Annotated in this window: 59 protein-coding genes and 1 pseudogene (2 of these 60 cut by a window edge); 16 read left to right on the forward strand and 44 right to left on the reverse strand. The window is 66.8% G+C overall.

All coding sequences use genetic code 11. The features are described from left to right. The 36 genes and pseudogenes from C5E06_RS13725 to C5E06_RS13900 all read right to left on the reverse strand — a co-directional run. Positions 1 to 27: the beginning of a hypothetical protein gene (locus tag C5E06_RS13725; protein WP_146081388.1), read on the reverse strand. Its footprint begins 876 nt before the window's first position; the window shows 27 of its 903 coding nt (coding positions 1-27); the start codon lies at positions 25 to 27; its stop codon lies beyond the left edge, outside the window. Positions 28 to 93: 66 nt separating this feature from the next. After that, the gene (locus C5E06_RS13730; protein WP_146081389.1) at positions 94 to 1011 is read right to left on the reverse strand and encodes a hypothetical protein; all 918 of its coding nucleotides are present in this window, start codon (positions 1009 to 1011) and stop codon (positions 94 to 96) included. A gap of 138 nt (positions 1012 to 1149) precedes the next feature. Continuing rightward, positions 1150 to 2301, reverse strand: a complete 1152-nt coding sequence (locus tag C5E06_RS13735) for a CaiB/BaiF CoA-transferase family protein (protein ID WP_258067618.1) — start codon at positions 2299 to 2301, stop codon at positions 1150 to 1152. Positions 2302 to 2309: 8 nt separating this feature from the next. After that, a complete protein-coding gene (locus tag C5E06_RS13740; protein ID WP_104307182.1) occupies positions 2310 to 3482 on the reverse strand; it encodes an acyl-CoA dehydrogenase family protein in 1173 nt (390 codons plus the stop codon). A gap of 210 nt (positions 3483 to 3692) precedes the next feature. Next, on the reverse strand, positions 3693 to 4316 hold the full coding sequence (locus C5E06_RS13745; RefSeq protein WP_104242657.1) for an adenylate kinase: 624 nt from the start codon (positions 4314 to 4316) through the stop codon (positions 3693 to 3695). Beyond that, a complete protein-coding gene (gene secY / locus C5E06_RS13750) occupies positions 4313 to 5671 on the reverse strand; it encodes a preprotein translocase subunit SecY (protein WP_104307184.1) in 1359 nt (452 codons plus the stop codon). Before secY ends, C5E06_RS13745 begins: the two co-directional genes overlap by 4 nt. 72 nt (positions 5672 to 5743) lie before the next feature. Further along, positions 5744 to 6217 (reverse strand): 50S ribosomal protein L15, encoded by a 474-nt coding sequence (gene rplO / locus C5E06_RS13755; RefSeq protein ID WP_104242661.1) that lies wholly within the window; start codon positions 6215 to 6217, stop codon positions 5744 to 5746. Further along, entirely contained in the window at positions 6214 to 6402 is a 189-nt protein-coding gene (gene rpmD, locus C5E06_RS13760) for a 50S ribosomal protein L30 (protein WP_104242663.1), read from the reverse strand. Before rpmD ends, rplO begins: the two co-directional genes overlap by 4 nt. Beyond that, positions 6402 to 7079 carry a 30S ribosomal protein S5 gene (rpsE, locus tag C5E06_RS13765; protein WP_104242810.1) on the reverse strand — a complete coding sequence of 226 codons (678 nt, stop codon included), beginning with the start codon at positions 7077 to 7079 and terminating at the stop codon, positions 6402 to 6404. The genes rpmD and rpsE overlap by 1 nt, the downstream gene beginning before the upstream one ends. A gap of 32 nt (positions 7080 to 7111) precedes the next feature. Then, the gene (gene rplR, locus C5E06_RS13770) at positions 7112 to 7483 is read right to left on the reverse strand and encodes a 50S ribosomal protein L18 (protein WP_104242664.1); all 372 of its coding nucleotides are present in this window, start codon (positions 7481 to 7483) and stop codon (positions 7112 to 7114) included. 2 nt (positions 7484 to 7485) lie between these two features. Then, positions 7486 to 8022 carry a 50S ribosomal protein L6 gene (rplF, locus tag C5E06_RS13775; RefSeq protein ID WP_104242666.1) on the reverse strand — a complete coding sequence of 179 codons (537 nt, stop codon included), beginning with the start codon at positions 8020 to 8022 and terminating at the stop codon, positions 7486 to 7488. Between the two features lie 6 nt (positions 8023 to 8028). Beyond that, a complete protein-coding gene (gene rpsH, locus C5E06_RS13780) occupies positions 8029 to 8427 on the reverse strand; it encodes a 30S ribosomal protein S8 (protein ID WP_068479267.1) in 399 nt (132 codons plus the stop codon). A 125-nt stretch (positions 8428 to 8552) separates the two neighbouring features. Then, on the reverse strand, positions 8553 to 9140 hold the full coding sequence (gene rplE / locus C5E06_RS13785) for a 50S ribosomal protein L5 (RefSeq protein WP_104242668.1): 588 nt from the start codon (positions 9138 to 9140) through the stop codon (positions 8553 to 8555). Positions 9141 to 9265: 125 nt separating this feature from the next. Then, positions 9266 to 9610, reverse strand: a pseudogene (gene rplX, locus C5E06_RS13790) (50S ribosomal protein L24); the annotation flags it as partial. Between the two features lie 3 nt (positions 9611 to 9613). Next, positions 9614 to 9982 (reverse strand): 50S ribosomal protein L14, encoded by a 369-nt coding sequence (gene rplN, locus C5E06_RS13795; protein WP_068479273.1) that lies wholly within the window; start codon positions 9980 to 9982, stop codon positions 9614 to 9616. Between the two features lie 39 nt (positions 9983 to 10021). Next, positions 10022 to 10318: a 30S ribosomal protein S17 gene (gene rpsQ / locus C5E06_RS13800; RefSeq protein ID WP_104242672.1), complete on the reverse strand. Its 297-nt coding sequence runs from the start codon at positions 10316 to 10318 to the stop codon at positions 10022 to 10024. After that, positions 10318 to 10647, reverse strand: coding sequence for a 50S ribosomal protein L29 (gene rpmC, locus C5E06_RS13805; RefSeq protein WP_104299433.1), 330 nt, complete (start codon positions 10645 to 10647; stop codon positions 10318 to 10320). The genes rpsQ and rpmC overlap by 1 nt, the downstream gene beginning before the upstream one ends. Positions 10648 to 10649: 2 nt before the next feature. Then, complete coding sequence (gene rplP, locus C5E06_RS13810; protein ID WP_068479279.1) at positions 10650 to 11066, reverse strand: 50S ribosomal protein L16; 417 nt, start codon at positions 11064 to 11066, stop codon at positions 10650 to 10652. Positions 11067 to 11068: 2 nt separating this feature from the next. Further along, positions 11069 to 11827: a 30S ribosomal protein S3 gene (rpsC, locus tag C5E06_RS13815; protein ID WP_104242676.1), complete on the reverse strand. Its 759-nt coding sequence runs from the start codon at positions 11825 to 11827 to the stop codon at positions 11069 to 11071. Continuing rightward, positions 11827 to 12210, reverse strand: coding sequence for a 50S ribosomal protein L22 (rplV, locus tag C5E06_RS13820; RefSeq protein WP_104242678.1), 384 nt, complete (start codon positions 12208 to 12210; stop codon positions 11827 to 11829). Before rplV ends, rpsC begins: the two co-directional genes overlap by 1 nt. A 24-nt stretch (positions 12211 to 12234) precedes the next feature. Further along, complete coding sequence (rpsS, locus tag C5E06_RS13825) at positions 12235 to 12516, reverse strand: 30S ribosomal protein S19 (protein WP_068479286.1); 282 nt, start codon at positions 12514 to 12516, stop codon at positions 12235 to 12237. Positions 12517 to 12527: 11 nt separating this feature from the next. Then, positions 12528 to 13367, reverse strand: coding sequence for a 50S ribosomal protein L2 (gene rplB / locus C5E06_RS13830; RefSeq protein WP_068479288.1), 840 nt, complete (start codon positions 13365 to 13367; stop codon positions 12528 to 12530). A 25-nt stretch (positions 13368 to 13392) separates the two neighbouring features. After that, positions 13393 to 13692 (reverse strand): 50S ribosomal protein L23, encoded by a 300-nt coding sequence (rplW, locus tag C5E06_RS13835; protein ID WP_068479290.1) that lies wholly within the window; start codon positions 13690 to 13692, stop codon positions 13393 to 13395. After that, positions 13689 to 14336 (reverse strand): 50S ribosomal protein L4, encoded by a 648-nt coding sequence (rplD, locus tag C5E06_RS13840; RefSeq protein WP_104307186.1) that lies wholly within the window; start codon positions 14334 to 14336, stop codon positions 13689 to 13691. The genes rplW and rplD overlap by 4 nt, the downstream gene beginning before the upstream one ends. Positions 14337 to 14342: 6 nt before the next feature. Then, positions 14343 to 14996, reverse strand: a complete 654-nt coding sequence (rplC, locus tag C5E06_RS13845; protein WP_104242682.1) for a 50S ribosomal protein L3 — start codon at positions 14994 to 14996, stop codon at positions 14343 to 14345. Between the two features lie 8 nt (positions 14997 to 15004). Beyond that, positions 15005 to 15313 (reverse strand): 30S ribosomal protein S10, encoded by a 309-nt coding sequence (rpsJ, locus tag C5E06_RS13850; RefSeq protein WP_068479296.1) that lies wholly within the window; start codon positions 15311 to 15313, stop codon positions 15005 to 15007. Between the two features lie 369 nt (positions 15314 to 15682). Then, positions 15683 to 17797, reverse strand: a complete 2115-nt coding sequence (locus C5E06_RS13855; protein WP_104307188.1) for an acyltransferase family protein — start codon at positions 17795 to 17797, stop codon at positions 15683 to 15685. Positions 17798 to 18004: 207 nt separating this feature from the next. After that, entirely contained in the window at positions 18005 to 19198 is a 1194-nt protein-coding gene (gene tuf, locus C5E06_RS13860; protein WP_104242686.1) for an elongation factor Tu, read from the reverse strand. A gap of 121 nt (positions 19199 to 19319) precedes the next feature. Continuing rightward, entirely contained in the window at positions 19320 to 21434 is a 2115-nt protein-coding gene (fusA, locus tag C5E06_RS13865) for an elongation factor G (RefSeq protein WP_104242688.1), read from the reverse strand. Positions 21435 to 21488: 54 nt separating this feature from the next. Further along, positions 21489 to 21959 (reverse strand): 30S ribosomal protein S7, encoded by a 471-nt coding sequence (gene rpsG / locus C5E06_RS13870; RefSeq protein ID WP_068479304.1) that lies wholly within the window; start codon positions 21957 to 21959, stop codon positions 21489 to 21491. Beyond that, positions 21959 to 22333 (reverse strand): 30S ribosomal protein S12, encoded by a 375-nt coding sequence (gene rpsL / locus C5E06_RS13875; RefSeq protein ID WP_068479306.1) that lies wholly within the window; start codon positions 22331 to 22333, stop codon positions 21959 to 21961. The genes rpsG and rpsL overlap by 1 nt, the downstream gene beginning before the upstream one ends. Positions 22334 to 22594: 261 nt before the next feature. Continuing rightward, positions 22595 to 23113, reverse strand: a complete 519-nt coding sequence (locus tag C5E06_RS13880; protein ID WP_104242690.1) for a hypothetical protein — start codon at positions 23111 to 23113, stop codon at positions 22595 to 22597. Between the two features lie 19 nt (positions 23114 to 23132). Continuing rightward, positions 23133 to 23624: a hypothetical protein gene (locus tag C5E06_RS13885; protein ID WP_104307190.1), complete on the reverse strand. Its 492-nt coding sequence runs from the start codon at positions 23622 to 23624 to the stop codon at positions 23133 to 23135. Next, entirely contained in the window at positions 23621 to 25411 is a 1791-nt protein-coding gene (locus C5E06_RS13890) for a hypothetical protein (RefSeq protein WP_104307192.1), read from the reverse strand. The genes C5E06_RS13885 and C5E06_RS13890 overlap by 4 nt, the downstream gene beginning before the upstream one ends. 126 nt (positions 25412 to 25537) lie before the next feature. After that, entirely contained in the window at positions 25538 to 29416 is a 3879-nt protein-coding gene (locus C5E06_RS13895; protein WP_104242696.1) for a DNA-directed RNA polymerase subunit beta', read from the reverse strand. 48 nt (positions 29417 to 29464) lie between these two features. Beyond that, on the reverse strand, positions 29465 to 32953 hold the full coding sequence (locus C5E06_RS13900; RefSeq protein ID WP_104242698.1) for a DNA-directed RNA polymerase subunit beta: 3489 nt from the start codon (positions 32951 to 32953) through the stop codon (positions 29465 to 29467). A gap of 439 nt (positions 32954 to 33392) precedes the next feature. Here C5E06_RS13900 and C5E06_RS13905 point away from each other — a divergent pair, with 439 nt between their 5' ends. From C5E06_RS13905 to C5E06_RS13915, 3 genes are all read left to right on the forward strand, one after another. Beyond that, positions 33393 to 33680, forward strand: coding sequence for a DUF1540 domain-containing protein (locus C5E06_RS13905; protein WP_104242700.1), 288 nt, complete (start codon positions 33393 to 33395; stop codon positions 33678 to 33680). A 177-nt stretch (positions 33681 to 33857) separates the two neighbouring features. Continuing rightward, complete coding sequence (locus tag C5E06_RS13910) at positions 33858 to 36002, forward strand: lamin tail domain-containing protein (RefSeq protein ID WP_104307194.1); 2145 nt, start codon at positions 33858 to 33860, stop codon at positions 36000 to 36002. 278 nt (positions 36003 to 36280) lie between these two features. Further along, a complete protein-coding gene (locus tag C5E06_RS13915; RefSeq protein ID WP_104307196.1) occupies positions 36281 to 37099 on the forward strand; it encodes a hypothetical protein in 819 nt (272 codons plus the stop codon). Between the two features lie 76 nt (positions 37100 to 37175). On the opposite strand, the gene C5E06_RS13920 is transcribed toward C5E06_RS13915, so the two are convergent. Together C5E06_RS13920 and C5E06_RS13925 are read right to left on the reverse strand one after the other, a co-directional pair. Further along, positions 37176 to 38672: a catalase gene (locus C5E06_RS13920; RefSeq protein WP_104242704.1), complete on the reverse strand. Its 1497-nt coding sequence runs from the start codon at positions 38670 to 38672 to the stop codon at positions 37176 to 37178. Between the two features lie 53 nt (positions 38673 to 38725). Beyond that, a complete protein-coding gene (locus C5E06_RS13925) occupies positions 38726 to 39190 on the reverse strand; it encodes a Fur family transcriptional regulator (RefSeq protein ID WP_104242706.1) in 465 nt (154 codons plus the stop codon). 84 nt (positions 39191 to 39274) lie between these two features. Here C5E06_RS13925 and C5E06_RS13930 point away from each other — a divergent pair, with 84 nt between their 5' ends. The 4 genes from C5E06_RS13930 (at position 39275) to C5E06_RS13945 (ending at position 42657) form a co-directional block, all read left to right on the forward strand. Further along, positions 39275 to 40171, forward strand: coding sequence for a spermidine synthase (locus C5E06_RS13930; protein WP_258063889.1), 897 nt, complete (start codon positions 39275 to 39277; stop codon positions 40169 to 40171). Between the two features lie 86 nt (positions 40172 to 40257). Further along, positions 40258 to 40830: a hypothetical protein gene (locus C5E06_RS13935; RefSeq protein ID WP_104242710.1), complete on the forward strand. Its 573-nt coding sequence runs from the start codon at positions 40258 to 40260 to the stop codon at positions 40828 to 40830. A gap of 11 nt (positions 40831 to 40841) precedes the next feature. After that, positions 40842 to 41315 carry a SprT-like domain-containing protein gene (locus tag C5E06_RS13940; RefSeq protein ID WP_104299441.1) on the forward strand — a complete coding sequence of 158 codons (474 nt, stop codon included), beginning with the start codon at positions 40842 to 40844 and terminating at the stop codon, positions 41313 to 41315. A gap of 136 nt (positions 41316 to 41451) precedes the next feature. Next, positions 41452 to 42657, forward strand: coding sequence for a mechanosensitive ion channel family protein (locus tag C5E06_RS13945; protein WP_104299442.1), 1206 nt, complete (start codon positions 41452 to 41454; stop codon positions 42655 to 42657). A 20-nt stretch (positions 42658 to 42677) separates the two neighbouring features. Here C5E06_RS13945 and C5E06_RS13950 read toward each other — a convergent pair whose 3' ends face one another. After that, on the reverse strand, positions 42678 to 43706 hold the full coding sequence (locus C5E06_RS13950) for a pirin family protein (protein ID WP_104307198.1): 1029 nt from the start codon (positions 43704 to 43706) through the stop codon (positions 42678 to 42680). Positions 43707 to 43774: 68 nt separating this feature from the next. On the opposite strand from C5E06_RS13950, the gene C5E06_RS13955 reads away from it, so the two are divergent. The 3 genes from C5E06_RS13955 to C5E06_RS13965 all read left to right on the forward strand — a co-directional run bounded on the left by C5E06_RS13955 (position 43775) and on the right by C5E06_RS13965 (position 47035). Next, positions 43775 to 44815: a beta-eliminating lyase-related protein gene (locus C5E06_RS13955; protein ID WP_258067638.1), complete on the forward strand. Its 1041-nt coding sequence runs from the start codon at positions 43775 to 43777 to the stop codon at positions 44813 to 44815. 41 nt (positions 44816 to 44856) lie between these two features. Further along, positions 44857 to 45372, forward strand: a complete 516-nt coding sequence (locus tag C5E06_RS13960) for a hypothetical protein (protein ID WP_104307202.1) — start codon at positions 44857 to 44859, stop codon at positions 45370 to 45372. Between the two features lie 94 nt (positions 45373 to 45466). After that, positions 45467 to 47035 (forward strand): HNH endonuclease signature motif containing protein, encoded by a 1569-nt coding sequence (locus C5E06_RS13965; RefSeq protein ID WP_104307204.1) that lies wholly within the window; start codon positions 45467 to 45469, stop codon positions 47033 to 47035. A gap of 34 nt (positions 47036 to 47069) precedes the next feature. Here C5E06_RS13965 and C5E06_RS19380 read toward each other — a convergent pair whose 3' ends face one another. After that, on the reverse strand, positions 47070 to 47288 hold the full coding sequence (locus C5E06_RS19380) for a hypothetical protein (RefSeq protein WP_181062983.1): 219 nt from the start codon (positions 47286 to 47288) through the stop codon (positions 47070 to 47072). A gap of 188 nt (positions 47289 to 47476) precedes the next feature. On the opposite strand from C5E06_RS19380, the gene C5E06_RS13970 reads away from it, so the two are divergent. Both C5E06_RS13970 and C5E06_RS13975 read left to right on the forward strand, forming a co-directional pair. Next, positions 47477 to 47980 (forward strand): GNAT family N-acetyltransferase, encoded by a 504-nt coding sequence (locus C5E06_RS13970; protein ID WP_104307309.1) that lies wholly within the window; start codon positions 47477 to 47479, stop codon positions 47978 to 47980. A gap of 16 nt (positions 47981 to 47996) precedes the next feature. Further along, complete coding sequence (locus C5E06_RS13975; RefSeq protein WP_258067620.1) at positions 47997 to 48791, forward strand: alpha/beta hydrolase; 795 nt, start codon at positions 47997 to 47999, stop codon at positions 48789 to 48791. Here the strand turns inward: C5E06_RS13975 and C5E06_RS13980 are convergent. Further along, complete coding sequence (locus C5E06_RS13980) at positions 48788 to 49366, reverse strand: TetR/AcrR family transcriptional regulator (RefSeq protein ID WP_104307206.1); 579 nt, start codon at positions 49364 to 49366, stop codon at positions 48788 to 48790. The two genes, C5E06_RS13975 and C5E06_RS13980, sit on opposite strands and share 4 nt — an antisense overlap. Before the next feature lie 110 nt (positions 49367 to 49476). Here C5E06_RS13980 and C5E06_RS13985 point away from each other — a divergent pair, with 110 nt between their 5' ends. Beyond that, positions 49477 to 50523 (forward strand): NADP-dependent oxidoreductase, encoded by a 1047-nt coding sequence (locus C5E06_RS13985; protein ID WP_104307208.1) that lies wholly within the window; start codon positions 49477 to 49479, stop codon positions 50521 to 50523. On the opposite strand, the gene C5E06_RS19675 is transcribed toward C5E06_RS13985, so the two are convergent. Continuing rightward, positions 50486 to 50779, reverse strand: a complete 294-nt coding sequence (locus C5E06_RS19675) for a hypothetical protein (protein WP_228496627.1) — start codon at positions 50777 to 50779, stop codon at positions 50486 to 50488. The genes C5E06_RS13985 and C5E06_RS19675 overlap by 38 nt on opposite strands. Positions 50780 to 50914: 135 nt before the next feature. Between C5E06_RS19675 and C5E06_RS13990 the strand changes: the two genes are divergently transcribed. Continuing rightward, on the forward strand, positions 50915 to 52327 hold the full coding sequence (locus tag C5E06_RS13990) for a M20 family metallopeptidase (RefSeq protein ID WP_258063892.1): 1413 nt from the start codon (positions 50915 to 50917) through the stop codon (positions 52325 to 52327). Next, a complete protein-coding gene (locus C5E06_RS13995; RefSeq protein WP_104307212.1) occupies positions 52324 to 53328 on the forward strand; it encodes a RimK family alpha-L-glutamate ligase in 1005 nt (334 codons plus the stop codon). The genes C5E06_RS13990 and C5E06_RS13995 overlap by 4 nt, the downstream gene beginning before the upstream one ends. A gap of 95 nt (positions 53329 to 53423) precedes the next feature. On the opposite strand, the gene C5E06_RS14000 is transcribed toward C5E06_RS13995, so the two are convergent. After that, complete coding sequence (locus C5E06_RS14000; RefSeq protein WP_308471431.1) at positions 53424 to 54650, reverse strand: NtaA/DmoA family FMN-dependent monooxygenase; 1227 nt, start codon at positions 54648 to 54650, stop codon at positions 53424 to 53426. A 24-nt stretch (positions 54651 to 54674) separates the two neighbouring features. Further along, positions 54675 to 55868, reverse strand: coding sequence for an LLM class flavin-dependent oxidoreductase (locus C5E06_RS14005; protein ID WP_104307214.1), 1194 nt, complete (start codon positions 55866 to 55868; stop codon positions 54675 to 54677). A 121-nt stretch (positions 55869 to 55989) separates the two neighbouring features. Between C5E06_RS14005 and C5E06_RS14010 the strand changes: the two genes are divergently transcribed. Next, on the forward strand, positions 55990 to 56244 hold the 5' portion of the coding sequence (locus C5E06_RS14010; protein ID WP_104242817.1) for a VOC family protein. It continues 87 nt past the right edge of the window; 255 of the gene's 342 nt are visible here — the first part of the coding sequence; the start codon lies at positions 55990 to 55992; its stop codon lies beyond the right edge, outside the window.

The following is a 56244-nucleotide window of genomic DNA, read 5'->3' on the forward strand; positions in this document are numbered from 1 at the left end:
CACGATGACGGTCTTCGCAATCTGCACGTCCCCGGAGGAATGCCGACTGCGTGCATCCGTACGATCGTCGAGTTTCGGATTCATCGTTGCCCCTCAGTCGCTTGGCGAGCAGTGGCTGGTGACGGTGATGTTGAGCCAGCCTTGGGCGTCGCCCCGCATCCTGACCTGGTCGATCGCCTGTGCGGTAGAGCCGCCCGCGTAGTTCGTGCCCGTGGCCCGGTCGTATGTCAGTCCCCGCGCCTTCCAGAGCTCGATGATGTTCTGCTCGTCCGTGACGGTGTCGGGGCCGCTCACACTCAACTGCACCTCGTACGCGACTCCACGCGACGTTGTCTCGTCCGGGTAGTCGCCCGTCTCTCCGCCCGGCACGCAGGCGATCTCGACCGGTTCGGCATCCAGGGGCCCGACCATGAGGTTGGGGACGGGACTCTCCATGGTCGCCACGGTCGCGTCACGCAGGTCGAGGACGCCGGCCCGCAGCTGGTCGGCAGACAGCGAGGTCACGGCGCCGGGCTCATCCAACGGCTCCTCCCCTGGCCAGTAGGTCTGCGCTGGAGGTGCGGAGGGTTCTGCCTGAGGGACCTCCGTCTGCACCTCCACCTGAGCAACAATCGTGCGCCCCGCCTCAAGCGTCCAGAGCAACGTGAAGCCGAGATGGGTGGCGGCGATCACCGCGGCCACACTCACCATCGCCAGCGACACGGACCGTGTGCGACGCAGCGCCACCACCATGCACACCGCCGCCACGACAACTCCGGCCGGCCACAGCGCCAGGAGCAATCCGGGACGGACGTACCGGTCCATGAACGCTCCTGGCTCGGGCAGGGAAGGCCCTGGCTCCCACGGCACGAGCGCAAACGCATGCCACGGTGTGATGCCGACGAGAAGGGCGGCGACGAATGTCGCGATGGCGAGAAACTTGAGCCACCAGGCGGGACGTGGTGTGGTCCCCGGCACGTCTGCGGGTGGCGTGCTCGCCCGCACACTGTGCTCGACGGTCGACGGTCTCATAGGGCCTCCGTGTTCGTCCCGCACTCGATGATGTGCGGTCCTGTGACGCTAGCCCGACACCGGGATGCGGCCCCCCAACCAGCGACAACGCTTCTGCAACAGCGGCTCTGCGAGGGTCACGGTTGCGTAACCGGGAAGCTATCGCCAGTCGACGGACGCGCCCGCGGAGCCAAGATCTGGTGCCTGCTGTCCGTACACCGCCGGCGTCCGCGACAAGTGAATGGGGTTGGCCGTCAACCGCACCGATTCCCCAGCTCCTGCTCCCAGTTCCACGACAGGCTCAAGGCCAAGGCCCTCTGCGAACGCAAACGCCTCGGCGACGTCGTTCACGAGGCCGGCCGGCACGCGTGCACTCGTCAGGAGCTCGACCCATTCGCTGGCCGCGCGCTCCCCCAGCCTCGCCGCAATGAGCGCACGGAGGGCCTCGCGGTTGTGCACGCGGAGCTGGTTGGTGCTGAAGCGCGGGTCTCCAGCGAGGCCAGGAGCGCCGAGGACCCCGACAAGTGCTGCGAACTGCCGATCGTTGCCGACGGCGATCACGAGCGGACGGTCGCTCGCGTCGAACAGCTCGTACGGGGCGATGCTCGGATGCGCGTTGCCGAGCCGTGCGGGAGCCCGGCCCGTCGCCAGCGTGCTCGATGCCTGATTGGCGAGCGCCGACAGCAGGCTCGTCATCAGGTCCACCTCCACGCGCTGACCCGTCCCAGACCGCTCGCGCTCGCGCAGGGCGAGCAGAATGCCCGTGACCGCGTTCAGCCCCGTCAGCACGTCGACGAGCGCGACGCCGACCTTGCTCGGCTCACCGTCCACCGGGCCCGTGATGCTCATAAGTCCGCCGACGGCCTGCACGAGGAGGTCGTAACCTGGCAGCGCCGCTCCCCCGCCTCCGCCGAAACCGGTGATGGAGCAGAAGATCGCCGACGGGTTCTCGGCCCGCACCGAGTCGAAGTCGAGCCCGAAGCGCGCCATGACCCCGGGCCGGAAGTTCTCGACGACGATGTCCGCCTCCCGCGCGAGTCGGCGCGCGGCCGCAGCGTCCTCGTCGCGGGTGAGGTCGAGCACCAGGGATCGCTTGCCGCGATTCACGCCGGAGAAGTACGTCGACTGACCGCGCGCATCCACCGGTGGAGTCCACGCTCTCGTGTCGTCACCGCCCGGGGGTTCCACCTTGATGACGTCGGCGCCGAAGTCGGCGAGCATCATCGTCGCGTATGGTCCGGCGAGCACGCGGGAGAAATCCGCGACCCGCACGCCGCTCAGCACGCCGTCGCGTTCGCGATCCGAGAGCACCGGTGCCCCTACCGGAACGCCGGAATGCCGGTGAGCTTGCTGCCAAGCACCAGCGTGTGGATCTCGTCGGTCCCCTCGTAGGTGCGGACCGACTCCAGGTTGTTGGCGTGGCGGAGCGGCGAGTGGTCGAGGGTGATGCCGTTGCCGCCGAGGATCGTCCTCGCCTCGCGAGCGATCGCGATCGCCTCGCGGGTGTTGTTGAGCTTGCCAGCGGAGATATGGTGCGGCTGGATGCGGCCCGCGTCCTTCAGCCGCCCGAGCTGGAGGGCGAGCAGGAAGCCCTTGTTGATCTCGAGGGCCATGTCCACGAGCTTCTGCTGCGTGAGCTGGAAGCCTGCCAGCGGACGGTTGAACGGCTGCCGCTCTCCCGCGTACGCGAGCGCGTCCTCGAAGCTGTCCCTGGCAGCGCCCATGACCCCCCAGGCGATACCGTAGCGGGCCTCATTGAGGCACTCGAACGGCCCACGCAGCCCGCGGGCACCGGGCAGCATCGCAGCGGCGGGGACCCGGACCTCGTCGAGGACGACGTCGCATTGGACGGACGCGCGCATCGAGAGCTTCGGGCCGATGGGGGTCGCCGAGAAGCCGGCGGAAGCCGTCGGCACGATGAACCCCCTGATGCCATCGTCCGTCTGCGCCCAGATGATCGCGATGTGGGCGAGGGACGCCAGGCCGATCCAGCGTTTGGTGCCGCTGAGCACCCAGTCCGAGCCATCTCGACGCGCGAAGGTACCCATCGTCCCCGGATCGGATCCGGCAGCGGGCTCGGTCAGCCCGAAGCAGCCGATGACCTCGCCAGCCGCCATGCGCGGCAGCCACTCGACCTTCTGCTCCTCGCTCCCGTGCTTCCAGATGGCGCTCATGGCCAGAGAGCCCTGCACGGAGACGAAGGTACGAATACCGGAGTCTCCCGCCTCGAGCTCCGCCGCGGCGATGCCGTACTCGACGGCGCTGCGACCAGCGCACCCGTAGCCGCTCAAGTGCATGCCAAGCAGCCCCTCGCTCGCGAGCATCGGCACGAGGTCGATCGGGAAGACGGCGTCCTCGTACCAGGACGCGATGTGCGGCCTGACGTGCTCGTCGACGAGGAGTCGGACGCGGCTGCGCAGCGCCAGCTCCTCCTTGCTCAAGAGCACGTCGAAGTCGATGAGGTCATGGGGCTCAGCTGAGAGTGAGGACATCTGTGTCTCCGTTCCTGGACGACTGCGTCAACAGGGTTCTCCGGCTCTCCGAGCTGGAGGCGCCGACAGGGCAACGCTAGCCGACGAAGACAGCACAGAACCAGGTGCGAACGGCCCTGCGGTGTCTCCGCGGCGTGCATTCCGGCAAACGCAAGAGGACCCGAGCGGGAGAAATCCGCTCGGGTCCTTGCTTGTCTTGCCAGGTGAGTCCTATTTGCCGCTCAGGCGGTGCAGTGGATGACGCAGGCCCCGCTGCTCGAGAGCAGCGAAGATGCGGTTCCGGACTTCCTCGACGGTGCCGAAGCCGTTGACGCTCACGAGCGATCCGCGAGCGGAGTACGTCTCGAGAAGCGGCGCGGTCTCCTGCAGGTACACGTTCTGACGGTGCCTGATGGCCTCTTCCGTGTCGTCGGCGCGGCCCTGCTCGAGCGCGCGGCGGCGGAGGCGCTCCACGACGCTGTCGATCTCGACCTTGAGCTCGATGACGGCATCGATCGCCGTGCCCTGGTCAGCGAGGAGCTGCGTGAGGAACGCGACCTGCTCGAGTGTGCGCGGGTAGCCGTCGAGGAGGAAGCCGCCAGCGGCGTCGGCCTCCGTGAGGCGGTCGCGGACGAGCTCGTTCGTCAGCGAATCGGGAACCAGGTTGCCGCTCTCGATGATCTCGCGGACCTGGATGCCGAGGTTCGTGCCGTTCTTGATGTTGGCACGGAAGATGTCACCGGTCGAGATGGCTGGGATACCGAAGGCCTCGGCGATGCCGACGGCCTGCGTTCCCTTGCCGGCCCCGGGGGGACCAACGATGAGCAGGCGGAAGGTCTGGTCGTGATGTGTCATCGGAGAAGCCCCTCGTAGTTGCGTTGTTGGAGTTGAGCGTCGATCTGCTTCACCGTCTCGAGTCCGACGCCCACGACGATGAGGATCGATGCGCCGCCGAACGGGAAGTTGGCATTTGCATTGACCGTGGACAGCGCGATGAGCGGGATGAGCGCGAGCACGCCGAGGTAGAGCGAACCGGGGAAGGTGATTCGCGTGAGCACGAAGTTCAGGTACTCGGCGGTGGGGCGTCCGGCACGGACGCCGGGAACGAAGCCACCGTGCTTTCGCATGTTCTCGGCAACCTCCTCAGGGTTGAAGGCGATCGCGACGTAGAAGTACGTGAAGCCGATGATGAGGAGGAAGTAGACCGCCATGTAGAGCGGGTGGTCGCCCGTCGTGAAGTTGTTCATGACCCAGGTGACCCACTCTGGCGGGGTCTCCCCCGCGGCAGGCTGGTTGAACTGGGCGACGAGCGCGGGAAGGTACAGCAGCGACGAGGCGAAGATGACGGGGATAACGCCTGCCTGGTTCACCTTGATCGGGATGTACGTGCTGTTGCCGCCATACGTGCGGCGTCCGACCATGCGCTTCGCGTACTGGACGGGGATGCGACGCTGCGACTGCTCGACGAAGACGACGGCCATCATGATGAGCAGCCCGATCGCGATGACGATGACGAGCGTGGTCATTCCACCGGTACCGGCGGCGATGGCGCCGAAGGCGGACGGGAACGAGGCTGCGATCGACGTGAAGATCAGGAGCGACATGCCGTTGCCGACGCCGCGCTCGGTGATGAGCTCGGCCATCCACATGATGACCGCGGTGCCAGCTGTCATGGCTGCGACCATGAGCACGACGCGCACCATGTTGATGACGGCGTTCTCCGGGGTCGCGGCGGACTCGTTGAGCATGTCGAGGACGTTCTCGCAGGCAGGGTTGCCCGTGCCGAAGAGCGTTCCCGACTTCGCCACCGTCACGAGTGTCGTCGCCTGGAGGATCGCGAGGGCGATGGTCAGGTAGCGCGTGTACTGCGTGAGCTTCGACTGACCCGCCTGACCCTCCTTGTGGAGCGCCTCGAAGTGCGGGATGACCACACGCAGCAGCTGCGTGATGATCGAGGCCGTGATGTACGGCATGATGCCCAGCGCGAAGATCGACAACTGCAGCAGCGCGCCACCGGAGAACAGGTTGACCATGTCGTAGAGACCGGCCATCTGCGTTCCAGTGTCGAGACACTGCTGCACGTTGACGTAGTTCACAAATGGGCCAGGAACCGTGGTGCCGATCCGGTAGATGGCGACCATAGCGAGCGTGAAGAGGATCTTGCGACGAAGATCCGGTGTCTTGAACACTCGTGCGACGGCACTGAACACTACGTTCCTGCTTTCATTTCTCGTGAAAGAGACAAACGGGGGTCGGCAACCGCCGACCCCCGCTTGGAGTTGCTACTTGACGGAACCGCCGGCGGCAACGATCTTCTGCTCTGCTGAGCTGGAGACCTTGTCGACCGCGACGTTCAGCTTAACCGCAATCTCACCATTGCCGAGCACCTTGACGGGCTCGTTCTTGCGAACCGCACCCTTTGCCACGAGGTTCGCGATGGTGACATCGCCGCCCTCGGGGAAGAGCTCGGCCAGCTTGGAGAGGTTGACGACCTGGTACTCGACACGGAACGGGTTCTTGAACCCGCGCAGCTTCGGCGTACGCATGTGCAGCGGCATCTGGCCACCCTCGAAGCCGATACGCACTGTCGTGCGCGCCTTCGAGCCCTTGGTGCCGCGACCGGCGGTCTTGCCCTTGGAGCCCTCACCGCGACCAACGCGCGTCTTGGACTTCTTGGCACCGGGAGCGGGGCGGAGGTGGTGGACCTTGAGCTGAGGCTCGGAGGTCACATCCTTCTCGTTCTCGTTCTTGGTCATTCGGAGATCTCCTCAACTGAAACCAGGTGAGCGACTGTCTTGACGTAGCCGCGGTTCACCGAGTTGTCCGGCTTGACGACGGTGTGGCCAATGCGCTTGAGGCCGAGCGAGCGCAGTGTGTCGCGCTGGTTCTGCTTCTCGCTGATCTTGGACTTGATCTGGGTCACCTTGAGACTCTTGGCCATCAGGCACCGACCTTCTGTGCTTCGGCTGCGGCCTTGGCCGCGTTGGCCTCGGCACGCAGAATGCGCTGCGGAACGACCTGGTCGACGGGCAGGCCACGACGAGCTGCGACTGCGCGCGGCTCCTCGAGCTGCTTCAGCGCCGCGACGGTTGCGTGCACGATGTTGATCGTGTTCGACGAACCGAGCGACTTCGACAGGACGTCGTGGATGCCCGCGCACTCAAGCACGGCGCGGACGGGGCCACCGGCGATAACACCGGTACCTGCAGCGGCGGGACGGAGCAGGACGACGCCTGCTGCTGCCTCGCCCTGCACGGGGTGCGGGATCGTCTTCAGGACGCGAGGAACGCGGAAGAAGTTCTTCTTCGCCTCTTCGACGCCCTTGGCGATGGCCAGCGGGACCTCACGGGCCTTGCCGTAGCCGACGCCCACGAGTCCGTTGCCGTCGCCGACGACGACCAGCGCGGTGAACGCGAAGCGACGACCGCCCTTGACGACCTTGGAGACGCGGTTGATGGTGACGACGCGCTCCAGGAACTGGTTCTTGTCATCGCGCGAGTTGCGGTCGCGGCCGCCCTGGCCACGCTCGCCACGACCACCGCGGCGGTTGTTGTCGCGACCTCCGTCGCGCTGTGCCGACTCACTCGACGCGGCCGTCTCAACGGGCGTGTCGGTCATGTTGTCGGGCGTGTTGGTGTCGATTTTCTCGGTCACAGGTTCAGCCCTGCCTCTCGTGCTCCATCAGCGATGGCCGCGACGCGACCGGCGTACTTGTTGCCGCCGCGGTCGAAGACCACGCTTTCGATGCCGGCGTCCTTGGCGCGTGCGCCGACGAGCTCGCCGACCCGCTTCGCCTTGGCCGACTTATCACCGTCGAACTCACGCAGCTCGGCTTCCATGGTGGATGCCGAAGCCAGCGTGATGCCCTTGGTGTCGTCGACAACCTGGACGAAGACGTGACGCGCCGAGCGCGTGACGACGAGACGGGGACGCTGTGCGTCGCCGGAGACCTTCTTGCGAAGGCGGACGTGGCGGCGACGGGTCGCTGCCTGCTTGCTCTTTCCTCGAGTTCCGAGTCCCATGGTTACTTACCTGACTTTCCGGCCTTGCGGCGGATCTGCTCGCCCTCGTAACGCACGCCCTTGCCCTTGTAGGGCTCGGGGAGGCGGAGCTTGCGGATGTTCGCTGCGACCTCGCCGACAGCCTGCTTGTCGATTCCGACGACCGTGAGCTTGTTGTTGCCCTCGACCTGGAACGTGATGCCCTGGGGGGGCTCGACGTTGATCGGGTGCGAGTAGCCGAGTGCGAACTCGACGCCCGTGCCCTTGGAAACGATGCGGTAACCGGTTCCAACGACCTCGAGCTTCTTCGTGTAGCCCTCGGTGACGCCGATGATGTTGTTGTTGATGAGCGTGCGGGTCAGGCCGTGCAGTGCACGCGACTCACGCTCGTCGTTCGGACGCGTGACGAGAAGCTGACCGTCTTCGAGCTTGACCTCGATGGGGTTCGCGACGACGAGCGCGAGCTCGCCCTTCGGTCCCTTGACGGTGACGTTCTGCGCGTCGATCTTGATGTCAACGCCTGCTGGGACGCTGATCGGGAGACGACCAATTCGTGACATGACGGATTACCACACGTAGGCGAGGACTTCTCCGCCTACGCCCTTCTGCTCGGCCTGACGGTCCGTGAGGAGACCGGAGGAGGTGGACAGGATGGCAATGCCGAGGCCGCCGAGGACGCTTGGCAGCTCGGTCGAGCGCGCGTACACGCGGAGACCTGGCTTGGAGACGCGCTTGATGCCGACGATCGACCTCTCGCGGTTCGGACCGAACTTCAGCGAGAGAGTGAGGGTCTGGCCCACTCGTGCATCTTCGACTGTCCAGTCGGTGATGTAACCCTCGCGCTTGAGGATGTCGGCAATGTGGGACTTGAGCTTCGAGCTCGGCATCGACACGGAGTCGTGGTGCGCCGAGTTCGCGTTGCGCAGTCGCGTCAGCATATCTGCGACGGGATCTGTCATCGTCATGATGAGTGCCTTTCGCCTGGTTTCGCGGGGCCGTACACGGCCCCGCGACCTGTGGTGGACGGGCCATTGCGGTTGCAACAGCCCGATGGGGTCACGGCATACGCCGTGACCCTCGGGTGTTCAGACTAGTTCTGCTGGAGACCGGCCTGGAACGGGAAGCCGAGCTTGCCCAGGAGAGCGCGCCCATCTTCGTCGTTCTTCGCCGTCGTGACGACGGTGATGTCCATACCGCGTGTGCGGTCGATCTTGTCTGGATCGATCTCATGGAACATTACCTGCTCCGTGAGGCCGAAGGTGTAGTTTCCGTTTCCGTCGAACTGGCGGTCGTTGAGACCACGGAAGTCGCGGATACGGGGAAGAGCGAGCGAGAGCAGGCGGTCGAGGAATTCCCACATGCGGTCGCCGCGCAGTGTGACGTGCGCGCCGATCGGCTGTCCTTCGCGCAGCTTGAACTGTGCGATCGACTTCGTGGCCTTCGTGACCTTCGGCTTCTGACCGGTGATCGCCGTGAGGTCCGTGATGGCACCCTCGATGATCTTTCCGTCGCGAGCTGCTTCGCCAACACCCATGTTCACGACGATCTTCACGAGACCGGGAACCTGGTGGACGTTGCTCACGCCGAGGTCTGCCTGCAGCTGAGCCTTGAGCTCGTCGCGGTACTTCAGCTTGAGACGGGGCTGGATTTTGCCAGCCTCCGTGGCGATGTCAGTCATATCTACTCGTCGTCCTTCTTCTTCGGTGCGGCGGCCTTGGCCTTCGTCGCGGGCTTCTTCTCAGCCTTCTCAGCCTTGTCGGCCTTGGCGGCCTTCTCGACCTTGGCCGGCTTCGCAGCGCGGCGCGATGGCTTGAAGACGCGCGTGCGCACCGTCTTGGTCACGCCGTCCTTCGTGACCTCTTCGACCTGCACACCGGTGCGAGCCGGCTGCTTGGTCTCGGGGTCGACGAGTGCGACGTTGGAGATGTGGATGGGGGCCTCGACGGTCTCGATGCCACCCGTCTTCGTGCCACGCTGCGTCTGTCCGACGCGAACGTGCTTGGTCACGAAGTTGATTCCCTGAACGAGAATGCGGTTCTCTTCGCGGAGCACCTCGAGCACTTCGCCCTGCTTGCCGCGGTCTCCACCACGAGCCTGGCTCGGGCCCGAGATGACCTGGACCAGGTCGCCCTTGCGGATCGTTGCCATGGGTTAAATCACCTCCGGCGCGAGCGACACGATCTTCATGAACTTCTTGTCGCGGAGTTCGCGACCGACCGGTCCGAAGATTCGAGTGCCACGCGGCTCGTTGTCACCCTTGAGGATGACGGCTGCGTTCTCGTCGAACTTGATGTACGAACCGTCGGGACGACGGGTCGACTTGACTGTGCGAACGATGACGGCCTTGACGACCTCACCCTTCTTGAGGTTTCCGCCAGGGATCGCGTCCTTGACGGTCGCGACGATGACGTCACCGATCCCCGCGTAGCGGCGGCCGGAGCCACCGAGTACGCGGATCGTGAGGAGTTCCTTGGCGCCGGTGTTGTCGGCGACACGGACTCGTGATTCTTGCTGAAGCATCTGTCAAATTCCTTCGCTGAGTGGTCGAAGAGGCGAGGCCTACTTCGCCTTCTCCAGGATCTCGACCAGGCGCCAGCGCTTGGTAGCGCTGAGGGGACGGGTCTCTGCAATCAGGACGAGGTCGCCGATGCCGGCCTGGTTGTCGGCGTCGTGCGCCTTGACCTTGCTCGAGCGGCGGAGCACCTTGCCATAGAGGGGGTGCTTGACGCGCTCTTCGACCGAGACGGTGATGGTCTTTTCCATCTTGTCGCTCGTGACGTAGCCGCGCCGGGTCTTGCGGTAGTTGCGCTCGTGCGCTTCTTCCGTTGCCTCGGGCTGTGTCGTGCTTTCAGCCATTACTTGGTCTCCTCGTTCTCAGCCTCGGGCGCAGCCTCGGAGGCTTCGGCCTTCTTCGAAGCCTTGGTGGCCTTCGACTTCTTGGCCGGCTTCTCGACCGGGGCCGGGGTTGCGCGGATCCCGAGCTCACGCTCGCGGATCACCGTGTAGATGCGCGCGATGTCGCGCTTGACCTGACGGATGCGTCCGCGCTCTTCGACCTGGTTGGTCACGGCCTGGAAGCGCAGGTTGAACAGCTCTTCCTTGGCCTTCTTGAGCTCCTCGACGAGACGTCCGTCTTCGAAGTTGTCGAGCTCGGTGGTGGCGAGCTCCTTGGTACCAATCGCCATGATTACTCGCCTTCCTCGCGCGAAATGATGCGTGCCTTGAGCGGCAGCTTGTGGATGGCGCGCGTGAGGGCCTCGCGAGCGAGCTCCTCGCTGACGCCGGCGACCTCGAAGAGGACGCGGCCGGGCTTGACGTTCGCAACCCAGGAGTCGACTGCACCCTTACCGGAACCCATGCGGGTCTCGGCGGGGCGAGCGGTCATCGGGCGGTCCGGGTAGATGTTGATCCAGACCTTGCCGCCACGCTTGATGTGACGCGTCATGGCGATACGAGCTGCCTCGATCTGACGGTTGGTCACGTAGGACGGGGTGAGCGCCTGGATGCCGAACTCGCCGAACGATACGGTGTTGCCACCCTTCGACATGCCGCTACGGTCCGGGCGGTGCTGCTTACGGTGCTTGACTCGACGTGGAATCAACATGGTTACGCCTCAACTCCTGCGGCGACCTGCTTCTCGTTGTCGCGGCGCGGGCCACGGCGTGAGCGGTCGTTACGGTCCCCACGGGACGACTTCTGGTTGGCCTGTTCGCGGGCGAGTTCCTTGTTGGTCATGTCGCCCTTGTAGATCCACACCTTGACACCGATGCGACCGTAAGTGGTCTTGGCCTCGTAGAAGCCGTAGTCGATGTTGGCGCGGAGCGTGTGCAGCGGAACGCGTCCCTCGCGGTAGAACTCCGAGCGGCTCATCTCAGCACCGCCGAGGCGGCCGGAGACCTGGATGCGGATGCCCTTGGCACCTGCACGCTGAGCGCCCTGGAGGCCCTTGCGCATCGCACGGCGGAAGGCGACACGAGCAGAGAGCTGCTCGGCGATGCCCTGCGCGACCAGCTGAGCGTCAGCCTCGGGGTTCTTGACCTCGAGGATGTTCAGCTGGATCTGCTTGCCCGTGAGCTTCTCGAGGTCGGCGCGGATGCGCTCGGCCTCTGCTCCGCGTCGTCCGATGACGATGCCGGGGCGTGCCGTGTAGATGTCGACGCGAACGCGGTCACGCGTGCGCTCGATCTCGATGCGGGAGACGCCTGCACGGTCGAGTGTCTTCTGGAGATACTCGCGAATGCGGATGTCTTCCTTGACGTAGTCGCTGTAGCGCTGACCCGGCTTGGTCGAGTCTGCGTACCAGCGGGAGACGTGGTCGGTCGTGATTCCGAGACGGAAGCCGTACGGATTGATCTTCTGGCCCATTACTTGCTGCTCCCCTTCTCGGCCTCGGCGAGCTCCGGCGTCGCCAGCACAACCGTGATGTGGCTTGTGCGCTTGTTGATGCGGAATGCTCGTCCCTGTGCACGTGGACGGAAGCGCTTGAGGGTTGCACCCTCGTCTACGAACGCCTTGGCGATGTAGAGGTCGCGCTCGTCAAGGAACTGGCTTTCCTTGTCTGCCTTGACACGTGCGTTGGCGATTGCGGATGCAACGACCTTGTAGACCGGCTCAGAGGCACCCTGAGGTGCGAACTTCAGGATCGCGAGCGCTTCGAGCGCCTGCTTGCCGCGGATCAAGTTGACGACGCGACGAGCCTTCTGAGGGGTGACGCGGATGTGCCGCACGCGTGCGGTTGACTCCACCATATTTTCCTCCTTCACGTCGCCGCGTTAGCGGCGACGACCCTTCTTGTCGTCCTTCTCGTGTCCACGGAAGGTGCGGGTCGGTGCAAACTCGCCGAGCTTGTGGCCGACCATGGTTTCGGTGACAAACACGGGGATGTGCTTGCGACCGTCGTGCACGGCGATGGTGTGGCCGAGCATGTCCGGCACGATCATCGATCGGCGCGACCAGGTCTTGATGACGTTCTTCGAGCCAGCTTCGTTCTGCTTGACCACCTTCTGGAAGAGGTGTTCGTCGACGAAGGGGCCCTTCTTGAGACTGCGAGGCATCTTCTGATCTCCTACTTACGCTTCTTGCCGGCAGGGCGACGGCGGACGATGAGCTTGTCGCTCTCCTTGTTGGGGCGACGGGTGCGGCCTTCTGGCTTACCCCAGGGGCTCACCGGGTGACGTCCACCGGATGTGCGGCCCTCACCACCACCGTGCGGGTGGTCGACCGGGTTCATGACGACACCACGGACCGTCGGGCGAACGCCGAGCCAGCGCTTGCGGCCGGCCTTGCCCAGGTTGATGTTCGACTGCTCGGCGTTGCCGACCTCGCCGATCGTCGCGCGGCAGCGCACGTCGACGTTGCGGACTTCGCCGCTCGGCAGACGCAGCTGGGCGTAGGGGCCGTCCTTCGCAACGAGGCGAACGGAGGCTCCGGCCGAGCGCGCCATCTTCGCGCCGCCGCCTGGGCGGAGCTCGATGGCGTGGATGACCGTACCGGTCGGGATGTTGCGAAGCGGGAGGTTGTTGCCCGGCTTGATGTCGGCGCCAGCGCCCGACTCGATGATGTCGCCCTGCTTGAGCTTGTTGGGAGCCAGGATGTAGCGCTTGGATCCGTCGAAGAAGTGCAGCAGCGCGATACGAGCGGTGCGGTTGGGGTCGTACTCGATGTGAGCGACCTTGGCGTTCACGCCGTCCTTGTCGTTACGACGGAAGTCGATGACGCGGTACTGGCGCTTGTGGCCACCACCGATGTGACGGGTCGTGATGCGTCCCTGGTTGTTGCGTCCACCCGACTTGGTGAGGGGGCGGAGCAGCGACTTTTCGGGAGTCGAGCGCGTGATCTCGGTGAACTCGGACACCGAGGCTCCACGACGACCTGGCGTCGTGGGCTTGTAATTGCGAATAGCCATGTGAATTCGTCCTCTGTGCTCTCGATTAACCGGCGTTCGAGAAGATGTCGATGGTGCCGGACTTGAGCGAGACGATGGCGCGCTTGGTGTCCTTGCGCTTGCCGAGCCCGAAGCGGGTGCGGCGCGTCTTGCCCGTGCGGTTCAAGGTGTTGACCTTGTCGACCTTGACGTCGAAGATCTGCTCGATAGCGAGCTTGATCTCGGTCTTGTTCGAACGGGGGTCGACCTCGAAGGTGTACTTGCCCTGGTCGATCAGGCTGTAGCTCTTCTCGGAGATCACCGGCGCGAAGATGATGTCGCGCGGGTCCTTGTTGTTTGCGCTCATGCGCCCTGCTCCTTGCTGGTCTTGCTCTCGACGAACGCGTCGTAAGCAGCCTTCGTGAAGAGGATGTCGTCCGAGACGAGGACGTCGTAGGCGTTGAGCTGGTCCACGAAGAGCACGTGAAGTGCCTGCAGGTTGCGGACGCTCAGCAGGCTGAGCTCGTCGCTGCGGTCGAGGACGACGAGGATGTTGCGTCCCGCCGCGACCTTCGCGATTGCTGCGGCTGCGACCTTGGTCGAGGCCTTCTCGCCCGTGACGAGGGAGTCGACGATGTGCAGGTGGCCACCGCGTGCGCGGTCGCTCAGTGCGCCGATGAGGGCGGCTGCAATCATCTTCTTGGGGGTGCGCTGCGAGTAGTCGCGCGGCGTCGGTCCGTGGACGATGCCACCACCCTTGTGCTGCGGCATGCGGACCGAACCCTGACGGGCGCGGCCGGTGCCCTTCTGCTTGAACGGCTTGCGACCGGAGCCGGAAACCTCTCCACGGTTCTTCGTCTTGTGCGTGCCCTGACGAGCAGCCGCACGCTGTGCGACGACGACCTGGTGGATCAGCGGGACGTTGGTCTGCGCGTCGAAGATGGCGGCAGGCAGTTCGACCGAGCCGGACTTCTTGCCGGCTGCGTCGGTGACGTCAATCTTGGTTGCCATAGGAAACTAGGCCCCCTTCACTGCGTTGCGAACGAAAACGAGACGACCCTTGGGGCCGGGGACAGCACCCTTGACGAGGAGGATGCCCTTCTCGGCGTCGGCTGCGTGAACCGTGAGGTTCTGGACGGTGACGCGGTCGCCACCCATCCGGCCAGCCATGCGCGTGCCCTTGAAGACACGGCTGGGGGTCGCGGAGGCACCGATGGAGCCGGGGCGACGGTGGTTCTTGTGCGCACCGTGAGATGCGCCGACACCGGAGAAGTTGTGACGCTTCATGACACCGGCGAAGCCCTTGCCCTTGCTGGTGCCGACGACGTCGATCTTGGTGCCGGGCTCGAACGTGTCTGCGCCGAGCTCCTGACCGATCGTGTACGAGGCTGCATCAGCGGTGCGGAGCTCGGTGATGTGGCGGCGAGGCGTGACGCCCGCTGCTGCGAACTTGCCGGCTGCCGGCTTGTTCACCTTGCGCGGGTCGATCGCGCCTGCGGCGATCTGAACGGCTTCGTAGCCGTTCTTTTCGACGGTCATGATCTCGGTGACGACGTTGGTGCTCACCTGGATGACCGTGACGGGGACGAGACGGTTTTCAGCGTCCCAGACCTGGGTCATGCCGAGCTTCGTGCCCAGCAGACCCTTGAACGTCTTGGTAGCGGTAGACATGTGTTTCCCTAGAGCTTGATCTCGATGTTGACATCGGCCGGAAGGTCGAGGCGCATGAGCGAGTCGACGGCCTTCGGCGTCGGGTCGACAATGTCGATCAGACGCTTGTGGGTGCGCATCTCGAAGTGCTCGCGGCTGTCCTTGTACTTGTGAGGGCTACGGATCACAGCGATCACGTTCTTCTCGGTAGGCAGGGGCACCGGACCGATGACGGAGGCGCCAGCACGGGTTACGGTGTCGACGATCTTGCGCGCCGAGCTGTCGATGACCTCGTGGTCATACGACTTCAGTCGAATGCGGATCTTCTGTCCCGCCATGGTTGACTCTCTCTCTCAATGACGTGCCGCCATTGCGGCTTCGCATGCAACCCCGTGGCGTCTTCACGCCGGGATTCGCACCACTGTTTTTCTGTCAAGTTCACCTGCTCGGAGCACAGGAGTGTACTCAAGCTGATGGACGGCCTTCGGGATTCGACCTCGGTGAGGTGTCTTCCTTTGGCCGGAGCTTTGCTCTGCTGCCGGCGGCCTAAGCTGCACACCAGGCGTCTTGCGACGCGGGGCGCTTATGCACACTCCGGGCAGTGATTCGAACACACGACTAGCGCCGTGCCCCGAAATACTGAACTCACCGAGTTTAGACCGGGGAGGCCTGTTCTTGCAACCCGGGCGTGTCGCGGATTTCGCTGGTCACTCGGTGCGCGCGTCCGCGAGGCCCTGCGCGATGACATCGGCGAGGAACACCGAGTACTCGCGACCCACGTGCGTCGGGTCCGAATGCACGGAGATCCCAGCGACGACGAGGGGGCAGAGCCCGAGCTCCACGTCGCAGAACCAGTCGGAGGTCCGGACGACCGCGGCTCCGCCTGCCGCCATCTGCTCGGCCTGGTGATCGCGACGCTCCACGAACTCCGGCCCGAAGGCGCTCGTGCAGGATTCCTCGGCCTGTTGCCGCGTCGATGCGGCGAGGCAGGCGTCCAGGGAGTTGGCGGGAGTCACTGCGTCGAGCCAGACGACGTCGATTCCCATCTCGGTGAGCTCGCGGACCAGTTCAACGGAGCCCTCGCCGAGCGTGGTTCCCTTGTTCCACGCGAGGTCACCGAACTGCTCCCCCACCCACCAGCCGCCGTAGGAGATGATCACCGTGTCCGGTCGGTCCGCAGCAGCGAGCTCCATGACCCAGTTGTTGTGGGCGGCGCATTCGTCCTTCATGTCGCCTGATCTGTCGAGGGCTGCGCCCTGAGTGAAGGGGCACATGCTCTTGCCAAGCAGTTGCACGGTCGTCTCGCCACCGACAGCTGCCCGGACGCCGGGTGCCCAGGAGACAGCCTGCGAGTCGCCGACGATCCAGAGCTCTTCGCCGGAGTCCTGATCGGCATCTTCGGGTGCGTAGCGGCAGTTGGCTCGATTGTCGTCGGTGACCGTCAGGCAGCCGTTCACCGACCATTCCGGGCCGAGTGCATCCCAGCCCGAGACCGCCTCGCCGTTGAGCGCGGTCGGCTCGAGGAGCGCCTCGGTGATCGCGAGGCTCAGCTGCTGCTCGCTCGTGACGGTCTGCCCGGGACCGAGGTCTGCGATGGCCTCCTGGCGCAGGCCAGGCGCGAGCTGCACACCCACGAAGGCCACGATGGCGATCAACGGCACGCTGACCGAGGTCAGCAGCCGGGGATTGCGCTTCCATCTCGGTGCCGTCGAATCCACCTGGGCCACCGGATTGCGGACGCGGCCAAGGAACGCGAGGAAGCGGGACATCGCCCAGGCGACGGCGATGGACACGGCGAGGAGCAGGAGACCGTCGAGGAACGACACCGGCTCGCTGCGCTCGGGAAAGAGCTCGACGAAGAGCTTGAGGATCGGCCAGCTCCACAGGTACAGGCCATACGAGAAGCCGCCGAGCCAGACGAGCGGTCGCCATGTGAGCAGACGATTCCCGCCGGAGAGCTCCCCTGAGGCACCTGAGATGAGCACGAGGAGCGCACCCCCGACGGGGTACAGGGCGATGAGGCCCGGGTACGGCCATTCGCTCGGGAGGAAACCCGCGGTGAGCACGAGTGCGAGGCCGAGGCTGCCGAGAAGCGCTCGCACGGTCTTCGGCAGGTGAATGCGCGTCATCACGAGCGCGGCGACGGCGCCGATGCCGAACTCCCAGAGGCGGGCCCAGGTGCTGTAGTAGGTGGGCACAGGATCGCTCGCGACGCCGTTGAGCGCGTAAATGAGCGATGCTGCAGTGAGGAGCGCGAATCCCGCAGTAGCGACACGACGCACACGCCACTTCGCGAGCTTCGCAATGGCCCCCAGGATGAGCACGAATGCGAGCAGCAGCAGCGTCGCCTGCCCCTGGACCGACATCGCCCAGAAGTGCTGCACGGCCGACTTGTCGTGCCCCGCGGAGATGTAGTCGGTTGCGTCCCCCGCCAGCCGCCAGTTCTCCCAGTACGTCGCGGCGGCGAAGATATCCGTCACGTTTCGCTGGAACGACAGCGGCGACTCGGTCATGAGGAGCACTGCGGAGACCACGATGAGGACGAGTCCGGCCATCGGGAAGAGCCGGGTGGCCGTGCGCTTGACGTACTGCCAGGCGCGGATGCTCCCCCGTCGCTCGAGCTCGCCGACAAGCGTCGTCGCCAGCAGGAAGCCGCCGAGGACGAAGAAGAGGTCGACACCGCCGGAGACCGTGCCGAACCAGATGTGGAACGACGCGACGAGCAGCGAGGCGATCGCGCGCAGGCCCTGGATGTCCGAGCGGTAGCGATTCGGCTCCGGCCGAGCTGGCACGCTCGTCGGGCGTTCTGCGCGTACGGACATACGTCGTGCTCCCTGACTGCACTGAGGCGGTGGATGGCCCTCGGCTGGGGATGCGGAGGCGACCGATCAGCGCCAGGGAAGGGGCAGGCTTCGACCCGGCACACGAGAGACGAGTGTAGCTCGCATCTCGACTCCGTGAAAACGGATGAAAACACGAAATGGGGCCGGACCCGAAGGTCCGACCCCACTGCGAAGTGAGCTGGAAGCTTACTTGTTGATCTTCGTCACCGTGCCGGCGCCGACCGTGCGGCCACCCTCACGGATTGCGAAGCCGAGGCCCTCTTCCATGGCGATCGGCTGGATGAGCTCGACCGTCATGTCCGTGGTGTCACCGGGCATGATCATTTCCTTGCCCTCGGGCAGGGTGATGACGCCGGTCACGTCCGTGGTGCGGAAGTAGAACTGCGGGCGGTAGTTCGTGAAGAACGGGTTGTGACGGCCACCCTCGTCCTTCGAGAGGATGTAGGCAGTTCCCTCGAAGTTCGTGTGCGGCGTGACGGAACCGGGAGCGACGATGACCTGACCGCGCTCGACGTCCTCACGCTTGGTGCCACGGAGGAGCAGACCACAGTTCTCACCGGCCCACGCCTCGTCGAGCTGCTTGTGGAACATCTCGATACCCGTGACGGTCGTCTTGACGGTCGGACGGAGTCCGACGATCTCGACGTCCGAGTTGATGGCGAGCGTGCCACGCTCGGCGCGACCCGTGACGACGGTTCCACGACCGGTGATCGTGAAGACGTCCTCGACGGGCATGAGGAACGGCTTGTCCTTGTCGCGGACGGGCTCCGGCACGTTGTCGTCGACAGCCTGCATGAGCTCGACGATCTTCTCGGCCCAAGCCTCGTCGCCCTCAAGCGCCTTGAGGCCGGAGACCTGGACGACAGGAGCGTCGTCGCCGGGGTAGTCCTGGCTGGAGAGGAGCTCGCGAACCTCGAGCTCGACGAGCTCCAGGATCTCCTCGTCGTCAACCATGTCGGCCTTGTTCAGCGCGACGACCAGGTACGGCACGCCGACCTGCTTGGCGAGCAGCACGTGCTCACGCGTCTGAGCCATGGGGCCGTCGGTTGCGGCGACCACGAGGATTGCGCCATCCATCTGCGCAGCGCCCGTGATCATGTTCTTGATGTAGTCGGCGTGACCCGGAGCATCGACGTGAGCGTAGTGACGCTTGGGCGTCTCGTACTCGACGTGGGAGATGTTGATCGTGATACCGCGCTGACGCTCTTCCGGAGCGGAGTCGATCGACGCGAAGTCACGCTGCACGTTGGTCGCCGAAGGGTACTTGTCAGCAAGCACCTTCGAGATCGCTGCGGTGAGCGTGGTCTTGCCGTGGTCGACGTGACCGATCGTTCCGATGTTTACGTGCGGCTTGGTCCGCTCGAACTTGGCCTTGGCCACTGTGGTCCTCCTAGGACGTCGTTGGTGTCCATCCGCCAATGATGCAGAAGGACTTCCGGGTTTTCAGTGATGAATGTTACCCGCTCGGGCGACGCGCTGCGTCACCCGAGCCGGTAGAGGCTTATTCGCCCCGGTTCTTCTGGATGATCTCCTCGGCAACGGCCTTGGGGACCTCGGAGTAGGTTTCGAACGTCATCGAGTACACAGCGCGACCAGAGGTCTTGCTGCGCAGGTCACCGATGTATCCGAACATCTCCGACAGCGGTACGAGTGCACGCACTACCTTCACGCCACTGGCATCTTCCATCGACTGGATCTGGCCGCGGCGGGAGTTCAGGTCGCCGATCACGTCGCCCATGTACTCCTCAGGAGTACGGACCTCGACCGACATGAGCGGCTCGAGGATGACGGGACCGGCCTTGGGGGCTGCTTCCTTGAACGCGATCGAGCCCGCGATCTTGAACGCCATCTCCGAGGAGTCGACGTCGTGGGCAGCACCATCGAGGAGCGACGCCTTGACGCCGACCATCGGGTATCCGGCGAGGACGCCGACCTGCATGGCGTCCTGGATGCCAGCATCCACGGAAGGGATGTACTCACGAGGCACGCGACCACCGGTGACGGCGTTCACGAACTCGTAGGTCTTCTCCGCGTCCATCTCAAGCGGCTCGAGCTTGATCTGGATCTTGGCGAACTGGCCGGAGCCACCCGTCTGCTTCTTGTGGGTGTAGTCGAACTTCTCGACGACCTTCGTGAGCGTCTCGCGGTAGGCGACCTGGGGCTTGCCCACGTTCGCCTCGACCTTGAACTCGCGCTTCATGCGGTCGACGAGGATGTCGAGGTGCAGCTCGCCCATGCCCTTGATGACCGTCTGACCGGTCTCCTGGTCGAGCATGACGCGGAACGTCGGGTCTTCCTCGGCCAGCTTCTGGATAGCCGTTCCGAGCTTCTCCTGGTCGGCCTTGGTCTTCGGCTCGATCGCGACCTCGATGACGGGGTCCGGGAAGGTCATCGACTCGAGGACGATCTGCTTGTCAGGGTCGCTCAGGGTGTCACCGGTCATGGTGTCCTTGAGGCCGATGACGGCGTAGATGTGTCCAGCGGTCATCGACTCGACCGGGTTCTCCTTGTTGGCGTGCATCTGGAAGATCTTCCCGATGCGCTCCTTCTTGCCCTTCGAGGAGTTCACGACCTGCGCGCCGGACGGGACGTGTCCCGAGTAGACGCGCGTGTAGATGAGGCGACCGAAGAACGGGTGCACGGCGATCTTGAACGCGAGAGCCGCGAAGGGCTCGTCGGCGCTCGGACGACGCGTGAGCTCCTCCGACTCGTCACGCGGGTTCATGCCGATGACGGCAGGAACGTCGAGCGGCGACGGGAGGTAGTCGACGACGGCATCGAGCATCGGCTGGACGCCGCGGTTCTTGAACGCGGAGCCGCAGAGCACCGGGTACATCTCGCTCGTGACGGTGAGCTTGCGGATGGCTGCCTTGATCTCGGGAATCGAGATCTCCTCGCCGGCGAAGAAGCGCTCCATGAGCGCGTCGTCGGTCTCGGCGACGGCCTCGAGCAGCTTCGTGCGGTACTCCTCAGCGCGCTCCTTGAGGTCTTCCGGGATCTCCTGGGTCTCGTACGCAGCACCCAGGGTGGTGTCACCCTTGGAGTCGCTCGGCCAGACCTTGGCGTTCATCTCGACCAGGTCGACGACGCCGATGAAGTCGTTCTCAGCGCCGATGGGGAGCTGGATGACGAGCGGCTTCGCGCCGAGGCGGTTGATGATCGTGTCGACCGTGAAGTAGAAGTCGGCGCCGAGCTTGTCCATCTTGTTGACGAAGCAGATGCGCGGGACGTCGTACTTGTCAGCCTGACGCCAGACGGTCTCCGACTGGGGCTCAACGCCCTCCTTGCCGTCGAACACGGCGACGGCACCGTCGAGGACGCGGAGCGAACGCTCCACCTCGACGGTGAAGTCGACGTGACCAGGCGTGTCGATGATGTTGATCTGGTTCTTCTTCCAGAACGACGTCACAGCAGCGGAGGTGATCGTGATGCCACGCTCCTGCTCCTGCTCCATCCAGTCCGTCGTCGAGGCGCCGTCATGCGTCTCGCCGAGCTTGTGGTTGACACCGGTGTAGAACAGGATGCGCTCGGTGGTTGTCGTCTTGCCAGCATCGATGTGCGCCATGATGCCGATGTTGCGGACCTTGTTCAGGTCAGTAAGCACGTCCTGTGCCACGGGTGTCCTCCGAAAGGATTGAAGCGAGAGTGGTGAGGGCTACCAGCTGCTGGATTACCAGCGGTAGTGCGCGAAGGCCTTGTTCGACTCGGCCATCTTGTGCGTGTCTTCACGGCGCTTCACCGCGGCGCCGAGGCCGTTGGATGCGTCGAGGATCTCGTTCGTGAGGCGCTCGGTCATCGACTTCTCGCGACGGTTCTTCGCGTAGCTCGTGAGCCAGCGGAGAGCGAGCGTGTTGGCGCGGTGAGGCTTGACCTCGACCGGGACCTGGTAGGTCGAGCCACCGACGCGGCGCGAGCGAACCTCGAGCGTGGGGCGCACGTTGTCGAGCGCCTTCTTGAGAGTCGCGACTGCGTCGAGCTCGGACTTGGCAGCGACACCCTCGAGTGCGTCGTAGACGATGCGCTCGGCGAGGCCCTTCTTGCCATCAAGAAGGATCTTGTTGACGAGCTGGCTGACGATGGGGGCGCCGTACACGGGGTCGGCGACCACGGGGCGCTTGGGGGCTGGACCCTTACGTGGCATTACTTCTTCTCCATCTTCGCGCCGTAACGGCTGCGAGCCTGCTTGCGGTTCTTCACTGCCTGGGTGTCGAGTGCACCGCGGACGATCTTGTACCGCACACCCGGGAGGTCCTTCACACGGCCGCCACGGACGAGCACCATCGAGTGCTCCTGGAGGTTGTGGCCCTCACCTGGGATGTAGGCGGTCACCTCGGTGCCGTTCGACAGCTTGACACGGGCAACCTTGCGGAGCGCCGAGTTCGGCTTCTTAGGCGTCGTCGTGTAGACGCGGGTGCAAACCCCGCGCTGCTGAGGGTTGGCCTTCAGGGCTGGCGTCTTGGACGCCGACGCCTTGGGGCGGCGGCCCTTGCGGACCAACTGCTGAATTGTTGGCACGAATAATCTCCTTGGTTTTGTACTGCGTGATCGTGGTAAGCACGATTCCTGTGCCTACGAGGCACTGTTTGCCTCTTGATAACCGACCGGCGGTACAAAATCTCTGGTATCGCTGGTTGGTGAAGCGGTGGCAGTCGAGGCGACTGGCGTTGCTTACAGTTGCGCGTTGAGCTGCGGTTTTACACAGTTTCAACGTTCGCACGGTTTTGGGCGCGACAGGGCGCGCGCACCGAAAAATCCTACCCCGTCAGTTTTGCAGGGTCAAGCCACACCCCGATCGCGTCCGGACGGACGTGCCGTCGAGAGGAGGACGGCGATGATCACGATGATCGCGAGCGGCACGATCGCGATCCCGAACGGACTCGTGGAGAGGCCCACGGCGACCTGGCTCGGAAGCGTGGAGATCGCATCCGACGCCCCCGGCTCCGGCCGGGAGCTCGATACCGCGATGCCGGCCATGATCGCGAACGCGAGCCAGGCGAGCAGGCTGCCCGGAAGCGACAGCCAGAGCGAACCCGGCTTGCCGAGGAACCTTCTGCGGAGCGCAACCGCCGCGGAGAGCGCGACCACGGCCGTCGCAGCCGCCACCGCCAAGGGCGCCACGAGGACACCGACGCCTGGCAGCTCGATGACGTCCCGATCGAGGCCGAGGGAGACGAATCCCCACGTCGCGATGACGAGCGACGCGAACACGAGGCCGCTGACGGCACCCCACGTCCCAGCCCTCCCCCACGAGGAGCCGGGATCAGGCGGCAGCTCGGCATCGAAGCGTTCGATCATGAGCTCGCAGCCGCCTTCCTCAGGACGTGACCTCGACCTGCAGGCCGCGGACGATGCCAGCGATGTCCTTGCCGATATGCGCCGACTGTCCTGCGGTGCTCGTCCCGACAGCCGTCACGATCTCCGTGACAGGCCCACGGTGCAGGATCACCATCTTCGAGCGGACCTCGAGTCCGCCCAGCCTCTGGTCCCGCTGCGTGGACTCGACGTAGTGGGACAGCTGGGGCTGGTCGAGCGTCTCCGCGGATCGCTCCTTGCCACCCCCCTGCGTGATGCGCTGCCGGAGCACGGTGAGCGCATCCTCTGGCGAGATCGTTCCAGGCCATCGCTCGATCGTGACCAGCACGTTCGGGTTGAATCCGTTGGTCGCCACCAGGTGACGGGCGCCGAGCACCGACCCCGCCCACTGCAGCGGCTCCCAGCCGGCAGGGACCTCGAGGGACACAGCTGGGAAAGCGGGGAACTCCTCGCTCGGCAGCGTCAGCCGTCGGAGCTGCGTGCCATCGCTCACTCTGCCGCTCCGTTCGCCTCTGCGGTCTCGGCGGCGCGATCGGCCATGCGCTTCTCGTAGCTGAGCTTGGCCCTGCGGTTCGCGCGGGACACCCGGCGTCCGCGTGCCGCCGCGATGCCTCCGACCCACGTGAAGGCCTCCCGGGCCGCGATGGCCGCGACCAGAGCCGTGAGCAGGTGCTCGGAGGCGCCGAACTTCGCGATCACCTCGTCGATCCGGATGCTCGTGAGCGGCAGCCCATCCGCGAGGTGCTGCTGCAGCGCGGCACCGAAGTAGTAGCCGAGGACGACAAGCGCGGCAGCGAGGAAGCCCCCGAGCACGTAGGCCCACCAGCCAGCGCGATTCACGATGAGCGCCCAGATGACTCCGAACGCGGCGAAGACCGTCACCGGCACCGTGAAGGCCGCCGTTATGGCGAACTCCGAAGCCTCGCCGATCGGGTCGAGGCCGGTGTTGAACGCCGTGCGCAGCACAGCGAAGGCCAGCAGATACAGGGCGGCGAACACCACGGCCGCGACCAGCGCGACGAACACGGCGAACATCCGGTTCCCGCGTTTCTTCGGCTTCACGGGCGCGAGGTCGTCACTGTCCGTGGGGGCAGAGAGACGCAGCGGGGCGAAGGTCGCGTCGTCCGTCGAGGACGACGTGGCGACAGCTCCGGCGACGCGTTCGTCGTCGCCCTCGTCGCGCACGCGCTCAGATGGGCCCGTGGCGTCGCCCTCAGCCTCGGTCGAGGAGATGTCTGCCTCCGTGACTCCGTCACCCTCAGCGAGCCCTCCTGACGTCTCTGCGGCCACCGCGGGCACAACCGGGTCCGTGGCCGAGGTGCCCTCCACGACATCGACCCGCTCGGTGACGGTGACGGCCTCGACCGTCTCGCCGTCGTCGGCGAGCTGCTCGGTCACCGTCTCCGTGACGACGACCTCCGCCTGCACGGCATCGCCGGCATCCCTCTGAGCCGCTCGTTCACTGTCGAGCGCTGCTGCGGCGACAGGCGCGACGGCGTTCACCGCCGCGACGCGGGCAGCGGTGCGGTCGATCTCCAGGGTCCGGCGCGGGGCGTCGAGCTCGTCCTCGGGGGCGGTCGCCGAGCCGGCGGCGTCCACCGTGATCGCGGCGACGGATTCGGCGCCGATGGCGTCGGCAGCCAGCTCCTGTGCGGGCACGGGCTCCGTGACCGGGAAGTCGGCGGCATCATCCTCCTCGGCGACCACTCGGTCGACGACGGGAACGGAGCCGTACGAGTCGACGAGGCCCTCGCGGCCGTCGGGGCGGACGTCCGCGGAATCAGCGGCCTCGGACGGCTCCGAGATGTCATGGTCGAGATCCTGAGACGGGGCGGCGACGTCGACGTCGTCGGTCTGCTCGGGGACGGCGTGAGACTCCGCAGCAGGTGGCTCAGTGGCATCCCGATCAGGCTGGTGGCCGAGCACGGCTGCGAGCTCCTCGCGGTCCAGGCCCACCGTGGCGTTGGGGTCTGCCGCCTCGGCAGCCGTCGAGCCGTCCGCGGCCAGCGGGTCGGAGAATGCCACCGCGACGTCGTCCTGCGGGGCGAGCGCCGGATCGGTCGGTGCCTCAGCGCGCCCATCGAACGCGAGGTCGTCCGCCGCGAGCACGTCGCCAGAGCGCACGTCGCCGTCCTCGCCGATACCTCGGCTGCGCGCAAGCGCGGCCTCCAGCTGGTCCTGGGCGTCCGGAAGCTCTCGGGGCTCGCCCGTCCCTCCGCCGGCCTCCGGCTGCGGGCCGTCATCGAAGGGCTGGCGAGGCGCGCGCGTGTCGTCACTCATGAGGCCAACGTTAGGGCCGTCCGCACGCATCGGGTCGGTGACAAGCCGCAGACGCACGAACGCCCCCACCCGAGACGGGTGGGGGCGTTCGCGCTGGAGCTGCGTCGAGTCGACGCGAGCGAGTGACTAGCTGAAGTTGGATCCGCCGAAGTCGTCGCTCGAGAAGGCCTCGAAGTCCACGAAGGTGAGGTCGTTCTCGTCGAAGCTGCCCTCGTCGGCACCGAACGGGTACCGCTCGGCGCGAGCCTCGTCGGTCGGCTCGACCGACATCTCGCGGTACTTGGTGAGACCAGTACCGGCCGGGATGAGGCGTCCGATGATGACGTTCTCCTTCAGGCCGACCAGCGGGTCGGTCGTCGCTTCCATGGCGGCCTGCGTGAGCACGCGGGTCGTCTCCTGGAACGAAGCCGCCGAGAGCCACGACTCGGTCGCAAGCGACGCCTTCGTGATTCCCATGACTTCCTGACGGCCGGTCGCGGGCTTGCGGCCAGACATGACGGCTGCGCGGTTGATGGAAGCGAAGCGCTGTCCATCAGCCAGCTCACCCGGCAGCATGTCGGTCTCGCCGTGGTCGATGACCGTGATCTTCCGGAGCATCTGACGAACGATGACCTCGATGTGCTTGTCGTGAATCGGCACACCCTGCGAACGGTAGACGCCCTGCACACCGCTGACGAGGTACTTCTGCACCTCGCGAGCACCCTTGACGCGCAGCACGTCCTTCGGGTCGATGGGACCCTCGTGCAGCTGCTGGCCGTGCTCGACGTGCTGGCCATCCTCGACGAGGAGCTCAGCGCGCTTCAGCACCGGGTAGATGTGCGGCTCGTCGCCGTTGTCCGGGATGAGCACGATCTTGCGCGACTTGTCGGTGTCCTGGATCTCGATGCGACCAGCGGCCTCGGCGAGCGGCGATGCGCCCTTCGGGGTGCGGGCCTCGAAGAGCTCCTGGACACGCGGCAGACCCTGCGTGATGTCACCGGCGCTCGACACACCACCGGAGTGGAAGGTACGCATCGTGAGCTGGGTGCCCGGCTCGCCGATGGACTGTGCCGCGATGATGCCGACCGCCTCGCCGATGTCGACGAGGTTGCCCGTGGCGAGCGAGCGGCCGTAGCACGCCGCGCAGACGCCGACGCTGGACTCGCACGTGAGGACAGAGCGGATCTTGACCTCGGTGATGCCCGCATCCATGAGCTGGTCGATGACGACGTCGCCCATGTCGGTGCCTGCAGCTGCGACGACGTTGCCGTCGGCGTCGACTGCGTCGACCGAGATGCTGCGGGCGTAGACCGCGTTCTCCACGTTGTCGTCGACGACGATCTCGCCGCCATCGGTGATGTGGGCGATCTGGATGTCGAGACCACGTGCGGTGCCGCAGTCGTCCTCACGGATGATGACGTCCTGCGAGACGTCGACGAGTCGACGCGTCAGGTAGCCGGAGTCGGCCGTACGGAGAGCCGTGTCGGCCAGACCCTTGCGGGCACCGTGGGTCGAGATGAAGTACTCGGCAACCGTCAGGCCCTCGCGGTACGAGTGCACGATCGGGCGAGGAATGGTCTCACCCTTCGGGTTGGCGACCAGGCCACGCATACCGGCGATCTGGCGAACCTGCAGCCAGTTTCCGTTTGCACCTGCCGTGACCATGCGGTGGATGGAGTTGGTCGACGGGAAGGCCGCCTGCATCTCGTCGGCGACGAGCGCGGTTGCAGCTTCCCACTTCTTGATGACCTCTTCGCGGTACTCCTGCTCGGAGATCGCGCCCATGACCTGCCACTCGTTGCGCAGCTCGGCGACCTCAGCCTCGGTGCGCTCGACGATCTCGCGCTTCGAGTCGGGCGTCACGAGGTCGCTCAGCGCGATCGAGATGCCCGAGCGGGTCGCCCAGTAGAAGCCGGAGTCCTTGATGCGGTCGAGGGTCTCTGCGACCTCGTCCTTCGAGTACCGCTCAGCGAGGTAGTTGACGACACCGGACAGACGTCCCTTGGTCATCGTGTCCTCGACGTAGGGGTAGTCGGAAGGAAGCAGCTCGTTGAAGCGAGCGCGGCCGAGCGTCGTCTCGACGAGCGCGGTCTCTCCCTGCACGTAGCCCTCTGGAGCCTTGCCCTCTTCGAACGTGATGCCCGTGAGGCGGAGCCTGATGGGCGCGTTCAGGTCGAGCGAGCCCTGGTCGAACGCCATGATCGCCTCGGCCGTGGACGAGAAGACTCGTCCAGCACCCTCGACATCGTCCTGCAGCGTCGTCAGGTGGTACAGACCCGCGACCATGTCCTGCGAAGGCAGGGTGACGGGGCGGCCATCCGACGGCTTGAGGATGTTGTTCGACGCGAGCATGAGCACGCGAGCCTCGGCCTGAGCCTCGACCGACAGGGGCAGGTGGACTGCCATCTGGTCACCGTCGAAGTCGGCGTTGAACGCCGCGCAGACGAGCGGGTGCAGCTGGATCGCCTTGCCCTCGACGAGGAGCGGCTCGAACGCCTGGATGCCCAGACGGTGCAGCGTCGGTGCGCGGTTGAGCAGCACGGGACGCTCGCGGATGACCTCTTCGAGGACGTCCCACACCTCGGGCTTCGCGCGCTCGACGGCGCGCTTGGCTGCCTTGATGTTGGAAGCGTGCTGCAGGTCGATCAGGCGCTTGATGACGTACGGCTTGAACAGCTCGAGCGCCATCTGCTTCGGGAGACCGCACTGGTGCATGCGCAGCTGCGGGCCCACGATGATGACCGAACGGCCCGAGTAGTCGACGCGCTTTCCGAGGAGGTTCTGGCGGAAGCGGCCCTGCTTGCCCTTCAGCATGTCGCTGAGGGACTTGAGAGCGCGGTTGCCGGTGCCCGTGACGGGGCGGCCACGACGACCGTTGTCGAACAGCGCGTCGACCGACTCCTGGAGCATGCGCTTCTCGTTGTTCACGATGATCTCGGGAGCACCGAGGTCGAGCAGGCGGCGGAGGCGGTTGTTGCGGTTGATCACACGACGGTAGAGGTCGTTGAGGTCGCTCGTTGCGAAGCGGCCACCGTCGAGCTGCACCATGGGGCGGAGCTCCGGCGGGATGACCGGGACGACGTCGAGGACCATCGCGGCGGGGCTGTTGCCCGTCGCGAGGAACGACGAGACGACCTTGAGTCGCTTGATGGCACGGATCTTCTTCTGGCCCTTGCCCTCGGCGATCTGCGTGCGCAGGAGCTCGCCTTCGGCCTTGAGGTCGAAGTTCTGCAGGCGCTTCTGGATCGACTCCGCGCCCATGAAGGCCTCGAAGTAGTCGCCGTAGCGGTCGACCAGCTCGTGGAAGTCGGTGTCCTCGGGCTTGAGCTCACCGACCTTCAGGTTCTTGAACGACTCGAAGACGCGCTCGACGCGGGTGATGTCCTCGTCGAACCCCTTGCGGAGCTGACCCATCTCCTTCTCGCCGGCGTCCTTCGTCTTGCGAAGCTGGTCTGCCTTGGCGCCTTCTGCCTCGAGAGCACCGAGCTCCTCCTCGAGCCGCAGCATGCGAGCCGCGATGGCCGCATCCTTCTGGTCGTTGAGGCTCTTGAGCTCAAGACGCATCTCGCTCTCGAGACCGCTGAGGTCGTCGCGACGCCCCTCGGTGTCGACGGAGATGACCATGTACGCGGCGAAGTAGATGACCTTCTCGAGGTCCTTCGGCGCCATGTCGAGGAGGTATCCGAGACGGCTCGGAACGCCCTTGAAGTACCAGATGTGCGTGACGGGCGCTGCGAGCTCGATGTGGCCCATGCGCTCGCGGCGCACAGCCGACTTCGTGACCTCGACGCCGCACCGCTCACAGACGATGCCCTTGAAGCGCACGCGCTTGTACTTGCCGCAGGCGCACTCCCAGTCACGGGAAGGTCCGAAGATCTGTTCGCCGAACAGGCCGTCCTTCTCGGGCTTGAGCGTGCGGTAGTTGATGGTCTCGGGCTTCTTGACCTCGCCGTACGACCACTTGCGAATGTCATCTGCCGTGGCTAGGCCGATGCGCAGTTCATCAAACTTGGTTGCATCCAACAATGCTGTTGTCTCCTTGTGAAGAATGAGTCTTCGTCGTGTCGGGGAGGCTTAGATCTCGTCGACGGACGAGGACTCGAAGCGGCTGGAGATGTTGATGCCGAGTTCTTCGGCGGCCCGGTAGGCCTCGTCGTCGTTGTCGCGGAGGCTCAGTGCTGTTCCGTCTGCCGAGAGGACCTCGACGTTCAGGCACAGCGACTGCATCTCCTTGAGGAGAACCTTGAAGGACTCGGGGATACCCGGCTCCTGAATGTTCTCGCCCTTGACGATGGCCTCGTAGGCCTTGACGCGTCCGACGATGTCGTCGGACTTGATGGTGAGGAGCTCCTGGAGCGTGTACGCGGCACCGTATGCGTACAGCGCCCACACCTCCATCTCACCGAAGCGCTGTCCACCGAACTGCGCCTTACCACCGAGTGGCTGCTGCGTGATCATCGAGTACGGACCCGTCGAACGCGCGTGGATCTTGTCATCCACGAGGTGGTGCAGCTTCAGGATGTACATGTAGCCGACGGAGATCGGGTCTGGGAAGGGCTCTCCGGAGCGGCCGTCGAACAGGACGGTCTTTCCGGTCGAGTTGATGAGGCGGTCGCCGTCGCGCGTCTTGAGCGTCGAGTCGAGGAGGCCCGTGAGCTCTTCCTCGGTCGCGCCGTCGAAGACTGGGGTTGCGAGCTTGACGCCCGGCGTTCCCTCGTAGGCCTCGGGAACGAGGTTCTTCGCCCACTCGGGCTCGCCCTCGATCTTCCAGCCGGTCTTCGCAACCCAGCCGAGGTGCGTCTCGAGCACCTGACCGAAGTTCATGCGCTTCGGGATGCCGAGCGGGTTGAGCACGATGTCGAGCGGAGTTCCATCGGCGAGGAACGGCATGTCCTCTTCCGGCAGGATCTTCGCGATGACGCCCTTGTTGCCGTGGCGGCCAGCGAGCTTGTCGCCCTCGGTGATCTTGCGCTCCTGGGCGATGTACACGACAACGCGCTGGTTGACGCCCGAGCCGAGCTCGTCGTCGCCCTCCTCGGAGTCGAAGACCTTCACCTGGATGATCGTGCCGGCTTCACCGTGAGGAACCTTGAGCGAGGTGTCGCGCACTTCGCGGCTCTTCTCGTTGAAGATCGCGCGGAGGAGTCGCTCTTCTGCGCTGAGCTCGGTCTCGCCCTTCGGCGTGACCTTGCCGACGAGGATGTCGCCAGGCTGGACCTCTGCACCGATGCGGATGATGCCGCGCTCGTCGAGGTCCTTCAGGAGCTCGGGCGAGACGTTGGGCAGGTCGCGGGTGATCTCTTCCTTGCCGAGCTTGGTGTCGCGAGCGTCGACCTCGTACTCCTCGATGTGGATCGAGGAGAGCGTGTCGTTCTTCACCAGGTTCTGGCTGAGGATCATGGCGTCCTCGAAGTTGTGGCCTTCCCACGGCATGAAGCCGACGAGGAGGTTCTTGCCGAGCGCGAGCTCGCCGTTCTCCGTCGCGGGTCCATCCGCGATGACCATTCCCTCTTCGACGCGCTCGCCGGCCGAGACGACAACACGGTGGTTGTAGCAGGTGCCGTGGTTCGAGCGGTCGAACTTGCGGAGGAAGTAGGACTCGGTTCCACCCTCGTCGAGCTGCAGGACGACGTGGTCGGCCGAGACCGACTGCACGACACCTGCGCGGTTCGCCGTGATGACGTCACCGGCGTCGATGGCCGCGAAGCCCTCCATACCGGTTCCGACGACAGGGCTCTCGCTGCGAACGAGCGGGACGGCCTGACGCTGCATGTTGGCGCCCATGAGGGCGCGGTTCGCGTCGTCGTGCTCGAGGAACGGGATGAGGCTCGTCGCGACCGACACCATCTGGCGCGGCGAGACGTCCATGTAGTTGACCTCGCCGGCTGGGACGAGCTCGACCTCGCCGCCCTTGCGTCGGACGAGAACCTCGTCCTCGACGAAGTGGCCGTCTGCCCCGATGGGAGCGTTGGCCTGCGCGACGACGTACTCGTCTTCCTCGGACGCGGTCAGGTAGTCGACCTGCTCCGTGACCTTGGTCTCGACGACACGGCGGTACGGCGTCTCGATGAAGCCGAACGCGTTGATGCGCGCGAACGTCGCCAGCGAGCCGATGAGGCCGATGTTCGGGCCTTCAGGCGTCTCGATGGGGCACATGCGTCCGTAGTGGGACGGGTGGACGTCACGGACCTCGACGCCGGCACGCTCACGCGAGAGACCGCCGGGCCCGAGGGCCGAGAGGCGACGCTTGTGCGTGAGACCCGCGAGCGGGTTGTTCTGGTCCATGAACTGCGAGAGCTGGGACGTTCCGAAGAACTCCTTGATCGCAGCGACGACGGGGCGCACGTTGATCAGGGTTTGCGGCGTGATCGCCTCGATCTCCTGCGTCGTCATGCGCTCGCGGACGACGCGCTCCATGCGGCTGAGGCCCGTGCGGACCTGCGACTGGATGAGCTCGCCGACGGCGCGGATGCGACGGTTGCCGAAGTGGTCGATGTCGTCGACGTCGAGGCGGATGTCTGCCGGCTCGCCGCCGCGCTTGCCATCGAACTTCTCGTCACCGGCGTGCAGCGCGACGAGGTACTTGATCGTCGAGACGATGTCCTCGACGGTCAGGACCGACTCGCTGATCGCGGACTCGATGCCGAGCTTGCGGTTGATCTTGTAGCGACCGACCTTCGCGAGGTCGTAGCGCTTCGAGTTGAAGTAGAAGTTGTCGAGGAGCGCACGCGCGGCTTCCGTCGCGACCTGCTCGCCCGGACGCAGCTTGCGGTAGATGTCCTTGAGGGCATCTTCCTTGGTGCGGATGTCGTCCTTCTCGAGCGTGAGCTCGATGGACTCGTATCCGGCGAACTGCTCGCGGATCTCCTCCGTCGTGAGGCCGAGGGCCTTCATGAAGACGGTGACCGACTGCTTGCGCTTGCGGTCGATGCGAACGGCGACCTGGTCGCGCTTGTCGATCTCGAACTCGAGCCAGGCTCCGCGGCTCGGGATGATGCGGGCCGAGAAGACGTCCTTGTCGCTGGTCTTCTCGGGGGTGCGCTCGAAGTAGACGCCCGGGCTGCGGACGAGCTGCGAGACGACGACACGCTCGGTGCCGTTGATGATGAACGTTCCCTTGCTCGTCATGAGCGGGAAGTCGCCCATGAAGACCGTCTGGGTCTTGATCTCGAGCGTCTGGTGGTTCATGAACTCGGCCTCGACGTACAGAGGCGCGGAGTACGTCTTGCCGCGCTCCTTGCACTCCTCGAGGGAGTACTTCTCGGGCTCGAGGTACGGGTTGGTGAAGCTCAGCTGCATCGTCTCGCCGAGGTCCTCGATGGGCGAGATCTCTTCGAAGATCTCGTCGAGGCCCGAACGGAGAGCGACGTCGGTGCGGCCTTCAGCCTGCGCCTGAGCGAGGCGCTGCTTCCAGGCGTCGTTGCCGACGAGCCAGTCGAAGGATTCGGTTTGCAGGGCGAGAAGATCTGGGACATCGAGTGTGTCGCTGATCTTCGCGAATGAGAGTCGGCGTGCATTCCGACCGGTCGTAGGCGTCGGAGATGCGTTGCGCGCAGCAGCCAAGGAAGTTCCCTCCACGATCCCGCGGATTCCGCGAGATGCCAGTAGTGTCGTCGGTGAGGTTCCGCCACGTTTCACGATGTACAAGGCGTGCCCATCGCCAACGGACGCAGTCGATGAAGACCCGCGAAGAAGTTGGTGAGAGAAGCACTGCCAGGCCGACCGCAATATGAAGGCATGGTGAGACGAAGCGCAAACATCGAGTGTATGCGCCGTTTGGTGGTATGTCTACCCCGACCTTGCCTCAATCTGGATTCTCAGGTATAACGCGCTGTCCGACGACGTTCGTTCGCCTCCGAACTCTCCCACCCGAGGCAGGCAAGGCTCCGCTCAGCAAGGGGACCCTGGCCTTATCAGAAAGGTGCCGCAGAGTCCAGTGTCGGCTTGAGTACCGGCCTCTCCGGCTCCTACCGTGGGAGCAACCCAACATCGGAGGCACACCATGACACTGCTCGATCTCCCCAACGTCAGCACCTGTTCAGTTGCCGGCTGCTCGTTCAACCACGACGGCTGCCACGCTCCCGCGGTGACCATCGACGGCCACGAGGGCTGCGCCACGTTCATCCCGCTGGACCGCAAGGGCGGCCTCGACAAGGTCATCGCCGGCGTCGGCGCCTGCCAGTCCACCGACTGCCGCTTCAACAAGGACCTCACCTGCACCGCTCCTGCGATCCGCGTGGGCGCGCAGGGCAGCGATGCCGCCGACTGCCTCACCTACGAAGCCGCCTGACCGCGCCATAGTTCACCTCGAAGCGCCGACCTCCGCACGGAGGCCGGCGCTTCGGCGTTCTCCTGCCGTTCAGGTGCCAGCTACCGCGACGGCACCCGCTCCCGCTTCCATGGGCGAGGCGCTGTCGCTCGCCCCGAGCGCACTTCGCTTCATTCCCGAGCGCAGAGGAGCGCGTGCGTGCAAGCACAACGAATCACCCTGGCGGCCTTCGTCGCCGCCATCATCGGCGGAGGTGCGGCCCTGGCAGTTCCCATGTCGGCGAACGCGGCCACCACCCCCGCACCTCACCCGACCGGCGTCGTCATCAACGAGGTCGAATCCTCCGGTGGCGAGCCGGGCGACTGGGTCGAGCTCTTCAACCCGGGCATCGGCGCCATCGACCTGAGCGGCTACGTCTTCACCGACAACTCCCCAGAGGACGCCACGCACCGCTACACGCTGGCGGACGGCACGACCCTGCAGCCCGGCGACTACCTCGTCATCGACGAGGCCGACTTCGCCTTCGGCCTGGGCGGCGGCGACAGCGCCATGCTCTTCGCGCCGGACGGGACCACGCTCGTGGACGAGCACTCCTGGACCCAGCACGCGGCGACCAGCTACGGCCGCTCCCCGAACGGCACCGGCGTCTTCACGGAGACCTCGGAGCCCACCAAGGGAGCCGAGAACCTCTTCGCCGGTGTCGCCCCCACCTCCCCCGTGGTCATCAACGAGGTCGAGTCGAACGGCGGCACCCCCGGAGACTGGGTCGAGGTCTACAACCGCAGCGCAGAGACGGTGGACATCTCCGGCTGGACGATCGTGGACGACAACGCGGACCACACGCCTGCGCCCGCTCCCGCATCCACCGTGCTCGCGCCCGGCGAGTTCTACGTCTACGAGGAGAGCAGCCTCGGCTTTGGGCTGGGCAGCGGGGACAGCGCCACGCTCGCCGACTCCGCCGGAACGATCCTCGACTCGACCACCTGGATCGACCACGCCGATGTCAGCTGGGCCCGCTGCGCCGACGGCGACGGCGACTTCCGCGCGACGACGGCATCGACCAAGGGCGCACTGAACACATGCTCCGACGTGCCCGTCGAGACGCCAGCTCCCACGGCTCCCGCGCCCGAGCCCTGGACGGGCTCCCCCGAGGTGGCTCCCATCGCGAGCGACGTCATGCTCGGCGAGGACATGTCCGGCCTCGAGTACCAGTACTCCGCAGAAGGCAGCACGCTCTGGGCTGTCGACAACGGCACGGGCGGACTGTACCGCTTCGACGTCGCGGTCGACGGCGGCGTCACCCCGGCGGCCGGCTGGGAGGAGCCCAAGCGGGTTCGCTTCCAGGCGGATGCGGGCAACCCCGCTGCTGCGGGCCCGGACGCCGAGGGCGTGACGGTCTCGGCCGCGCACCCCGAGTCGGTCTACATCGGCTCGGAGCGCGACAACTCGGACAAGGCGACGAACGAGAACACGATCCTCAAGGTCGACCTCGTCGACGCGAGCGGTCCCGACGTGGTCGCGGCCGCCGAGTGGGACCTCACCTCCAGCCTGCCGCAGGTCGGTGCCAACACGGGCATCGAGGCCATCGAGTGGGTCGCGGGCAGCGAGCTGGAGGGGCGCCTGCTCGATGAGCGCACGGGAGCGCCATACGACGCCGCGAACTACCCGGGCGCGGACGGCCTGTTCTTCGTCGCCGTCGAGGAGACCGCCGGGGTGTACGTCTACGCGCTCTTCGATGACGGGACCGCCGCCCGCGTCGCGACGCTCGAGTCGGGCCTGGGCGGCGTCATGGCCCTCGACTACGACGAGTCGACGCAAACCCTGTGGGGCATGTGCGACAACGGGTGCGGCGGAACGAGCGCGCTCTTCCAGTTCGGTGCGGCAGACGGCTCCGCCGGCTACTCCGTGACGCACGTCGCACGCCCGGCCGGCCTGCCGGACACCAACAACGAGGGCTTCGCGATCGCTGCGAACGAGACCTGCCTCGACGGCACCCGTGCTGCGTACTGGCTCGAGGACGGGGTGCAGTCGGACGCCCTCAAGCAGGGCGCCCTCGCGTGCGCCCCGCTCGCGACGCCCGACCACACGGAGACTGCTGGCCCCACGGAGACGCCTATCACCACGGAGACGCCCGTCACCACGGAGGCCCCGAGCACCACGACGACGCCAGGCACGGCCACGGGCTCGGACGGCGCTTCGACCGGCGGAAGCGGCGCGAAGGGCCAGGAAGGTGGCACGACGCTCGCGACGACGGGCACAGAGGATCTCGTCATCGCCACGCTGACCGCCCTCGCGGCACTCGCGCTCGGAGCCCTGGCGCTCGCACGCCGCCGCGACGCGTAGCGGCGGCTCGACGAGCACCGCATTCGTCGCAGTGAGGGCAGTGGGGGCAGTGGCATTCGTGCCGCTGCCCCCACTGCCCTCGCGACGCTCGCTGCCACGCTCATCGCCAGGAACGCGCGTGCGCAGACACGGCCGCGGATGCGGGGAGTACTCCCCCGCATGCACGCCGGATGGTCCTGTTCCGTTAGCGTGTCTTCCAGCAGATCGGCTCCGTCGGGTCGCGAGGAAGCGACCCGCTGGCCTCGGACGCGCCAAGCCCCGCATCGAAGGAGACCCCCGTGAAGAAGCTCATGCGCTCGTCGGCGCTCGCGCTCACCGCCCTCTTCCTCCTCTCGGGATGCGCCCTCGTCAACCAGGCGACGGGCGGCCAGCCCCCTGAGGTCGAGGCGACCTCCACCTCCTCGGCGGAGACACCCTCGGGACCAGGCGAGCCACCGTCGGCCACATCCTCCGGCTCCGCGGCCTTCGCCGTCACCTACTCGTGCAGGATGGCCGACTCACGGAGCTTCACCGAAGCACCCTCCGATCTCGCGGAGATCTGGGCGCTCGGCGATGACGTGACGCGCTGCACAGGCAAGTCCAACGGTGGGACGACCTTCACGGAGACCGAGCAGAAGGCGCTCGATGCCCTCGGGCAGGCCGCCACCGATGACGCCAAGGAGGAGGCGGGCACCGACGACGTCCGTCTTGCGGACGTCTACGCGCTCTGCGCGACCCCCGGCTTCTACTTCGCGGTCTCGCCAGGCATCTCCAACGATGAGCAGGCATCGCAGATCGCGGCCGCGCTCATCCTGTGCCCAGATCACCCTGATGCAGACCCGACCAAGACCTCGCTCAGCACCTATGAGGCGAACGTGAAGGCAGGCATCGACGGCACGCGATTCAACGATGGCGTCTGGAAGGTCGGCAGCGACATCAAGCCGGGCACGTACAAGCCGGAGATGCCGAGCGACACCTGCCGCTGGTTCCGCTACGACGCCAAGGGCGAGTGGATCGAGTCGTCCTACGACAAGCCCCAGGCAGAGATCGTCGTGACGATCGACGCGAGCGACAGCACCTTCGAGTCCCGCAACTGCGGATACTGGCGAGCATCCTGACCCTCGGCTCCATCACGAAAGGCGTGCCCCCTCGAGAAGCTCTCGAGGGGGCACGCCTGTCTCTGCGGGTCAGTGGCTAGTGGCCGACGCCCACGGGTGCCGGGTCGGTGTCCACGGCGTTCGCCTCGACGGCAGCGCGGATGCGCGCACCCGTCTCGGCGTCGATGTTCGTCCAATACTGGAAGGCGTTCGAGCGGACGGGCTCGACAACCGTCTCGAGGGCTCCCGCCACGGTCTCCACGAGGCGGTCACGCTGCTCCGGCGAGTAGACCTCGCGGATGAGCGTGCCGGCCTGCGAGAAGTCGTCGTCGTCCTGGCGGAGCGTGTACGCGCTGCGCACGAGATCGCCGTCGGTCTCCCACGAGTTCTCGACCGGGCCCGTCTGGTCCGCGTAGGGGCGACCGAACGAGTTCGGCGCGTAGACGGGAGCCGCACCGGAGTGCGACACCGTCATGTTGCCGTCGAACGTGTACGAGTTCGTCGCGTTCTTCGGCCGGTTCACGTCGAGCTGCTGGTAGTTGGTGCCGATGCGCGCCCGCTGCGCATCCGGGTACGCGAAGACGCGGCCGAGGAGCATCTTGTCCGGCGAGATGCCGGTTCCCGGCACCTGGTTCGACGGGGAGAACGCAGCCTGCTCGATCTGCGCGAAGAAGTTCTCCGGGTTGCGGTTCAACTCGAGCGTTCCGACCGGGATGAGCGGGTAGTCGGCGTGCGGCCACACCTTCGTCAGGTCGAAGGGGTTGATGCGGTACGTCTTGGCCTCCTCGAAGGGCATGACCTGCACGCTCAGCTTCCAGCGTGGGAAGTCCTTGCGGCCGATCGCGTCGAAGAGATCGCGGCGGTGGAACTCGGCGTCCGAGCCGGCGAGCTTCTCCGCCTCATCGTTCGAGAGCACCTCGACGCCCTGCTCGGAGATGAAGTGGTACTTCACCCAGAAGCGCTCGCCTGCCGCGTTGATCCACGCGTAGGTGTGCGAGCCGTAGCCGTTCATGTGCCGCCAGGACTGCGGGAGTCCGCGGTCTCCCATGAGGTAGGTCACCTGGTGGGCGGTCTCCGGGTTGAGGGTCCAGAAGTCCCACTGCATGCTGTTGTCGCGGAGTCCGGAGTCAGGGAGGCGCTTCTGCGAGCGGATGAAGTGCGGGAACTTCATCGGGTCGCGGAGGAAGAAGACCGGCGTGTTGTTGCCGACGATGTCGAGGTTGCCCTCACTCGTGTAGAAGCGAAGCGAGAAGCCACGAACGTCGCGCCACGTGTCAGGGGAGCCTTGCTCGCCGGCGACGGTCGAGAAGCGGAGGAGTGTCTCGCTCTCGGCGCCCTGCTGGAAGACGGCGGCACGCGTGTACTGCGACACGTCTTCCGTCGCCGTGAACGTGCCGAACGCGCCGGCACCCTTGGCGTGCGGGTTGCGCTCCGGGGTGCGCTCGCGGTTGAAGCTCGCGAGCGTCTCGACGAGGCGCACGTCGTGGAGCATCAGGGGGCCGTCTGCTCCGGCGCTGAGGGAGTTGCGGTCGCTCTCGGTGGGCGAGCCGTTGGTCTCGGTCGATGGGACTGTCGGGTCGATGTACTCAGTCATAAACGCTCCTTGTCGGATTCATCTGGGCTGTGGACTGGGAAGGGGATCTGGGGTCAGGGCGTCGCGCAGTCGGCGCAGACACCCCGATACACGACTTCCGCCGTGTGCACCGCGAAGCCGCTCGGCGAAGCCGGAACGAGGCACGGCGCCTCGCCGACGGCGCAGTCGATGTCCTCGATGCGGCCGCATTCGTCGCAGACGGCGTGATGGTGGTTGTCGCCGATACGGGTCTCGAACCGGGCCGCGGTGCGCGGCGCGTCGAAGCGGCGCACGAGGCCGGTGCGGCCGAGGTCGTCGAGGATTCCGTAGACGGCCTGCAGGGTGAGCGAGCCGAGCTCGGCGCGCTGGGGGGTCGCCGCGGCGAAGATTCGCTCCGCGGACGAGTGCGGGCTGGCGTCGAGCAGCTCGAGCACCGCGACCCGCTGACGGGTGACACGAAGACCGGCCCGGCGCAGCGAGGTCCGCCAGAACGCGGCGTCCCGCCGCTCTCTGCTCGCGTGCTCGATGCTGGTGGTCATGAGACCATCGTGGCCCTTCTTTTGAATGATTCCAAACAAGGTCACCCTTGCTCGAAATCCGCGTGTCTCTGCTTGACTTGCCAGGTGTCGCCAGCCAGCAGCAAGACCCCAAGCAGTGCAATCCCCGCGACGAGCGTGACGCTCGACTCCGGAGCTCAGGCGCGGTTCTCGCGCGACGGAGAGGAGTGGACCCTCATCGTCGACGGCACCCCGCAGTCCGCGGTCAATCCGCTCGACCCCAGGGAGCTCTCCTTCGGCTACATCCGGCACATGGGCTACGTCCTCGACCTCGCGTTCCCCGAGGCAGAGGCGATCACCGCCCTCCACCTCGGCGCCGGAGCACTCACGATCCCGCGCTACGTCGACGCCACGCGGCCGCGCTCGAGGCAGCAGGTCGTCGAGCTCGAGCGGTCCCTGGTCGACTTCGTGCGCGAGGTCGTTCCGCTTCCCGCCGGCGCGAGCATCCGCATCCGCTACGGGGATGCACGAGAGCAGCTCGGCAGACTCCCCCGGGGGCTCCTCGGCTCGGTCGATGCGATCGTCGTCGACATCTTCTCCGGCGCACAGACGCCGGCGCATGTGACGAGCGTCGAGTTCTTCGCCGAACTCGAGCCGTTCCTGCGCCCGGACGGCATCGTGCTCGTCAACATCGCCGACGGCCACGATCTCGCCTTCGCGCGGGCCGAGGTCGCGACCCTGATCGAGGTATTCGGCGAGGTCGCGCTCGTCGGCGACCCTGCAATGCTGAAGGGCCGCCGCTTCGGGAACATCGCCGCGGTCGCCTCCCGCTCGCCGGAAGCGCTCTCGCTGCCCGGCCTCGAGAGGCGCGTCGCATCTGGCTTCCCGCCAGCCGTCGTCGTGCGCGGGAAGGCGGTTCGCGAGTTCGTGCGCGGCACGGAGGCCGCGCGCGATGCCTCCGCGACGGCGTCTCCACTGCCCGGGAAGAGCGTCTTCCGCGAGCGCAGGCAGGGCGGCTGGTAGTCGGGAGCAGAAGGCCGACCGACCGGCTCTCCACAACGCGGCGAGGGATGCGCCCATTCCGTCACGGCTGCGGCTAACCTGCTGGGGTGTCAGACGCTCCCATCATCCTCGGCTACGACCCGGAGACCCTCCGCGAGCGCATCGACATCGACGCCGCGGAGGCTCGCCTGGCGGAGATCGCCGTGCTTCGGTCCCTCTCCGCGCTCAACGAGAAGGTCGCGCTGCTGCGCATGCTCGGTCGGCTCGACGAGGCGTTCGACACCGCACAGACCGCCTACCGGCAGTCCCGGTTCACGGGAGCCCGCGAGGATGCCCTCGCCGCTCGCATCCGCAAGGCTCAGGTCCAGCAGTTCCAGGGCAAGCACGACGTCGCGCTGCAGGACCTGAACAACTGCGTCGACGAGGCCCTCACCCACGAATGGGACGAGCTCGCGGCCTTCGCCCTGCAGCATCGAGGCAAAGTGCGCTTCGAGCAGCGCGAGTACACCGACGCGCTCGTCGACTTCGAGCGCGCGCACGAGCTTCGCCTTGCGAGGGGCGTCGCGGCCGACCAGCTGCAGTCCTCGAAGTTCGCGATCCGCGTCACCCGCGCGATCCTCGAGGGCGACGAGGAGCCCTCCTCGGAGCTGAGCGAGCCGATCACCTCGATCGACTCCTAGGGGCGGGGCCCGTGGCCGACCTGGCCAAGGTGCGAGTCTGGGCGGAAGCGCTCATCCGCATGCACCTCGACGAGAGCTGGAGCTTCGGCTTCGATCACGCGAAGAAGCGCGCTGGCGCCTGCAACTTCCGAGACAGGCGCATCACCGTCTCCCGCTACCTCTCGGCCCGCTACGACGACGACACGGTGCACCAGACGCTGCTGCACGAGGTCGCCCACGCCGTCGCCGGGCACAAGGCGGGACACGGCCCCGAATGGAAGCGCATCGCCGACGAGCTCGGCTACGTCGGCGGTCGCACGCACGACGGCGAAGTGGCGACCGAGTTCGCGAAGTGGGTCGGGGTCTGCCCCAATGGGCACGAGGTCCTGAGGTTCCGCCGCCCGACGCGCGGCAGGCTCGTCTCCTGCCTCCGGTGCGCACCTTCCTTCGACCGGCGGTACCTCATCCAGTGGCGGGAGCGCTCGGAGGCTGAGCGACGGGGCTGAATCCCGGGTCTGAACCCCGGTGCGGAGATGTGCGCGCTGGCAGGCAGGCCAGGCAGCACGGAGGCTCGCTCACTAGCGTTGCTTCCCCAGCCCTCCACTCCCGCACGGAGGGGCCCTCCACTCCCCGAGGAGGAACGTGCTCGATCCCTGGTGGAACTTCGCCCTCTCGATTGCCGTCGCCGTCGTCGCGGCCGTCACGCTCACCGCGCTCGTCGCGCTCATCATCCGCCTCGTCGCGAAGCGCCTTCGCTGGCCGGAGCCGCTCGTGCGACACACGCGGCGCCCCTTCCGCGTCGTCGTGCTCATCATCGCGCTCTGGGCCGCAGTCGCCGTCGCCTTCCCGTCCGACGGTGACGGGTCCTGGCGCGACCTCATCTACCACGCGCTCACGATCTTCATCATCGCCGCCGGCGCCTGGCTCATGGCGGGACTCGTCGCCTTCTCGACGGACATCACGCTGGGTCGCAACCGCATCGACGTGGCGGACAACCGCGTGGCCCGGCGCATCCGCACGCAGACCCTCATCCTCCGGCGGCTCGCAGTCGCGGTGATCATCGTCATCGCGCTGGGCGCGATCCTCCTCACGTTCCCTGCGGTGCGGACCGTCGGGGCGAGCCTCCTCGCCTCAGCTGGCATCGCCTCCGTGGTCGCAGGCCTCGCCGCCCAGTCGGTCCTCGCGAACATCTTCGCGGGCCTCCAGCTCGTGTTCAGCGAGGCGCTGCGCGTGGACGACGTCGTCGTGGTCGAAGACGAGTGGGGGCGCATCGGAGAGATCACGCTGAGCTACGTCGTCGTCGACCTGTGGGACGACCGCCGCCTCGTGCTGCCGTGCACCTACTTCACGACCCAGCCCTTCCAGAACTGGACCAGGCAGGGCAGCGAGCTCCTCGGCTCCGTGGAGCTCGACGTCGACTGGCGCGTCTCCCCGGCGCTCATGCGCGAGCGCCTCGCCGAGGTGCTCACGCAGACCGACCTCTGGGATGGGCGGGCGCAGGTCCTCCAGGTGACCGAGGCGACGGGCGGGCTCGTCCGCATCCGCATCCTCGTCACCGCGGTGGATGCGCCCACCCTCTTCGACCTGCGCTGCTTCGTGCGCGAGGCCATGGTGACGTGGATGCAGCGCACCATGCCGTCGGCGCTGCCCGTGCAGCGTGTGCTCATCACCGAGTCGGCAGGTCCGGGCGATGCCGCATCGCGGGCATCGCAGGCAGAAGACACCAGAAACGACGACGACAGCGCCGGCGGGTCCGGGCTCTTCACCGGGAGCGTCCAGGCGCAGGAACGGGCATCGGTGTTCACGAACGCCATCCCCATCATCGACCCCGAGGACCGCGCGCGATAGCGGTCCCGCTCAGGGCCGGCTCAGTCCTCGCGGGTTCGCCCGCGCGGGCTGAGCCGGACGTTCGGGAGCGTCGGAGCGGCGAGCGTCCTGCCCTCGTGGCTGTCGACGCGGCCGAAGCGGGCATCAGTGCCGGCGCTCGACCTGCTCCGCTGCCACTCGTCGCGAGCTGCCGCGACGTCGTCGTGGGAGGAACCGACGAAGTTCCAGAACATGACGATCTTCTCCTCGAAGGGCGCTCCACCGAGCAGCAGGGCGCGCCCGCCATCACTCGCGCCCACAATCGCGCGGTCAGTGCCGGTGGGCAGGTAGCCCACGGCTCCGACGGGAAGCTCGACGTCGTCGACCGTGATGCCGGGAGAGCACGCGAGGATGCCGTGCTCGTAGCTGGGCTCGAGGTCGAGCTGCGCCTCCGCGCAACCGGAGAAGGCGAGCTCGACGCCGACAAGCGGCGAGAAGCTGGGCGCAGCCGAGCGGAGGCCCGCGAACTCCCCCATGAAGATGGTCGCCTCGACGGGGGTCCCAGCCGTCGTGGGAGACGGCAGTCGCAGCGATGGGCATCGGTCCAGGCCGACGAAGGCCGGCGCGATATCCCGCTGCGCAGCTGGCAGGGCCACCCAGAGCTGCACGCCATGCAGCACGCGGGCCCGATCAGGGCGATCAGCGGACACCTCCGAGTGGGCGATGCCACGCCCGGCGGTCATCACGTTGACGCCACCGGGCTCGACCTCATGGAAACTGCCGATGGAGTCCCGGTGCACGACCTCGCCGGAGAACAGCCAGCTGACGGTCTGCAGCCCCGTGTGCGGGTGCGGGGGCACATCCATGCCAGCACCCGACGGCACGTCCACGGGGCCGTAGTGGTCGATGAAGCACCAGGCGCCGATGAAGTGGCGGAACTTGTTGGGCAGCGAGCGCAGGACAGGCAGCGAGCGCGGGCCACCAAGCGGCACCTCACGCGGCAGGAGCAGCTCGATACCGGCCACCACCTGCCCGGTCTCATAGGCGGCCTGCAGCTGTGCCTCGATGGGGTTGGCCTCCGCGTTGCTCATAGCTCAGAGCGTAGACGCGAACCCATGAGTTCTCATCGATGTGGCACGTGCGGAAGAATGGATCGGTGATCACGCAGCTGCACGACCCCCACCTCCGCACCTTCACGAGCGACAACGCCGCGGGCGCTCACCCGCAGGTCCTGGATGCGCTCGTCACCGCCAACGGCGGGCATGTCGGCGCCTACGGGGGCGACCCCTACTCGTCGGCATTCCAGGCGCTGTGCAGTGACCTCTTCGGCGCGGAGGCGATCGGCCTGCCGGTCTTCAACGGCTCCGGTGCCAACGTCGTCGCGCTGCAGTCGATGGTGCCGCGCTGGGGCGGCGTCGTATGCCCGGCTTCAGCGCACATCAACACCGACGAGAACGCCGCCCCCGAGCGCGTCGGCGGGGTGAAGCTCCTCACCGTCGAGACGGCGGACGGCAAGCTCGTTCCGGCGGACATCGAGCGGGCCGCAGCCGTGCGGCGCGACGTGCACCGGGCCACGCCCCTCGCCGTGAGCATCAGCCAGGCGACCGAGGTCGGCACCGCCTACTCACCAGATGAGGTTCGGGCGCTCGCCGACGTCGCCCACGCGAGCGGCATGTGGCTGCACGTCGACGGCGCGCGCCTCTCGAACGCCGCCGCCCACTTCGGCTGCACGCTCGCCGAGGTCTCCAGCGCGGCCGGGGCCGACGTCATCAGCCTGGGCGGCACCAAGAACGGCGCGCTGGCCGCCGAAGCGGTTGTCGTCGTCAACCCGGAAGCCGCCTACGGCACCGAAGAGGCCCGCAAGATCGACCTGCAGCTGTCATCGAAGATGCGTTTCATCTCCGCCCAGCTCCTCGCGCTGTTCGGCGACGAGCTGTGGCGTGAGAACGCAGAACACGCCAACGCCATGGCCGCGCGCCTCGCCACCGGCATCGAGGGCGTCCACGGCTGCTCAGTGCCACTCCCCCGCCAGGCGAACGGCGTCTTCGCCATTCTCCCCGGCGAGGTCGCCGAGCGCGTCAGCGAGAGCTACGCGTTCCACACCTGGGACGCGTCTCGCGGCCTCGTCCGCTTCCTCTGCTCCTGGGACACCACCGAGCACGACGTGGACGCCCTCATCGCGGCAGTCGCGGGAGCGTAGGCCAGCCGCGCGGCCCCGGGTGGGCAGGTACCCTCGGGGCCGTGACTGACTACACCGCCTGGCAACGCCTCTGCACGCTCATCGACGACGACCCCGAGATCTGGCCGAGCGTCCAGCAGGCTCTCGAGGGCGACTCTCGGGACGAGGACGAGGAACAGGGCGAGGACCAGTCCGGCGACGACCGAGACGAGAGCGGCGTCGAGGAGGACGACGGCGCGGATGAGGCCTGGGGCGCGCTCATCGACGCCCTCGACGACTGCGGAGCGCTGGCCTACCTCCACGCCGAGGACACAGGCATGGAGCTCGCAGACGCCCTGGCCGGAGTTCCGCGGATCGTCCGCCTCGGCCTCGACACCGATGAGGTCGGCGACGTGGACGGCGACGTGCCGACAGCAGCCGCCGCAGCTGATGCGCTCCTCGCGCCCGTGGGGCTCGCACTCGTGTTCCTCGAGGAGGACAGCGACGCCCACCCGCTGGTCGTCGTACCGCGCGAGTCCGTCACCGAGATCGTCGACACGGCCGCCGCGCTCGGCTTCGTCGCGAGGCAGCTGCCCTGAGGCAGGCCCGAGGACGCGTCGATCGCGGCGATCTCGCTTCGAATGTTATGTGCAATTCCTCGAATCTACATTCGAGTGATGCTACGATCGAGCCATGTACCAAGCGGCGGCGAAGTTCGAGGAGCGGTGGCATTTCGATGTCAACGATCCGGCTTCCGTCGCCGCTGAACGCGCCACCATCCTGTCCGAGACCGCCCGCATCGAATCCGCCAAGCGTGCGATCGACGCCGAGCAGATCCTGCTCGAAGCTCGTGCGTACAACTTCGGCTACCTCCTCGACCTCGCCGAAGGGCATCCCGAGATGGGCATGCACGTACGGTCGATCTCGGCAGAGATCTCGATCGAGGTGCAGGCGAAGCACGGCTTCGTCATGAGGCAGCTCGCCGGTTCGTGGAACGCCGTGCGTGAATTTCCGGCCGCAGTGGACGCCGTGGCCGACGGGCGCATCTCCGGTCGCCACCTCGATGCCATCGTCAGCTCAGGGCTCCTCGTCACCCACGAGGTCGAAGCCGAGCAGACCGCCCTGCGTGCCCGCTACGTCGACCTCGCACTCCGCGAGGTAAGCACCCAGATCCTGACGGACGCGGCACTGAAGCGGCTGACCGCCCGCATCGCAGAGGAACTCACGCGGGTCCCACTCGCCGAGCGGCGCAAGGTGACGCGCATGAAGGGCTTCGTGTCCGTGACCGACTCCGGTGACGGACACGGAGTGCTCCACGTCGGCGGCTCACTCCTTCTCCTCACCGCGGTCCGGGACAGAGTCAGAAAGCAGGCGACACTCGTCCTGCGAGCTCGATCACGGGCGCAGAAGGCTCAAGCAACGGGAGAGGTGCCGCAGGGCGCCGCCGACGAGCGCACCCTCGGCGAGGTCAGCGCCGACCTCATCTGCGACCAGCTCCTCACGAGCGAACCGAACTCCGCACCCCTGGCATCCGGGGTCCAGGCGAAGGTGCACCTGGTCATCCCCACGACCACGCTGCTCGCCGACGAACGCGACCCCGGCCACCCTCCGGCTCTGCTCGACGGCCTCACACCGGTACCGCTCGACGAAGCCAAGCGTCTCGCGGCCCACGCCCCCATGTTCACGAGAATTCTCACCCACCCGATCGCGGGCACCGTCCAGGCCGTCGACACCTACAAGCCAACAGCGGCGATGCGGCGATTCCTCGCGGCGCGCGACGTGCACTGCCGGTTCCCCGGCTGCCGACTCCCAGCACGCGGGTGCCACATCGACCACACCCATGAGTGGGAGCACGGCGGTGCAACCTGCACGAACAACTTGGAGCATCTCTGCGTGTTCCACCACGTCATGAGGCACGCAACGCCGTGGTCGGTTCTGCAGCTCGAAGGCGGAGTCCTCCAGTGGACGACACCAAGCGGAAAAGTCCTGACAGACAGACCCGACAGGCAAGGCGTTCGCTTCGTGCCGTCGGCGGATGCCGGAAGCACCAGCCCGCCGAAGGCAACGAGTGAGGCGGATGCAAGGTCAGGGCCTGGGACAGGGCCTGGGACAGAGACAGAGACAGAGACAGAGACAGAGACAGAGACAGACGCAGGATCAGGCACAGGCACAGGCACAGGCACAGGTACAGGACCGGACGTCGAGCGGGGCAGCAGCGCCCGGCGAGAACGCGACGCGGGCACCGACCCTCCGCCGTTCTGAGGCCTCGCCGAGCGAGACCTCCTCACTCCCCGAGCTAGACCTCTTCGATACCGACGCCGCGGAGCAGAAGCCTCTGCTCTCCAACCCCTGCGCGCTCTGAGAGGACGACCCGCGAGAGCACCTGCTGCAGGCGAACAACGTACAGAGGAGCGCCGGCCGCATGTCCATCAGACGCGCGTGCCTCGGTCGTGCGCCCGCCCGTCGTGCGCTGTTCGGTCAACTGGCCGTGCGTCATGCGGAGCGTGATGCTCATGATCTGCCCTCTCGTTCGGCACCGGTTGGATAGGTCGTCGCGTCAGCGTAGGAATCCCTGGTCCGGGTGAACAGCAACCTGCGCAAGACGGGCACACGAGACGACACCGCGCTTCGCGGGGCGAAACACGGCGTCACCTGGGGGCCGAACGAAGAGCGAGACGCCCGGAGGCGGAGCACCATGTGCGCATGACAAACGCGCTCACCGTCCGCCACCTCGACATCACCTCCGCCGAGGTGTCGGAAGTGCTCGACATCCTCGACGCGGAGTACCGAACCAGGTACCGGGAGTTCTACAAAGACGACATCACCGCGTACCCCGTCACCGACTTCACGTCCCCCGACGGCGCCTTCATCGGCATCCTCGAGGGTGACCTCCTCGTCGCCGCCGGCGCCATCCGCCGATACGACTCCACCACCGCAGAGGTCAAGCGCATGTGGACACGCGACACGCACCGCCGCCGCGGATTCGCCCAGCGCGTCCTGCGAGAACTCGACGCAGCAGCCGGAGACCTCGGCTACACCCGCATCTTCCTCACCACCGGCTCCCGGCAACCCGAAGCAGTCGCCCTCTACCGAGCGTCGGGCTTCGAAGGCGGCGAACGAAGCATCCCGGAATTCGACCTCCCCGTCTTCGCGTTCGAGAAGCCCGTCGGCCGCACCACCCTCGTCGAGCACCCCTCCCACAGCTGAGCGATATCCTCGGCGGGTGCCAGCAACTCCCCCGAACCAGCAGCCACCGCGACGCAGACGCAGCCGGCTGCGACGCGCGCTGATCTGGACCTTCTCGATCATCGCCGCGGTCTTCGTCGTCGCCATCGCAGCATTCCTGATCTGGGCGAACGTCGGGGTCATGGCAGCCGAACCGGAACCCCTCGCATCGGTCACGAACAACCCAGCTATCTCGGTCACCGAGGTCGACGGCTCCCTCGTGCTGAGCCCGAGCGAGGAGCCAAGCGACACCGGACTCGTGTTCATCCCCGGAGCCAAGGTCGAGCCGTCGGCCTACGCCGCGAAGCTCTCGAGCCTGGTCACCGACGACAACATGACCGTCGTCATCCCGCAGCCGCTCCTCAACCTCGCGTTCTTCGACACCCGCACGCTCGACGACTACACGACCGCCGCCCCCGAGGTCACCACCTGGTCCGTCGGTGGGCACTCCCTCGGCGGAGTCCGCGCCTGCCAGCTCGCCGAGTCGCCGGACGTCGCCGGCCTGCTGCTGTTCGGCAGCTACTGCGCCAACGACCTCGCCGACGACGAATCGCTCGACGTGCTCAGCATCACAGGAAGCGCCGATGGGCTCAGCACCCCGCAGAAGGCAGCGGACGCACGCGCCCTGCTCCCCGCCGACGCCGAGACCCTGGAGATCCAAGGAGCGAACCACGCGATGTTCGGCAACTACGGCCCGCAGTCCGGCGACGGAACCGCGACGATCCCCGACGAGGACGGGCGCCAACAGATCGCCGCGGCGACCTCAGCCTGGGCGGCAGAGCTCCAGCCCTAGGCGGAAGGCACGGCGTCAGGCGAAGCGAGCATCCGCCGCACGGTCGGCTGCACGTCGACGGACGCGTCGGGGAGGTCCTCCTCTAGCAGGGAGAGCCGGTGCAGGACGACCCCGTCGATGAACGCGAACAGCGCAGACGCACGGGCCTCGGCATCGTCGACGCCGAGACCTGCGATGGCACCCGCCGCCCAGCCCCGCAGGCGATCGCGGCCCACCCGGATCGCCTCGGCGACCACCGCGTTGTGGGTTCCCTCGAGGACCAGGGCGTACCTGGCGAGCGTCTGCGTGCGGCCGACGCCCGTCATGTCGTCCACCCCAGCGCAGATCGCCGCGCAGAAGCGCTCCACGCTCGGCTCGCCCCACTCGTAGCTCAGCAGCCACTCGGCGTAGTCGCTGCGCTCCAAGCGACCGATGACGCCCTCGATGAGCGCCTGACGTGTCCTGAAGTGGTTCGACGTCGACCCCCGCGGGAGCCCCGCCTCGGCGTCGACCCGCGCGTGCGTGAGCGCACGCATCCCGCCAGATGCGAGGAGCTCGAGGGCGGCGGTCAGCGAACGATCACGCGTGGAGGGCACCCCCGAACTCTAGACGCAGAGATCTCGACACAGAAACTACGGGCGTAGTGCATCCACTACGAATGTAGTCATCGACCGGTATGGTCAGAATGCTGTGATTGTCTGACGTGATGACCTCAACCGCCATCAGCACGCAGATCCAGCTCGCCTCCCGCCCGGAGGGGTGGCCCAAGGAAACGGACTTCCGCACGGTCACGGTCGAGTACGCCGAGCTGCAGCCAGGTCAGGTGCGCGTCGAGAACCTCTTCCTCTCGGTCGATCCGTACATGCGCGGCCGCATGACCGACGCGCCGAGCTACGTCGCCCCCTACGCCCTGGGCGAGACGCTCACCGGCGGCGCGGTCGGCGTCGTGGTCGAGTCGGCCAGTGACGAGGTCCCGGTCGGGGCGCACGTGCTCCACGCATTCGGGTGGCGCGACATCGCCCAGGAGGACGCGGCGTCGTTCCGCGTCGTCGACGAGATTCCCGGCGTCCCGCTGTCGCTCTACCTCTCGATGCTCGGCATGACCGGCCTCACCGCCTACGTCGGCCTCACCGCGATCGCGGGCCTCAAGGAGGGCGAGACGGTCTTCGTATCGGGTGCGGCGGGTGCCGTCGGCACCGCGGTCGGACAGATCGCCCGCAAGCTCGGCGCCAGCCGCATCATCGGCTCAGCGGGCTCCGACGAGAAGGTGGCCCTCCTCACGGAGAAGTACGGCTTCGACGCCGCCTTCAACTACAAGGAACGGCCCGTGCGGGAGCAGCTCGCGGAGGCGGCGCCAGACGGTATCGACGTGTACTTCGACAACGTGGGAGGCGACCACCTCGAGGCGGCCCTCGACGTCTTCAACCGGGGCGGCCGAGCGGCGCTGTGCGGTGCCATCTCGAGCTACAACGAGCGCGAGAAGCCAGCGGGTCCGGACAACATGGCCAACCTCATCAAGCAAGCCCTGCGGTTGGAGGGCTTCACTGTCGGAGGCTACGGCCACCTCGCCGGGGAGTTCCAGCCGCGGATGGTCGAGTGGCTGCGGGCGGGCGAGATCGCCTACGACGAGACGGTCGTCGTCGGCCTGGACAGCACCGTGCAGGCGTTCCTCGACATGATGCGCGGCGCCAACACGGGCAAGATGATCGTGGATCTCAGCGGCGAAGCGCGCGCTCGTGCCGTGTATGCATGACGAGCCCCGGCACGAACAGAACGAGAATGACGGGAAGCATCGCGAAGAGCCCGATGACGTGCCACAGCTGACCGGCGGCGACGACGGCCAGGAGGGCCCCGCCCATGCGCAGCCAGCTCGCGAGCTTCGGCGTTCCCGGCGGGTCCTTGAAGATAGGCAGCCTGCGCCCGGCACCCGCCCGTCCGACAAGGAAGTGCGCCCAGGTCGTGAGCGCGAGGCTGAGCCCGAGCAGCACGGCACCGAGGATGAACATCACGCTGCCACTGTAATCCAGCTTCACGTTACGGCCCACGACGGCGACCCCGACACGGCCCACCACGCTCCCGGAGAATCGAGGCACGATGGATGCGGACGGCCCACCCGGGGCTGCCGGCGGCAAGGAGCACACCACGTGAGCGAAGCAGCAGACCCGACCAGCGCACCCCGAGCAACAGGGGCGACCCGCGGAATCCGGGTGGGCGCATCTCCCACGACTCCCAGCAGCACCTACCTCGATCTCGTGGCCGCAGAGACCGCCATCGCCGCGGCCGCCGCGCCGCCCATCACCTCACCGCACGACGGAGCCTCCATCGAGGACACGTCGGCCATCCGCGCGGCCGCTGATTCCCTGCAGCCTGAGCTGGTCGAGCTCTCCCACCGCATCTTCGAATACGCCGAGGAGGGCTTCGAGGAGACGCAGAGCGTCGCCGACATCGCCGAACTGCTCGCAGAGCACGGCATCACGGCACAGCTGGGAGCCTTCGGGCTCGACACGGCGCTCGTCGCGGAGCTCGTCGTCGGCGAAGCGAAACCAGATTCGACGGAGGCGCCGACGGTCGCGATCCTCGCCGAGTACGACGCCCTGCCCGGCGTCGGGCACGGCTGCGGGCACAACATCATCGCCGCCTCCGCTGTCGGCGCCTTCCTCTCGCTCGTCGAGGCGAGCCGCCGCCACGAACTCCCCGCGGGCCGGATCGTGCTCTACGGCACGCCCGCGGAAGAGGGCGGCAACGGGAAGGAGATCATGGCGAGGGCCGGCGCATTCGACGACGTCGACGCCGCCATCATGATCCACCCGTTCGGCTACGACGTCACCGACCAGCCATTCATCGGGCGACGCATCCTGCGTGTGCGCTACTACGGCGTCCCGGCACACGCCTCAGCCTCGCCGTTCCAGGGCCGGAACGCGCTCGACGCCGCCAACCTCAACTACCAGGCCACGGGCCTCATCCGGCAGCACCTCTACCCCGGCGACCGCATCCACGGCGTCATCCTCGACGGCGGGCAGCGCCCCAACGTCGTGCCGGAGTTCGCGGAGCTCGAGTACTACGTCCGCTCGAACGCGGCGGAGACCTTGAAGGAGCTGAGCCTGCGCCTCGAGGACATCGCCAACGGCATCGCCCTCGCGACCGGCACGGGCGTCGAGGTCGAGTGGGACCCGCAGCCGTTCACGATGCCGCTGCGCTACAACACGCCCCTCTCCGAGCGGTGGGCGGTGCACCAGGAGGCGCGGGGCCGACGCGTCCTCACGAAGGCGTCCGTGCCATCGCACCTCGCCGCCTCCACCGATTTCGGCAACGTGAGCGTTCGCGTGCCGGGCATCCACCCCGTCATCGCCATCAGCCCACCGGATGTGAGCCTGCACACACGTGAGTTCGCTCAATACGCGACCAGCGACGCCGCGAGCACGGCCATCGCCGATGCGAGCACCGGCCTCGCACTCGTGGCCGCCGATTTCCTCGCCGACTCCAACCTCCGTGCCGCCGCACGGGCCGACTTCGACGCGGCCGGCGGCGCACTCGATGTCGAAGGGTTCTTCTCATGAGCGCATCTCCCTCCTCCCAGCCCGCAGCTGCTGGCCCTGTCGTCTACGCCCTGCACGAGAACCCCGAATGGTGGCCGCCGTTCCAGGCCGCCTTCGACGCGGCCGGTGTCCCGGTCTTCGAGTGGCGGCTCGTCGAGGGCGTGCTCGACATCGACGCGCTCCCGCCAGAGGGCATCTTCTGGTCCCGCATCAGCGCCTCGTCGCACACCCGAGACCACGCACTCTCGAAGGACTACGCACGCTCGGTGCTCAACTGGGTGGAGGCTGCCGGCCGGCGCACCGTCAACGGCCGGCGGGCCATCGAGCTCGAGGTCAGCAAGGTCGACCAGCTGACGCTGCTGCGCCGCGCCGGCATCGACACACCCCGCACGGTCGCCGTCATCGGCAAGCAGGGACTGCGGGACGCGGCGAGGGAGTTCCCGACACCCTTCATCACGAAGCACAACCAGGGCGGCAAGGGCCTCGGCGTGCGCCGCTTCGACGCGTTCGCCGACTTCGAGAGCTACCTCGACTCCCCCGAGTTCGAGGAGCCGCTCGACGGCATCACCCTCCTGCAGGAGTACCTGCGACCGGCAGGCGGGTTCATCACCCGCGTCGAGATCGTCGGCGGCGAACACATCTACTCGATCGCGGCAGACACCATCCACGGCGGGTTCCAGCTCTGCCCGGCGGATGCCTGCGCGATCGACCCAGACACTGGGCGCCCGGTCGTGCCCCCAGGTGCTGAGCTCGCGCCAGAGCCAGGCACCTCGATCTTCTCGCTCCGACAGGGCGGGCACGACGAGATCGTCGAGCGCCTCATCGCGTTCACGAAGGAGATCGGCCTCGAGATCGCCGGCATCGAGTTCATCGAGACCGAGGACGGCCGTCAGGTGGTGTACGACATCAACACGAACACCAACTACAACGCCGACGTCGAGCGCGTCGCCGAAGGATCCGGGCCGGGCGCCATCGCCGCCCTCCTCGGGCGCATCCTCCGCGAGACCTACCCGAACTCGTAGTCGAACGCAGCGTCGCGCACGCAGCCGGACAGCGAAGAGGTGGGCGTCGGAGCTCAACTCCGACGCCCACCTCTTCTCCTCGGGCAGGTTCCGGGTCAGTGCGCGAAGGCCGAAGGTGCGCGCGTTCCTCGCTCGGGCACGGGGATGCCGAGGTTCTCCCGCAGCGTCGTCCCCGTGTACTCCTCGCGAAGCGAGCCGCGCTCCTGGAGGATCGGCACGACGTGGTCCACGAACTCGTCGATGCCGCCCGGCGTGAGATGCGAGCCGATGACCAGCCCGTCCGAGCCCTCGTTCTGCACGAAGTCGTCGATCTCCTCGGCGACCTGGGACGCCGTTCCGACGTACCGCACACCGCCGAGCTCGTGGCGCGCGAACTCGCGGATGCTCCAGCCGTTCTCCGCCGCCTTCTCGCGCCACCTGCGCACGGTCGCGAGGCGGTCACCATAGGTGAAGGCGCGGCCCTCGATGATGGGCGCGCTCTCCCCATCCGGGTCGAAGTCGGGCAGCGGACCATCGAAGTCGATCTCCGAGAAGTCCCGGTTGCGGCCGAAGCCCTCGACCCGACCCTTGATGTCGGCGTAGAAGTCTCGTGCCTCCTCGAGGCGCGAGTACGGGGAGAAGATGACGTCGGCGTTGGCGGCCGCGAAGTCGCGACCCTGCGGCGAGATGCCCGCCTGCACGATGATCGGCCTGCCCTGCGGACTGCGGGGAACCGTGAAGCGACCGCTGATGTCGAACTGACTCGTCGAGACGTCGAAGCGTCCCTCCTCGGCGGAGTCCAGGAACTGGCCAGACTCCTTGTCGGCGACGATCGCATCCGCCGACCAGGAATCCCACAGCTCCCTGACCGTGTTGACCGTCTGCTCTGCCCGCTCGTAGCGCTCGGCGTGCGGAAGGAAGCCGCCGCGTCGGAAGTTGGCACCGGTGAACGCGTCGAACGACGTGACCACGTTCCAGCCCGCCCGCCCGCCGGACAGATGATCGAGGCTGGCGAACTGGCGCGCGAGCTCGAACGGCTCGTTGAAGGTGGCGTTGATCGTGCCCACGAGCCCGATGTGCTCGGTGACCGCGGCGATGGCGGCAAGCACGGGAATGGTATCGGGGCGACCCGCGATGTCGTGGTCGAAGATCTCGCCGCGCCGCGAGCGCAGCGCGAGCCCCTCGGCGAGGAAGAAGTAGTCGAACTTCCCCGCCTCGGCCTTCTGGGCGGCGTGCTTGAACGTCGAGAACTCGATCTGGCTCCCGGCATCCGGGTGCTCCCAGAGGGTGTGCTCGTTGACTCCGCCGACGTAGGCGGCGAGGATGATCTGCTTCTTGGTCACGATGATCTCCTGATCGAGTCGGGCCTAGACGGCGGCGTAGCGGTTCGGGACGGTGGTCGGCAGGCCGAGGAGGCCCCGCAGGGAACGCGCTTCGTAGCGCTCCCGGAAGAGCCCCTTCTGCTGGAGGAGGGGAACGACGTCGGCGACGATGCGGGGAAGATCGTCCGTCACGACCCCGGGGTGCAGGCGGAAGCCGTCGTAGCCGAGCGCCGAGAGCGTCTCGAAGTGCTCGACGAGCTCGGAGGCCGAACCGGCGAACACCGCGGGCGGCTGCTCCAGCGTGCGGCCCTTCGCGTCGAGGCGAGCGAGACGAGCAGCCCCGGTCTCCTCGGGCCCGTCGAGGAATACCGCCACGTCGACGTAGACGGAGAGCGGCTCGCCGGCACGGCCCACGTTCTGCTCGGCGGCCCGCACCTCCGACAGGATGCTCACGGCCGAGGCGACATCCGACGGGGTGACGAAGAGCAGATCGGAGCTCGCGGCGGCGAACTCGTACGGCACCTGGGCGTGCCCGAGGGAGGCGACCACGGGCTGCCCCTGCGGCGGCCGCGGCGTGATCGACGGGCCGCGCACGCTGAACCATCTGCCCTCGAACTCGACGCGGTGCACCTTCGCGGCGTCGAGGAAGCGGTCCGTGGAGGCGTCGCGGATCTCCGCGTCGTCCTCCCAGCTGTCCCAGAGCCTGCGCACGACCTCCACGAAGTCGTTGGCCTCGGCGAAGAGGTCGCCGATGTCCGCGGTCGAAGCACGCTCGAGGGTCTCCAGGAACTCCGCCGGGTCGCGGCGCCCGAAGTGCGTGTGGTCCGACCCGATCGAGAGTCGAGCCTGCCAGCCGGCGCGGCCCTCGCTCGTGTAGTCGAGCGTCGCGACAGCCTTGGAGACGTGGAAGGGCTCGGTGTGCGTGGTCGTGACCGTCGGGATGAGACCGATGCTGTGGGTCACGGGGGCTACCCGCGAGGCGATGAGCAGCGCATCCAGTCGTCCCCGGACCTCGTCGGTGCGATCGTCGTCGTGCAGCCGCTCGGACGACTGCAGCGTCAGCGAGTCCTCGATGGTCGCGAAGTCGAGGAGCCCCTGCTCGGCGAGCTGGACGAGCCCCACCCAGTAGTCGGGCGTGAAGAGCTCGTCCGGACGGGCGCCCGGCTCCCGCCAGGCGGCCGGGTGGATGCCGGCGCCATCGAGTGCGACGCCGAGGTGGATTCGGTGTGGGTTCGTCATGATCTGACGCTAGGTGGCGCCACGCGGCGAGGCCACGGCACCTGACGCGCCCCGTTACGCGTCGCAACGTGGCGACATGTTCGTGGAGGCTCCTCGCACCGACGTCGAGCATCATCGGGGCATGGCTATCAAGGGCGTACTTGCGCAGATCACCGTGTCCGACCTGGCTCAGGCTACGGAATATTACGGCAGGCTCTTCGGGCGCGGCCCCGACGAGAATCCGATGCCGGGTCTTCTGGAGTGGCACTTCACAAGCGAGGCCGGCCTGCAGCTCTGGGCCGACTCGAGCCGCTCGGGCAGATCCACGGTGGTGTTCACCGAGGACGACCTCGCCGGTGTCGCCGAACGGCTCGACGCGGCCAGGATCGAGCACGGT

The organism is Pseudoclavibacter sp. RFBI5, from assembly GCF_002931395.1.
Classification (GTDB): Bacteria; Actinomycetota; Actinomycetes; order Actinomycetales; family Microbacteriaceae; genus Pseudoclavibacter.

What these genes read in the sequence shown, in the direction of transcription:
- C5E06_RS13745 (WP_104242657.1), bottom strand. Translation starts at nt 4,316, where the DNA reads ATGACACATCACGACCAGACCTTCCGCCTGCTCATCGTTGGTCCCCCC.
- rpmD (WP_104242663.1), bottom strand. Translation starts at nt 6,402, where the DNA reads ATGGCCAAGAGTCTCAAGGTGACCCAGATCAAGTCCAAGATCAGCGAG.
- rpsJ (WP_068479296.1), bottom strand. Translation starts at nt 15,313, where the DNA reads ATGGCGGGACAGAAGATCCGCATTCGACTGAAGTCGTATGACCACGAG.
- rplD (WP_104307186.1), bottom strand. Translation starts at nt 14,336, where the DNA reads ATGGCAACCAAGATTGACGTCACCGACGCAGCCGGCAAGAAGTCCGGC.
- rpsC (WP_104242676.1), bottom strand. Translation starts at nt 11,827, where the DNA reads ATGGGCCAGAAGATCAATCCGTACGGCTTCCGTCTCGGAATCACGACC.
- rplO (WP_104242661.1), bottom strand. Translation starts at nt 6,217, where the DNA reads ATGACCAAGAACGAGAACGAGAAGGATGTGACCTCCGAGCCTCAGCTC.
- rpsG (WP_068479304.1), bottom strand. Translation starts at nt 21,959, where the DNA reads ATGCCACGTAAGGGTCCAGCCCCCAAGCGCCCCGTGGTCGCCGACCCC.
- C5E06_RS13905 (WP_104242700.1), top strand. Translation starts at nt 33,393, where the DNA reads ATGACACTGCTCGATCTCCCCAACGTCAGCACCTGTTCAGTTGCCGGC.
- C5E06_RS13880 (WP_104242690.1), bottom strand. Translation starts at nt 23,113, where the DNA reads ATGATCGAACGCTTCGATGCCGAGCTGCCGCCTGATCCCGGCTCCTCG.
- C5E06_RS13985 (WP_104307208.1), top strand. Translation starts at nt 49,477, where the DNA reads ATGACCTCAACCGCCATCAGCACGCAGATCCAGCTCGCCTCCCGCCCG.
- C5E06_RS13965 (WP_104307204.1), top strand. Translation starts at nt 45,467, where the DNA reads ATGTACCAAGCGGCGGCGAAGTTCGAGGAGCGGTGGCATTTCGATGTC.
- C5E06_RS13730 (WP_146081389.1), bottom strand. Translation starts at nt 1,011, where the DNA reads ATGAGACCGTCGACCGTCGAGCACAGTGTGCGGGCGAGCACGCCACCC.
- rplR (WP_104242664.1), bottom strand. Translation starts at nt 7,483, where the DNA reads ATGGGACTCGGAACTCGAGGAAAGAGCAAGCAGGCAGCGACCCGTCGC.
- C5E06_RS14005 (WP_104307214.1), bottom strand. Translation starts at nt 55,868, where the DNA reads ATGACGAACCCACACCGAATCCACCTCGGCGTCGCACTCGATGGCGCC.
- C5E06_RS13890 (WP_104307192.1), bottom strand. Translation starts at nt 25,411, where the DNA reads ATGAGTGACGACACGCGCGCGCCTCGCCAGCCCTTCGATGACGGCCCG.
- C5E06_RS13920 (WP_104242704.1), bottom strand. Translation starts at nt 38,672, where the DNA reads ATGACTGAGTACATCGACCCGACAGTCCCATCGACCGAGACCAACGGC.
- rpsQ (WP_104242672.1), bottom strand. Translation starts at nt 10,318, where the DNA reads ATGGCTGAAAGCACGACACAGCCCGAGGCAACGGAAGAAGCGCACGAG.
- rpsS (WP_068479286.1), bottom strand. Translation starts at nt 12,516, where the DNA reads ATGCCTCGCAGTCTCAAGAAGGGCCCCTTCGTCGACGAACACCTCTTC.
- C5E06_RS19380 (WP_181062983.1), bottom strand. Translation starts at nt 47,288, where the DNA reads ATGAGCATCACGCTCCGCATGACGCACGGCCAGTTGACCGAACAGCGC.
- rplF (WP_104242666.1), bottom strand. Translation starts at nt 8,022, where the DNA reads ATGTCACGAATTGGTCGTCTCCCGATCAGCGTCCCAGCAGGCGTTGAC.
- C5E06_RS13970 (WP_104307309.1), top strand. Translation starts at nt 47,477, where the DNA reads ATGACAAACGCGCTCACCGTCCGCCACCTCGACATCACCTCCGCCGAG.
- C5E06_RS13995 (WP_104307212.1), top strand. Translation starts at nt 52,324, where the DNA reads ATGAGCGCATCTCCCTCCTCCCAGCCCGCAGCTGCTGGCCCTGTCGTC.
- C5E06_RS13925 (WP_104242706.1), bottom strand. Translation starts at nt 39,190, where the DNA reads ATGACCACCAGCATCGAGCACGCGAGCAGAGAGCGGCGGGACGCCGCG.
- C5E06_RS13950 (WP_104307198.1), bottom strand. Translation starts at nt 43,706, where the DNA reads ATGAGCAACGCGGAGGCCAACCCCATCGAGGCACAGCTGCAGGCCGCC.
- rpsE (WP_104242810.1), bottom strand. Translation starts at nt 7,079, where the DNA reads ATGACCGACACGCCCGTTGAGACGGCCGCGTCGAGTGAGTCGGCACAG.
- rplC (WP_104242682.1), bottom strand. Translation starts at nt 14,996, where the DNA reads ATGTCTACCGCTACCAAGACGTTCAAGGGTCTGCTGGGCACGAAGCTC.
- rplB (WP_068479288.1), bottom strand. Translation starts at nt 13,367, where the DNA reads ATGGCTATTCGCAATTACAAGCCCACGACGCCAGGTCGTCGTGGAGCC.
- rpmC (WP_104299433.1), bottom strand. Translation starts at nt 10,647, where the DNA reads ATGGCGATTGGTACCAAGGAGCTCGCCACCACCGAGCTCGACAACTTC.
- rplV (WP_104242678.1), bottom strand. Translation starts at nt 12,210, where the DNA reads ATGGTGGAGTCAACCGCACGCGTGCGGCACATCCGCGTCACCCCTCAG.
- rplP (WP_068479279.1), bottom strand. Translation starts at nt 11,066, where the DNA reads ATGTTGATTCCACGTCGAGTCAAGCACCGTAAGCAGCACCGCCCGGAC.
- rpsH (WP_068479267.1), bottom strand. Translation starts at nt 8,427, where the DNA reads ATGACGATGACAGATCCCGTCGCAGATATGCTGACGCGACTGCGCAAC.
- rplE (WP_104242668.1), bottom strand. Translation starts at nt 9,140, where the DNA reads ATGACTGACATCGCCACGGAGGCTGGCAAAATCCAGCCCCGTCTCAAG.
- C5E06_RS13740 (WP_104307182.1), bottom strand. Translation starts at nt 3,482, where the DNA reads ATGTCCTCACTCTCAGCTGAGCCCCATGACCTCATCGACTTCGACGTG.
- rplN (WP_068479273.1), bottom strand. Translation starts at nt 9,982, where the DNA reads ATGCTTCAGCAAGAATCACGAGTCCGTGTCGCCGACAACACCGGCGCC.
- C5E06_RS13855 (WP_104307188.1), bottom strand. Translation starts at nt 17,797, where the DNA reads ATGTCCGTACGCGCAGAACGCCCGACGAGCGTGCCAGCTCGGCCGGAG.
- rplW (WP_068479290.1), bottom strand. Translation starts at nt 13,692, where the DNA reads ATGAGCGCAAACAACAAGGACCCGCGCGACATCATCTTCGCGCCGGTG.